This window comes from Prevotella sp. AM42-24 (assembly GCF_003461825.1).
Taxonomy (GTDB): domain Bacteria; phylum Bacteroidota; class Bacteroidia; order Bacteroidales; family Bacteroidaceae; genus Prevotella; species Prevotella hominis.
The window spans coordinates 1-57,671 of record NZ_QTXV01000008.1; the positions used below are offsets into that span (position 1 = coordinate 1).

Sequence of the window (57,671 nt, forward strand, 5' to 3'; positions counted from 1 at the left end):
AAAAGGGTGCGTCACAGACTTATGACACACCCTCTTTCTCTGCACTCAATATTCCCAAAAGGAATAAGAAGAATATCTTTCTATTCACTATTCGTCTTTGACTGTTTATCTAAAACAATGATGGTTTGCCTGTATTTATACAGGAATTACTTTTTTGGAATGACGGGATGAACTTCATCATCTACTTCATCGAAGTCGAACAAATTCTTGAAATCATCGATGAGACTCTGGATCTTGTCTGAAACAGTCTTGAACTGCTGCTCATTAAAGTAATCCTCATAAGAATACTTAGAACCATCGGTGAACTCCAACCAGTATTCATAATCCCAGTACTTATAGGTACCGTAATCCTCTGCCAAGTATGGAGCGAGATAGATTTTAGCAGCAGGAGAAACTGAACCATCCAGATAGAGCTTTGCATCCACCTGCTTGTTGGCATTCTCTACAAACAGCTTAAACATGCTCTCATCACCATCATTATCATCAGCCTTACTCAAATTATTATAGTACAAGTTACCATCCAGGATTTTATAGACAACCTTAGCCTTGCCCAAGATGTTAATTGTGATATTGATCTGACCGAATTCAGATTTCTCACCGCTTGGAGTGATATTACCATTTCCGTTGCCTTCCAAAGTGATGAGTTCCTCACCATTCTTGCTGAACACAACCTTAGCCTCAGCAGTCTTGCCAGCCTTATAAACAGCCTTCTTCACTTCCGCCTTGTAAGCACCGATGGTAACGACAGAAGTTACATCCACTTCATCCTTAGACAAATCCACTTCCTTACCGGTCTTCACCTGAGAAGTAACAGAAACTGTACCCATATTTTTGCCCTCACGAGTAGCAGTAATATCAATCTGCTTAGGGAGCATGAAGCGGTTTTCATACCTTGTTACGATTTCCTGACTACCAGTCCATTCCCAATCTTCATCATCAAAAACAGAGTGATGAATCTCTGTAGCCTCAGCACTTGCCTTCAGCGTAATGACACATTTCTTCTGCTGAGCATCATGATAGATGAAGCTGAGATGGTCGCCACCTTTCTTGGTCTGTACCCAAGTACCCTGCTGGAGTTCAAACTCGCCCACGAAATTAGCGGCATTCCAAAGATGATTATCGGGGTTGGCTTTAATCTCGCAAGCTTCGACACAAGCCTCAAACCAGTCTTGGATAACGCCTGCCTTATCGCTGACATCTACATCCAACATCTGTTTGTATTCCTCAAACTCATTGGCACTGATTTTAGACAACAATTCCTGAGAGGTTCTGTCCAAACTCTGTTTAGCCTGAGCAGCAGTAACGATGGTTTCTGTACCGCCACCTGCATTTCCACCTCCTGGGTTTGGATCTACTGGATCATTTGAACTATCTCCACATGCTGCGAAAAACATCACTGCCATGGAAAGTAATGAAACTAAAATACTTTTATTCTTCATAGGATCTTAAGCATTATACTCGCTCCATCCCCAAGAGCAAGTTAGTTAGTAATTATAGTGCGAGGATGACCAATAGGCACTAAACGTTCTTATTATGGCTACAAATATAAGGATTTTATTTTGATTTTCTATTCTTTTTAACATATTTTATGCGTAAATTTTGATTGGAACAGCCTATACGATCTAAAAGTCCCACGGATTTACATAGTTTTTTTTATTCATCGGATGGCACGGAATTTAGTCGGAGGGTTCCTGCTGAGGCGATTACCCACGGATTTACGCGGAAGCGACCTATTCGTTCGATGCAGATACCCCATGAGAGTGGAATATGGTCCCACAGATTTCACAGATGTACACAGATTTTTCGGGTGAGGGTTTTCTCACGCAGATTTTTTATCTCATAAAGATCTGTGTTAATCTGTGAAATCTGTGGGACAAAAAAACACCACGAAGAAAAATCTGTGGAATATGTGGTATATTATTTTCAAGAAATCTTTTCAAGCAGGAGTTCTATCAGTCTTGGAATACCATAGTCTTCTATTTCCTCCTCCTTGATCCAGATATAATCATCGGGAAGCTGGGGATGGGCATCGGTTTCCAACAGGTAAAAGTCAGCCAAAAGAATGCGATGGGTCAAGACATGCTTCACATCCTGAGCCAGCAGCTGCAGGGCATCTACGTTTGACAAGTGAAGGTCTGCTGCAAGTTCTTTCTTGAAAGAAGAAAGCTTCGTGAGAGAAGTCGAAAACATTGTGGAAGACAGAGATGCCTGTGCGGAAGAAGGCGAGGCACAGGCTTCAGCGATATCTGAAGCATTGAAAGGTTCCCATAATCCTTGCCAAATATCTCCCTCTCCCCTACGATGAATGGCAGTCTCACCCTTACACCTTATATATATATAGGAAAGATGACGGGTCTTCACCTTCATGGTCTTTTGCTTGACAGGCAGTTCGGCTACCCGATTGGTTCGCATCGCCTCGCAGGTTTCAGCAAGTGGGCAAAGCAGACATTTCGGAGACTGAGGGGTGCACTGAATTGCACCAAAATCCATCATCGCCTGATTATAGGCTGCAACCAGAGATAAAGACGATTGAAAATCGGAAGCCGGAGAGAAAGACGAGAGAGAATCGGAAGCCTTTGATGAAGGCAACAGAGACTGCGCTAAGGCTGCAAACTCCTTTTTGCCCTGCGTGGAATTGATGGGAGTATCAATGCCAAAATACCGGGCAAGGACACGATAGACATTACCGTCCACCACAGCAGCCGGAATATCGAAAGCAAAGGAGCCGATAGCAGCTGCCGTATAATCTCCCACACCCTTCAGTTGTTTGATGCCTTCAAGCGTATCAGGAAAATGACCGAGTGCCACAATCTGCTTAGCTGCCGTATGGAGATTCCGGGCACGGGAATAATAACCCAATCCCTGCCAAAGTTTCAGAACTTCATCCTCATGGGCAGCCGCCAAATCCTGCACAGTGGGATATTGAGCCATAAACCGCTCCCAATACTCCCACCCCTGGGCAATGCGGGTTTGCTGCAGGATAATCTCACTCAGCCAGATGGCATAAGGATCACGAGTCTCTCGCCAAGGCAACGCCCTGCCGTTTTCACGAAACCAAGAAATTATAGTATTAGCAAATTCCATCCCTGCCTTTTTACTTTTTTACCTTTTTACTTTTTTACCTTTAAAACATTACTGTTCCGGATATTGCTCATAAATCTTCAGTTCGAACTCATTGGCAAGCGCATAGGCATGCTCCATGATGTCAGCAAGAATATGCTCATAGTTGACCCAAACCTTATCCTTGATGAAGAAATAAAACTCAATCGGGAGTCCGCACTGCGTGGCTTCCAAATGGCGCACCATCAGTGTGAGTTCCGTATTGATTTCCGGACGCTGGCGCAGATATTTCTCCATAAACTTACGGTAGAGTTGCAGATTGGTTGGGGCAAGAGCTGCCGGATTCTTCAGGTCTTCTATATCCTTGCCTTCCTGTCTGTCTTTCTCCAAAGCCTTCTGGAGAGATTCTTTCAGTTTGAAGGAATCTTCAGTTGCAAAATGCTTAGAAATCAACTTCTGTTTCAGCAAGTCATCTACCAGTCGGATGCTGCGGAAATCGAAGTAAACCAGGCGTTTCACCCGTCGTCCCCCACTATTCTGCATACCAATCCAGTTTTGGAAAGAACCATTCACCAAGGTGGTAGGAGAAATGGTGACGATGGTATTATCGAAGTTGCGCACCTTGACTGTAGTGAGCGACATTTCCTCCACGATACCGTTGGCATCCACCGACTTCACCGTAATCCAGTCGCCCTTATGGAGCATATCGTTGCTCGTAAGACGGACACCAGAAGCCAAACCCGTAATCGTATCCTTGAAAACCAGCATGAGGACTGCAGAAGTGGCACCCAATCCAGCAAACAAGGTAAGCGGACTCTTGCCCAACAGGATGGCCACCACCACGACACCTGCTACAAAGAGCATGAGAACCCTGAGCACGCCACAGAAAGTATGAAAATACTGTTGAGCAGAGGACCGGCGATCCTTGGCATCTTCCAGTCCTTTGAAAGACCCGATGAAAACCAGGACGGTTCTCACAGACATCACCACGATATAGATGCCCGTAGCTCTTTCGAGGATTTCCTTGAAAATCGGATATTCCAGATAGATGAGTGGCATGAGCGACCAGATGACGACAGCCGGCACAATATGGCAAGCCGAGTTGAGTACCTTCTTATTGAAAAGCACATCATCCCAGGAAGCCTCCGTCTTCTCCGTAATCTTGGAGATAAGCGGCACGAGAATCTTACGGCAAAGGAAATCGCTTATAATTGCCAGCAGAATAGCGGTAACTGTAAGCAACAGATGGCGGAGAACGGGTACGGAATCGCCCGAAACACCAGCCCACACCATCATTTCATCCACAAATTTACGTATTTCTTCCATATATCAAGTCTTTACGGTTGGCAAAGCAACTCACACACCTTGTCTGCAAAAGAGCGTGCATTATTGCTATGCATAATACCATTATTGAGAATCGAGAAGCAAAGATCGTGGCCATTTGCCGCCTTGCAGTAACCGGCAAGACCAATGACACCTGTCACCGTGCCCGTTTTAGCCTTCACATTGCCATGAGCAAAACCGGAGCGCATTCTCCTCTTCAAAGTACCATCCACACCAGCAATTGGCAAGGACTGTTTGAGATGCGGCAGGATGTTCTCGTCCTGGTAAGCATAGCGAAGGAGCTTGACCTCCAGTTCGGCAGAAACATAGTTGTAGAGAGAAAGACCAGAGCCATCTGCAAACTTATATCGGGCAGGATCAAGTCCAATCTTTCTAACCAGCTGGCGCTGCACATTTCTGGCACTCTTGGCACTTGCCGGACGGTTGCCAGTAGAAGATGCAATCTGATAATACATGCTTTCGGCATAGAGATTATCACTGTCTTTCATCATCTTATGCAAAATCTGATCCATGGTATGGAAACGGGTACAGATGGTGAAAGCACTTGCCGGACAGCGCTTCACGGAAGTTCCGGAACCGGCATAGAAGATACCAGCGTCCTTCAGCTTGGCGAGAAATCTTTCCATGAAAATATCCTTGCGTCCGAAAACCAATGGGGATAGCACGGGATTATCATCATCCCAGCACCAACCTTCGCCCAACAGGTCTTCGTCCTTCATCGAGCGGTCGGCATAGATGCTGCCCTGAATACTATCCACGCCCATATCTTTGAGACTGGTGACAAAGGCGGTCATATCATCATTATTGAAACGAGGATCCATACCACCGATGCAATACACATCACCCATAAGTACCCCATTATCAATCGTGCCCGTATATTTCAGAGTCGTTTTAAACTGGTAAGAACCACCCAACTTATCGAGTGCCGTAATCGCCGTAACGAGTTTCATGGTGCTGGCAGGACGCATCAGCTGGCGTTCACGGAAGCGGTAAATGCAGGAATCAGCCTCCAGGTCCCAAACCATGATACCCACCTGAGAAGTTTCAAACATTTTGCTCTTCAAGAGTTTGTCAAGCCCCACCTTCACCGTTTCCGTCCAAGGCAATCGCAAAGTATTAGCAGCAATCGTCTCCACCATAGTAGAGTCAGCCACGTCAGAATCATCACTATCCTCCACTACCTCCTCATCCTGCTCAGGGTTCGCATCATTTACCAGAACGTCCTGATTTCCCTGATTTTTCACAATTTGAGCCTGCATATTGGGGAGACAGAGCGTCATCACCATCAGAAGACTCATCACATATTTTATCATCATTTTCATTTCTAATTTGTCAATTTATATTTTGAGAACCATTTCTCATTTGTCATTTCTCATCCTTTTCTCAATTTCCCGGATAAAACTTTCCTCATTATCAGGCTGCAGACTGACCAGTTTGTAAGCTCCCACCTGAATAACGAGAGCATGGTCGAGTCCCCAACACGTCTTCATAGGTTCCACGCTGACAATATCGCACACTGGAATGGTCTGGTTTCGGGAGAATCGCCCCTCATTGATGACGATGAAATCCATTTCCTCATCCCGGTCGATAGGTTGCACCCTTCGGAAAGTATAAGTTGTATTCAGAATGCGCTCGATCATGCCCACAATGACGATGGCAAGCAGGATGCCGATGATAGCCACCTTCACCCAGAAGAAATAACCGGTGAGGAGCGCAAATACCGCCACGCCACATTTGGCAGGAACCGAAAAACGCTTATGAAAAGTTCTGTCTGTCATACCTTATTATATATATGTTAAGTCGCCCCGAAGCCACCAATTAGCACCTCACAAGGGTTTAGATTTACAAAAAACACTGCAAAATTACAAAAAATCCGTCTCTTATTACTCATTTTAAAGATAAATTATTACTTTTGCAACGAATTAAGGTTTCATCCCTTACAATCTTAAGGGAAATGCAGGGTAAAACCATCTCAAAATGAAATAAAAATGAAGACTCTATTCCATAGGAATAAGAGATAAATTGATAAAATAAACTCAAATGGTTTATAAGTATGATTTTCTGATTATCGGTGCAGGAGTTGCCGGTATGAGTTACGCCCTGAAAGTAGCCAGAGCGAAAAAAGGTAAAGTGTGCATGATCTGCAAGACCTCTCTCGACGAGGCCAACACTTCATTTGCACAAGGTGGTGTCGCATCAGTTACCAACCTGGAGGTGGATAACTTCGACAAGCACATCCAGGATACAATGATTGCTGGTGACTACATCAGTGACTACAAAGCAGTTAAACAGGTTGTTACCAAGGCACCAGAACAGATCAAGGAACTGGTGGAATGGGGAGTCAACTTCGACAAGCAGCAGGACGGCAAGTTCGACCTTCACCGTGAGGGCGGACACAGCGAGTTCCGCATCCTCCATCACGCCGACGATACGGGTGCTGAAATCCAAAGAGGACTGATGGAAGCCGTACGCAACAACCCAGACATCGACATCAAGGAGAACCACTTCGCAGTGGAGATTATCACCCAGCACCACTTGGGCGCACGCGTTACCCGTCGCACTCCTTACATCAACTGCTACGGAGCCTACGTCCTCAATCCTGATACCCAGAAAGTAGATACCTATCTCAGCAAGGTGACTGTGATGTGTACAGGTGGTTGCGGTGCGGTCTATCAGACCACAACCAACCCAATCATTGCCACAGGCGATGGTGAGGCGATGGTCTATCGTGCCAAGGGAACAGTTGCCGATATGGAGTTTGTACAGTTCCACCCTACTGCCCTCTTTCATCCGGGAGAAACTCATCCTGCGTTCCTCATCACAGAGGCCATGCGTGGCTACGGCGGTATTCTCCGTTTGCCTAACGGCGAGAGTTTCATGGAGAAATATGATGAGCGCCTGAGCCTTGCCCCTCGTGACATCGTGGCTCGTGCCATCGATAAGGAGATGAAGATTCACGGTCTTGACCATGTTTGTCTCGATGTGACCCATAAGAATCCGGAGGAGACCAAGCATCACTTCCCTAACATCTATGCAAAGTGTCTCAGCATCGGCATTGATATTACGAAGGATTATATTCCTGTTCGTCCTGCAGCCCACTACATGTGTGGCGGTATCAAAGTAGATCTGAACGGTTGTTCCAGCATCAACCGCCTCTATGCTTTAGGCGAATGCTCCTGCACAGGTCTTCATGGCGGCAACCGACTGGCGAGCAACTCACTCATCGAGGCCGTCGTTTATGCAGATACAGCAGCCAAGCACAGTATTGAGCATGTGGATGAATACGACTTCAACGACAAGGTGCCTGAATGGAATGATGAGGGTACCATGACCAATGAGGAGAAGGTGCTCATCACCCAGAGTATCAAGGAAGTGGGCGAATGCATGAGCAACTATGTGGGAATCGTGAGAAGTGACCTGCGCCTGAAGCGTGCCTGGGATCGTCTCGACCTGTTGTATGAAGAGACTGAAAACCTCTTCAAGCGTGTGAAGGTAAGCAAGGATCTCTGCGAGTTGCGCAACATGATCAATGTAGGTTACCTCATCACCCGTATGGCCATCGAGCGCAAGGAAAGTCGCGGTCTTCACTATACCATCGACTATCCGGTTCATGCCTACGACAAGAAATAAAGATTTGATAATCAGCAAAACTTTTAAATATTTGTACTCCCCGCATGGGAGCTATTCAACCACCAAAGGGCTGGAGCTTCATCGCTCCAGCCCTTTCGTTTTTCAGGAACCCTATCTCGTCAAGGAGAACTTGATGCTCAGACCGAAGTCTTGTGTCGTCGTCGGATAACTGCTGCTTGAAAGCAGAGGCGTATTCGTCTGACGATCGTAGTAGAAACTCATGGTGAGCATCTTACTCAAGGTATAGTCGGCAGAGAAACTCAACTTCAATGCATTATTGCCGCTGCTGGCACTGCTCATCATGGAGGCAATGTCTCTTACGATGGCAGCCTGCTTGCGGAAACTGAAGTCCAAGCGCAGGTTCAGGTCATGGTTGGTGCCATAAGAATTGTTATTGGAAGAATTCTTCTGCTTGTCAGCCGAACCTTTACCCTTACTCTTGACAGCCTTACGCTTACCTCGCATTCCGAAGAGATGGAAGTTGTTCATGCGATAGCCCATTCCAATCACCCAGTCCTTGCTCACAGCCTCATTGAGCTGAATACTTGTCATACTGAGGTTCATCACGCGCGTCTGGCGATATTCACCCTTCAGCGTCATATTATTATTGAACGTCAGATCAAGTCCCAACAATGGCGAGAATGCCTCATTGATACTCACCTGCGAAACATTGAACATGCTGCTTGGTGAAGGATTTCCGGTAGTGGCATCCTCGATGAAGCCCAAACCATTCATATACTCCTGGAAGGTGCTGTAACTGTTGTAGCTTCCAACGGCGAACACACTCTTATAGGAATGATTGATATTCACACTCTTGAAGTGGTCGCGGAACCAAGGCAACTTACCTAATCCACTATACTTAACAGTCCAGTTAGGCAGCAATCGACTCAAAGCCGGGAAGATGGAGAGCGACTTGCCACCCATGCTGGTATAAGCATTGAGGAAGGCAGGCACCATCACATCAGCACTATACTGGTTGACAGGTGTACGGGAAGCATCAAACTTGCCGCCAGCGAGACTGGAACCAGCAGGATAAATCATTCCAGCGTATTGCTGTTCCACCCGATTGCGGAAGTCCTGCAGAGAGCCCACGAACTTTTCGAAGGTCTTGCTGCGGTAACCACTGTTAGCATCTCCCATTCCCTCGAAAGCAGAACCAATAGAGATGGTAGTCATTTGGAAGCTTCCGCTCTGGGTAGTAGGAGTTCCCTCATACATATACTGTATGCTCTTCTGCGTGGTCATGGTACGCATGGCATTCAGGTCAATCTTCAAGTTCTTCACAGGTTCCAGCGTCATACGAATCTGGAGATCTTCCGTTTTGCTCGTAGCAGCAGGAGTAGCGATGGAATCGTTGAGCAACAACCAGTCGTGCTCTCTTGCCTTCTCGATGTAACTATCGCCAACGAAACCGAAGGCGAAATCCAGACCCGGTGACATGATGCCCTGTTTGGTTTGTCCGAAAGCATCACCAATCGTAGGCAGGAAGCCTGGCAACGTGAGCTGGTAGTTGTTGCGATAACTGAAGCTCACATTTCTTGCCATCATTGCCACACGTGAAATAGCCTGCATGGTCTTGTACCAAGCCTTCTCCTCCAGCGGAGCCTTCGGAAGCACATTCACCTTCAACTTCGTAGCAGAATCCACCTTAGAGGTAATGCGGATTGTGTTATTATCCAACACCTTATATTTCAAGTGGAAGGCCTTTCCATCCTCAGTCTTAGCCGAGACAATCAGACGCTTCGTATTCTTGCCGTGCTTTACGTCCACATATTTTTTCTTCGAATCATCCTTTTTGGAATCATCCTTCTTGGACTTATCCTTTTTAGACTTCTTAGACTTTTCAGCATTCTTTGTTTCAGCCTCATCTCCAGAAGCCTCAGTCTTTTCCCCGGCAGCCTCATCCTTCTCTTTTTTCAAGTCTTTAGCATCAGCTAATAAAGGCAGGAGGGTGATTTCCTGTTCGAAGGATCTCTTGTTGAGCGGCAATCGCTTCTTCTGCTCCTGAGCTTTCTTGTTATTTTTGCTTGTCCACTCCTTCACAGCCTCCTCAGGATCCTTACCAGCATCGATTGCCTCCTGGCGAACCTTAGCCAATTCCTGTTTGCGCTTCTGCGCCTCCTGTTTAGCCTTTTCCTTCTCCTGCTTCTTTTTCTGAATCTGCGAGCGGGAAGGTTCCTTGTCAAACTTCTGGTTGGCAGCCTTGAGGAACGGTACATGATTGTAGAGTTTCACCAGATTGAACGTACCATTGAGGTTTAAACTGCGATTGGTGTTGATGGTATTTCCATACGAGACACCATCCTCATCCTCCGTACCCTTGTTCCAGGAATAGGTGGAATTGTAGGAAGCATCGGCATTAACCCAGTCGAAGATTGGAATCAGATTGAGCGGCAACTGATAGGAAGCCGTAAAGGTCTGATTATAATCCAATGGTGCTCCCCAGTGCTTGATGCTGGTCCAAACAGAATCTTTCCAGGCATGGTACTGGTCTGCATAGAGGTCCTTATTGATTGGGGTATAAGGTTCTTCTATCTGCGCATGGGTGGCACTCTGGAAGTTCATGTGCAGATTCTTGGTTAAGTCCCAACGCATAGAGAACTCACGGTTCCAGAGGAACTGTTCGCTGAACGACAGAGGCAGCTGTGAATTCTCCGTCGATTCCATATCGCGTTCCTGCAACTCATAATAGTTGCGGGTCATCTCCGTATTGAACGCCACATTCTGCGGCAGCCAGTTCAGTCCGAAGCGCTTCAGGATATCCAACCACTTGCTCTTGTTCTTCAACTTCTTGAAAGGTTCCCATGCCTTATAGACCGGAGTCCAGGAATAGTCGAGCGAACCGCGCCAGTTGTCTTCATTCTCATAGACCGTCGTCTCGCCTTGCGTATGCTGGTGGGAATGACTGTAGGAGAACGAGAAGTTGGCAGGGTCGTAAGGCATCGGATGGCGCTTGGTAGCAATTCCGACACGGGCATTGGAGATGGAGAAGTTGGTATTCACCACCTTCGTCACAGCAATATTCTCGATAGAATCCCGTTCCGCCTTAGAGCCTGTAGCATCCAGTGCATCCTGGAGTTCCATATCCGTATCCAGCGGATTGTACTTCGGAGAAGTTTTCTCCTTGGTCACACTATAATATAAAGGTATGCTCACCTTCGCCTTGTCAGGGAAGAACTTACCCATTTCCAAGCTCGTAGTCACGCTGTACGCCCCATAACTGTCGGTACTGCGACTTGCCACCTTGTCTTCCAGTCCACCGAATCCCTCGCTGGTATAACGACCAGTAGCATTGACACTACCCCAGTCAGACAACTGAACATTCAGATTGGCATTCGCAGCCCATCCACCCTTGTTGTTATGTTCCAGAAGTCGGAGTTCGTTGACCCAGACTTCACCGCTCTTCACATCGCCAGAGTTGTTGCGAACACCAATCATCATGGTTTTCACCTCACCCAAGGTAGGATTTCCCACCAAGGTCATCTTGTTGTTCGGATGATTGCTGTCATAAGCCACGAAAGGCTGCGAGAACGAAGCCATGCCCATTGCCTTGGCCTTGTTGCGTTCCTTCTTCAGGGCGGTGAACACACTCATCTGGATATCGAGCATATTTTCCTCAGGCCATACAGCCTTGCAGTCTTCCAATGAACGGCGACTGTACTTACCTTCCGGAGTCAACTTCAGCGGAATCTCATATTCATAATAGTTGTTCTTATAGTCATTACCCAGACGGATGAACACAGAGAGTTGGTTATCTCTCAGGTCGGTGGTGTTCTGAGCGAGTGCATTGGCATGGGTAAACATCTGGATGCGCTTATACTGACGCAGGTCGAGGGTGGTATTCTTGTAAACCGCCTTGGCCTCACCGGTACTCAAATTCTTGACCACAAGGCTCAGCGCCTGTTCATTCTCCTCCACCAACTGAGGTTGAGAAGGGTCCTGCCCACGACGGATGCCAGGAGGAAGCACATAGTTGACCGGAGTTTTCTCGGCATTTTCCTCGATGCTCACCGCACTTGCTTCCAGCGTACCACCATTGGCAGCACTGAGCGGCTGGTCGTAAGTACGCCAGGTGCCACGTACCAGATCCAGAGTTCCGAAACGCATCACGATAGGTTTCTCAAAATTGGTAAGGAACATACGCATGAAGCGGATGCTGGAGAAGTCATTGATATTGCCCACCTTCGATTCATACTGATCTACCGGGATACGGAACTGGTACCAGGTGACCGTCTCATTCTTCGTTCCATTAGGTAAACTTGGTGTATATTCCCGTTTATCAACGATATAGTTCTTACCCACCACAAGGTCTTCCGGACGGATGCTGACATGATACTGGAAATACTTCTCATATTCATTGAGGGTGTAGTCCTGGTTGATATCTTCCACATCCGGTGTAGATTTATAGGAAGTATCATAGCTCTCGGTACGGCTATCGCTATCCGGAGAGTTGCCCTGCGGATTGTTGATGAATTTATAGCGGTACAAGATAGGCGCCTTCATCTGATCCCAGTCTGAACCACGGTAATAGTGATAATCATCACGGGCTGGGTCAGCAAAGATACTGTCGAAAACCGCCTGATTGACCTTGCCCTGTATCTGGTCGAGGTAGGCGCTGCGATAGAATTCCTGTTCCTCCGCATCAGTAAGTCCGTTGAAACCCACATCCTGCAAGGCACGGCTTCCACTGGTTGTGGCAAAGGCATAAGTAACCGTACTCTGCGTAGGGATCTTACCCCACTGAGAGTAGGTAAAACTGTTGCTGCCATCCACAGGCATTCCGCTCTCATAGAATTTCTTTCCATCACGGAGAATATCCTCACTAATCTCTCCTAAGTTGATATAGAAATCACCGCCATAGAGACGGGCATCAGGCTGCTGATTGCTATAGATGAATGGGTCCAGCATCCAGAATTCGATATATTCCACATTCGCCTGCTCGAAGTCATTCGTATCCAACTTGCGCATCATACCACCCCAGTGCTTCTGAGGATTGGCAAGGGTTCCGTCCGCCTGGAGATCAGCCACATTGAAGTTGTACGGACCGCGCTCATTCGGATAGAAGGCAATGTTCATCGCATTCACTGTACTCGTCTCCGTACTATAGGTCTGTTGTTGACGAAGTGGGAACAACTCTCTCATGTAGATAGCTCTCACATAGTGATTGCTCAGCTGGTTGAGGTCGCTCTTGATATGTCCCGGAGTCAGCGTACTACCCTTTCTGTTGAAAAGTGGGTCGATTGTGTACCATGCCATCTGGCTTCTGTTGAATCCACTCGTCAATCCCGTTTTGTCCTTATTTTCAGGGAACATGGAAGGAACGCTGGAGAGGAACCATGAGGTAGGAGTCATCACATCAATACTGCTCTTGGTGGACTCGAAATCATCCAGATAAGAAGCATTGTCCTGTGTTCCGCTCGCCTGTCCGGCAATCAGTTGGGCAAACTCTCCAGTAAAGGAAATCTGCGATGGTTGAGTAAGATGCAGGAACGGAATCTTGTCGAGCACATTCGTCAGCCACTGACTTTCCTTCTTCCAGTTGATGTTGATACCCCAGAGGGTATTCTTCACCGGTTCCTCTCCCATAGCCACCTTGGTAAGGAGCGGTTGTTCACTCAAATGCTGGAACGTACCGCTCAGTTGGAAATTCTTCGAGAAGTCGTATTCCCAGTTGAGTCCAAACATCGTCTTGCGCATCATACCATAGTCGGTATTGCTTTCAAGCGAAACATTGACGGGTGTTCCTGCATCGATGATGCTCTGATTGAGAATCGTCACTTCACCGGCATTGTAATCTACAGAATAGTCAGAACCTTCGGTGAGCGTAACACCACCGGCAGTCACCATCACCGAACCCTGCGGAACATTGTATGCTCCGAGGGAAATGACATTGGAAGAAGAACCCTTGAACTGACCCACCAGCAGGTACTTGTTCTTCTCGGCTATCTGTTTGGCTACCGTCTTCGTACTGTCATAAAGAGCCGTAAAGGCATATTTCTCCGCCTGTTCAGCAGCCACGCCCTTACTCTTCAGATATTCGTACATATAACTACCGAAAGGTTCTACTTTAGGAATGAAGACGCTTCCGTTGGAAACCGTATAACCCTCTACGTAGTCGTAGTAACCATTGCTATGAGCATTGTTATTATTGTCAAGACGGTCGGCTCCCAATACCTTGATGAGTGGCGTCTGCTTCACTTGCTTTTCAGGGATATAGGTGATATAAACACCCGTCGTATCGCTCTGGAATTTCACGTCGAGTCTGAACTTTTCCTTCTCTATCTGGGAAGCTAAGTTATAGACGTTTTTCATCATCAGTTTCCAGTTGCCCTGCTGCGGATTGTTGCTGGTATTCTTGAGAGATTTCACGAAGAGACCCTGCTTGGTGTCAGTAACGTCGCTGGCAAACTCACCCACCTGGTAAGTGACACCACCATACGTATATTCGTATGCCACTGCCAGAACCTGGTCGGTCTGCAACTGGTTTCGCAAGGAAATATAACCCATCGCTGTATTCACCGTATATTCCGATGAATTCAGAAGACGCGCATTCTCCAACTTTTCAAAATCATTACCACCGACAAGTCCAGCACCTTCCAGCGTAGAAGAAGTCTGATTCGCATCACGGGCAGCACTGTACTGGTTGACCATTGCATCATACTCCGTATTCGCCTTGTTGGCTGGGACCACGGTTCCTCCCACAGCCCACATTGGATTGCTTACCTTCTCGTTTTCACCCAAGTCGGTAAGCGCCACGATGTTTCTCGTATTCTCAGACGAACCCGTCTTATTGGTAACCCAAACCTCCACGCGGTTGATGGTAATACCGGTAGTAAGGTTAGGCAATTTCTGCATCCATCCATCATAATGGTTGCGGAAGTATTGTGAAAGGAAGAAGTGCTTGTTCTCCTCATAGTCGGTCACGTTCTTTTCAAAAGGCGTAAGCTGGACGCCACCCTTAGAGGAAACGCTTTTGGAGGAAGACTTCTTCTGGGAAATGACGGTTTGCAACTTGAGTTTACCAAACTGCAAATCGGTGCGGAAGCCGAAAAGACTGCTGGCTCCACGAATGAGTGACGAGTTGGAAGGAAAAGACACATTACCCGCCTCTACGAGTTTGATGATTTCATCTTCCTTGCCATCGTACTTGAGCTTCATATTCTGAGCATCATAATCGAAAGTAGCATCCGTGTTGTAGTTCAAGTTCATATTGACCTTATCACCGACACGACCATTAACATTGAGATTGATTTTCTCATCGAAATCCATCATCGTCGTCTTGCGGTTTCGGATAGGAAGCGAAGGATTATCCACATTCTTTTTCTTCACACCAAACTTCAATTCGGCCGTACCCTGCGTTTTCACACGAATACCACCCGGACCGAAAATCTTCTCAGCCGGTCCTAAATCAAAGTGCATATCCGTAAAGTCGAATTTCTCCTTACCCTTAGCCTTGAAGATTTCATCATTCTGCTTACGGTAATAGGCATTACGTTCCTGCATCTCGCTCCAGACAAGATACTCCTTCGGGGTAAGCATGATAGGCGCAGTAATCCAAGTATTCCCGAGCCGATTACCAATCACATATCGGTCGAGCGTATCATTATACTCCACCTGATACTTCATGTTGTCGGGGCGCTGCAGGTCGAGCGGACTTTGGTAAAGGTCGCTGAGGGTAATCGGTTGGGTGCGCTGCACAGGCCAACGGGGGTGCAGCAGACTGTCAGGAATAGAATCCTCATCAGAAAGAATTGGCTGTGCGGTGATTCCATTCTTCGCAGCAGTCCCGTTCTTAGCAGCAGCTCCATTCCTTGAATTTTGTGTATTTTGTCGATTCTGAGAGCCCTGTTTTTTTTGCCGCGAGATGTCAGACTGCTGGTTTCTGTTGCGAGTTCTGTCATCTTGAAGGTACGGCAAGCCGATGGCATTGCCAATGACTGAAGTCAAGAGCAATGCCATCAACAAATATGCGTATTTTATATTTTTTATTCTAAACATCAAAAAACTGTCGTGAAAATTATTTAATCTGCTTCAAGGCCAACTTGATTACTTCCTCCACCTTGAGATCAGGTTTCGCTTTCAGGATTTCTATGACCACCTTAGCGGAAGGAGCTGGAGAGAATCCAAGCATGGTAAGCGCACTCACTGCCTCATCCTTCACATCATTGTTGACCAAATCCACATTACCTCCATTGGCAGGTAATTCATTGGCAATACCCAAAGACACAATTTTGTCCCTGAGGTCAATAATGATACGTTGTGCCGTTTTCAGTCCGATACCTTTCACGCTTTTCAGTATTTTCTCATCTCCAGAGGAAATCACATTGCAGAGTTCAGAAGGAGACAAGGAGGAAAGAATCATCCTCGCGGTATTAGCACCCACTCCTGACACAGTGATGAGCAGGCGATAAAGTTCCCTTTCCTGTTTGCTGGCAAAGCCGAAAAGAGTATAGGAATCATCTCTTCCGCCTGCCACCAGTACTTCATGTACATAGAGTTTCACCGTTGCTTTTCCCTGAATAGCCGTATAAGTATTCAGTGATATGTTAAGTCCATATCCTACCCCAGCAGTTTCCAAAACAGCCATGGTAGGAGTCAAGTCTGTCAGTTCTCCCTTGATATATTCTATCATCTTTATGCTTTTTTTATTTTACGCTACTTTATTTTTGCTATCATTCAATAGATCTCGAAATATCAGAGAATCTATTAAATAATATTTAATAAACGGAGAATCAGGGAAAATATTGCCACAAAAAGTATATTATTACCAAATATCACTAAAAAAGAAAGGATGTGGTATCAATCAAATCCTATACACACTGAAAAATCCCACAGATTTCACCAATTTACACAGATCTTTTTGAAGTCAAAAAATAAATCTGTGTTAATCTGTGAAATCTGTGGGACTATTTTTAAGAGAAGGGGGTTATGATCTCTTCTTAGAAACCTTTTTGGATTTCTTTGCTTTTGCTTGAGACTCTTTCGCTTTGGTTCCCTTCTCAGAACTTGTCAAAGCCTCATATACGATACCAGCCAACTTCTCAGCACCCTTGGCATTCGGATGAATACCATCACCCAACATCATATTGCTGAATGTATATTGGGAATGGAGGTCGAGATAATGACACTTATTCTTCTTTGCCAACTTCTGCAACACAGGAATCTCACCATTCACGATTACACTATCATTGATGGTCCAACTGCCCTTGAAAGCAGGAATTGGAGAACAAAGATAAATCTCTGGACGACTTGGCAATGCCTTCAATGTGTCTATCATCGCCTGCATACTCTGACTATATTCCTCTGCTCCATGCGCCCAATTATGAGTCTTGGAGTCATTGGTGCCCAATTTGATCACTACGATATTTGGCAAGAAAGCCTGCGCATCCTTCCAAGCTAACTCCTTCATGTATGGAATATCACCCTTGTTCATCATCGTACGGGCAGACACACCAAAGTTTTTTACCTCATAATCTGCTCCCAACTTCTTCTGCAACTGAGCTGGATAACCTTTATCCTCCGCATTCATAATGCCAAATCCATCCGTAATCGAATTGCCGATACATGCCACACGGACTGCATTTTCTTTAGGAGCCTTAAAGCTCTGCAGCCACGCCGTCAGATCTGCAAGCATCTGGTCGTGATGCTTGAAATTGCTGCGGAATCCCCAACCATGACCACCAGTTGGATAGACATGCAGTTCACAATCGTTTCCAGCCTGGTGCATACGGGTATAATAAGCCACGCCATTGGTAACTGGAGGAACCACATTGTCATCATTCGACATCAGAAGAATCGCACGAGGCGTCAGATGGCCACGAACAGCCTTGTCATTAGACCATTCTTCTATCAACTTAGGATTAGACTTGCGCTCATCACCCAGGAAATTGACGCAGGAGCCTTTATGAGTAATGCGCTCATCCATCGAGATAACCGGGTAGAAAAGTATAGAAAAATCAGGACGAGCAGAATATTCAGCATGCGTACTGACAGAAGAAGCAAGATGACCACCAGCAGAGAATCCCATGATACCTACATCCTGAGGATTTATATGCCATATAGATGCACTATCTCTTACCGTACGGATAGCTTGATAAGCATCCCCTAAAGGAATATTTCTATTCCCATTAGGCATGCGATATTTTAATACAAAAAAGGCAATACCCTGCTTATTGAAGAACTCAGCCCACTGATGACCCTCATGATCCATTGCCAAGTGAGAATAACCCCCACCAGGACAATCTACGACTGCCCGACCTGTAGGATTCTGAGGAAGATAACAGGTGAGTTCACTTTTACCATCTGCACTGTTTTTCAGTACAAATTTACGGGCTGTTGACTGAGCTGACAGATTGATGACCGCCAGCATCATAGCACAAAACGCAAATAACTTTTTCATTGCTTTATCATTGATTAGGTTTACATTTCATCTTTTGTATGCAAAGTTACGTAATTTTCGGCTAACACAACGCTTTATTTTCATTATTTTTTGGTTATTTTCGTACAAATAACTTTGTTGTTTGTTTCTTTTTTACTAAATTTGCAGAAAATTCTGAACTATAACGTAAAAAGTCGTGATTATGAAACAATTTTTCAAGTATGTAGCAGCCACCATTGTTGGTCTTTTTGCCTTTTGCCTCATCTTCGGCATTTTCGGCTTCATCAGCCTCATTGGCATGGTTGCTTCCAGCAGTAGCACTCCTACCATCAAAGACAAATCGGTCATGGTGCTCACGCTACAAGGAGAAATCATCGACAGAGCAGAAGACAATTGGTTGGGGCAGATTACCGGCAACCAGTTCAATACGCTCGGTATGAACGAAATACTTTCTGCCATCAAGAAAGCCAAGACAGAAGAAAAGATAAAAGGTATCTATCTGGAAGCTGGTGCCTTACAGGCTGACTATGCCACAATCCAGGAAATACGCAATGCACTCGCAGATTTCAAGAAAAGCGGCAAATGGATTATTGCTTACGGCGATGCCTTCTCGCAAGGCAGCTACTATTTAGCCTCCATTGCCAACCAGGTTTATGTAAACCCAGAAGGTAATATAGATTGGCACGGAATCTCATCTCAACCACAATATATCAAGGATGTGGCTGCCAAGTTTGGCGTCCATTTCACGGTGGTAAAAGTGGGTAAATATAAAAGTTTTACGGAAACCTACACCGAGGATAAGATGAGTGATGCCAACCGTGAGCAGGTTTCACGCTATATCAACGGACTCTGGCAACAGATACTGACGGATGTTTTCAACAGTAGAAAAATCAGCAAGGATTCGCTCAATCACTATGCAGACGGGCTCATGGTGTTCGACGACAGCAAACTCCTGAAATCACGTAAATTCGTAGATGGTTTCTGCTATTATGATGAGATCAGGAATATCGTAAAGAAACAACTCGGTTTGAAACCAGACCAGGAGATTGCTCAGGTTTCCATGAAAGATGTCAATGCGGCTATCAATGACAACTATATGATGGGCGACGAAATCGCTGTCTATTACTGTCAGGGTAGCATCGTGAGAATGGCTACTCCAAGTATTTATGGAGACGAGCAGCAGATAGTCAGTTCTGATGTCGTCAGAGATCTGGAAGAACTGGCAGAAGACAAGAATGTAAAAGCCGTGGTTCTCCGCATCAATTCCGGTGGCGGTGACGCTTATGCCTCAGAACAAATCTGGCATGCAGTAAGCGAGTTGAACAAGAAGAAGCCTGTAGTTGTTTCCATGGGAGGCATGGCTGCTTCTGGAGCTTACTACATGAGTATGGGAGCACGATATGTAATGGCCCAGCCTACTACCCTGACAGGCAGTATCGGTATCTTCGGAGCATTACCAGACTTCAGCGACTTGCTGACCAAGAAATTAGGATTCAAGTATGATGAAGTAAAAACCAACAAGAACAGCGCCTATATGGGTGCCGGAACTGCCCGCCCATGGAGTCAGGAGGAAATCACCCATCTACAGGCTTATGTCAACCGTGGCTATGCTCTATTCCGCAAGCGTGTGGCTGACGGAAGAAAGATGAACGTGGAGGAAGTTGAAAAAATCGCTCAAGGAAGAGTCTGGCTCGGAACGGATGCCAAGAAGATCAAACTGATTGACGGATTCGGAAGTCTGGACGATGCCATTGTCAAAGCGGCACAGTTGGCAAAGATTTCAGATTATCAGACGACAGAATACCCTATGCAGGCAGACTGGATGGAGCAACTCCTTTCTCAGGTATCAGACAATAGTGGCAACTATCTGGACGAGCAGTTGAAACTGACGCTCGGCAACCTCTACCAGCCATTTGTGATGGTACGTAATATGAAGGAAAAAGAACCAGTGCAAGCAGCTCTACCATTCTTCCTGAATATCAACTAAAGGGATTTATATATATAATATAATAAGGTATAAGAAACAATGAGAACAGAAGGCGACCTTATCAAGATCAACGATTGGCTGCTACCATTCAGTTGGATTTATGGCAGCATAGTGAGATTTCGCAACTGGCTCTTCGATATGGGTCTCAAGAAGAGCAAGTCATTCTCCATACCCATTATCTCAGTGGGCAACATCACAGTGGGCGGTTCCGGAAAGACACCCCATGTGGAATACTTGATACGCCTGTTGCACGACAAAGCAAAGATTGCCGTGCTATCACGTGGCTATAAGAGAAAAAGTCATGGTTATGTACTTGCCGAGGAAAGTACTACCATGCCGGAAATAGGTGACGAACCTTTCCAGATGCACCAAAAATTCTCTGATATCTATGTGGCTGTAGATGCAAAACGGGCAAGAGGTATCGAGAACTTACAGAATGATGAGGCAACCAAGGACGTAGATGTTGTCCTGCTTGACGATGCTTTCCAGCACCGGTATGTAAAACCAGGCATCAACATCCTCCTGGTAGATTATCACCGTCTGATCATCTACGACAAGATGTTGCCGGCAGGTAGATTGCGTGAACCATTGAGCGGTAAGAACAGAGCAGACATCGTCATCATCACCAAGTGTCCAAAAGACCTGAAGCCGATGGAATTCCGTGTGCTGACTAAAGCCATGGACCTCTATCCTTTCCAGAAGCTCTACTTCACCAGCATCGACTACGACACACCGAAGGGAGTATTCGAGGAAAAGCAGATAGAACTCGACAAGCTACAGGATTATCATGTCTTGCTACTCACAGGAATCGCTTCACCCAAGCAGATGGAGCATGACCTGAAGCCAATGACAAAGGATATCACAAACTTATCATTCGGCGACCATCACAGTTTTAAAGGCAAGGATATCGACCGCATCAACGACGCCTTCGAATCCATGCCAGAGCCACGCATCATCATCACTACAGAAAAAGATGCTGTAAGACTGAGAGAAACGGAGGGACTATACGAAAAAGTAAAGTCAAACATGTACGAACTGCCTATCAAGGTAAGCTTCATGCTTGACCAACAAGATAATTTTAACGAAAAAATAATAAGCTATGTACGAAAGAATTCAAGAAACAGCATCCTGGCTAAGAGAAAGGATGACAACAAGTCCAAAGACAGCTATCATTCTGGGAACAGGTCTCGGACAATTAGCTTCAGAAATAACTGACAGTTATTCATTCCCATATAGTGAAATTCCAAATTTCCCAGTATCAACCGTAGAAGGACATGCAGGAAAACTCATCTTCGGAAAATTGGGCGGCAAAGACATCATGGCTATGGAAGGCCGTTTCCACTTCTATGAGGGTTACAGCATGAAAGAGGTGACATTTCCAGAGCGCGTCATGTATGAGCTGGGCATCGAGACCCTCTTCGTCAGCAATGCTTCAGGCGGTATGAATCCAGAGTTCCACGTAGGCGACCTGATGATTATTGATGACCACATCAATTTCTTCCCAGAGCATCCATTGCAGGGTAAGAATTTTCCTACCGGACCTCGCTTCCCTGACATGCATGAAGCTTATGACAAGGGATTGCGCGACCTTGCCGACGGAATCGCTAAAGAAGTAGGCATTGAGGTGAAACATGGTGTATATGTAGGAGTACAGGGGCCAACCTTCGAAACTCCAGCAGAATACCGCATGTACCGCATCTTAGGAGGCGATGCAGTAGGCATGAGTACCGTGCCTGAGGTCATTGTAGCCCGACACTGCGGCATCAAGGTTTTCGGCATCAGCATCATTACCGACTTGGGTGGATTTGACGTTCCTGTACAGGTGAGTCATGAGGAAGTGCAGATTGCAGCCAACAATGCTCAACCTAAGATGACAGAGATTATGCGTGAGATGATCCGCAGATCTTAAAGAACAAAAAATAATTAGAGTGAAAAGTGAAGGGGTCCTTCACTTGGTTTTTAACACTTAACATTTTCAGAAATTGGACATAGCAAAATTGGGTGAGTTTGGTCTTATCGACCATCTCACCAAAGGACACGAAAACAAGAATGCCTCTACCGTTTATGGTGTAGGTGATGATTGTGCCGTGATGCACTATCCAGACAAAGAGGTATTGGTAACCACCGATATGCTCATGGAAGGTGTGCATTTCGACTTGACGTACATAGACTTACAGCACCTTGGATATAAAAGTGCAATGGTGAACATCAGCGATATCTTTGCCATGAACGGAACTCCAAGACAAATGGTTGTAAGTTTGGCACTGAGTAAGCGTTTCAAGGTAGAAGACATTGATGAGTTTTACAAAGGACTCCGTATGGCTTGCGACAAATGGGGTGTTGATATCGTAGGTGGTGACACCACATCTTCCTATACAGGACTTGCCATCAGCATCACCTGTATCGGTGAGGCAAACAAGGAAGATATCGTATATAGAAGTGGAGCGAAGGAGACTGACCTCATCTGCGTAACGGGTGACCTCGGTGGTGCCTATATGGGTCTGCAACTTCTGGAGCGTGAGAAAGCCGTTTACTATGGACAGGTGGAAGATATCCGCAAGAAAATAGCTGAAGCCAAGCGTGATGGTGATACGGCGAAAGTATCCGCACTCAATGAGGAATTGGCCAACATGCGCAACTTCCAACCAGACTTTGCAGGAAAGGAATACCTACTGCAACGCCAATTGCAGCCAGAAGCACGCGGCGACATCATAGCCAAATTGCGTGAAGCAGGTATTCGTCCTACAGCCATGATGGATATTAGTGACGGACTCAGTAGCGAACTGATGCACATCTGCGAACAGAGTCACTGCGGATGTCGTGTATATGAGAAGAATATTCCAATAGACTATCAGACGGCAGTAATGGCAGAGGAATTCAATATGAACCTCACGACCTGTGCCATGAATGGTGGCGAGGATTACGAACTTCTCTTTACCGTACCAATAGGCGACCATGCCAAAATCGAGGAAATGGAAGGTGTAAAGCAGATAGGCTACATCACGCAAGAGAATCTCGGAAAATTCCTGATTACCCGCGACGGACAAGAATTTGAACTGAAAGCACAGGGTTGGAACCCTCTCAAAGACTAAAATCAACAAGGAAGAGCCTTTTGATACAATTTCAGAGGACTACAGAAAGGTGATTTTAGTTAATAAACATTAAGCAAGAGAAATTATCAGAATTTCTCTTGCTCAATTCAAAAACTTATTGTACCTTTGCAACCGCAAAAGAAAATGGTGCCATAGCTCAGTTGGTAGAGCAAAGGACTGAAAATCCTTGTGTCCCCGGTTCGATTCCTGGTGGTACCACTCCTCCTTTCATTAGGGCGGTTTCCGACTTCGGTTGGAGCCGCCTTTTTCGGTATTTATACCCCAAGGAAACAGTTGTTACGAAACTGTTACAAACAATTGCAATCATAAACTATTATAATTTAAAACAAATAACAAAAAGCAAACTTAAAGACTTATGAAGAAAATTCTTATTTCTTTAATGGCACTGTTCGCGATAGCGAATACGTTTGCCGCTGATTACAGCAAGTATTACACCAACTTGCCTGTTCAAATGTCACAACCTACCCTTCCTACTATCCCGAATAATCAGGTCAGCATCCTGGAATGCGGTGGTAAAGGAGACGCACTGACAATGAATACCCAGGCTTTCACCAAAGCCATCAGTAAACTAAACAAGATGGGCGGAGGTCATCTGAATGTTCCTGCAGGTGTTTACCTCACCGGATTGATTTCTCTGAAAGACAATATCGACTTGCATCTCGAGAAGAATGCCATTATTGTTTTCTCTGAAGACAAGAACGACCTCATCAAAACTGACGAGGCAACAGGTAAGAAAGAAGAGAGAGCCTCAACAGCCATTACTGCCAGCAAGCGCAAGAACATTGCCATTACTGGTGAAGGAACCATCGACGGAAATGGCGAATGGTGGAGACCGGTCAAGAGAAGCAAGGTAAGTGACGTGGAATGGAAAAGATTCCAGGAAATGGGCGGCACACTCAACGAGAAGGGCGACATCTGGTTTCCACTCAACCTGAAGCAGACTCCGAATGTAGTAGATAATATCGATGCACAGGAGAAGGTGCGCAACCACATGATCCGTTTCACCGACTGTGAGAACGTGCTCGTTCAAGGTGTTACACTTCTGAACTCACCACGTTTCCACCTCATCCCCACCCGCTGCAAGAATGTGGTCATTGACGGAATTACCGTAAAATGTCCTTGGAATGCACAGAACGGAGATGCCATCGATATTTCAAGTTGTAAAGACGTACTGATTGTCAACAACGTAGTTGATGCTGGCGATGACGGTATCTGCATGAAGGGCGGAGCTGGTGCGGCTGGCGTGAAAGCGGGTCCATGCGAGAATATCAACATCCAGGACAACACCGTATACCATGCTCATGGCGGTTTTGTAATCGGTAGCGAATTCTCTGGCGGTATGAAAAACATTGTTGTAAGAAACAATACTTTCCAGGGCACAGATGCCGGTTTGCGATTCAAGAGTGCTGTGAAAAGAGGCGGTAAGAGCGAGAATATTTATATCGATCATATCTACATGACCGATATTACAGGTGATGCCATCACCTTCGAGACTACCTATTTTGACAACCACGTAGGTGCCAAGCAGCAGGCTGCCCCTGTAAAACAGGAATTCTTGCCAGATTTTCAGGATATTCATATCAGTAATGTCTATGTACGTGGCTGCAAGAATGGAATCGTGGCTCATGGCGCAGAAGGTATGATACACGATATCACCATCAAGGACTGCAACATCTTCTACAACAAGAATGCAAAGGATATAGATGCAGCTTGCAAGATTACCTTGGAGAATGTGAACTTCTCTACTTTTGCAAAATAAAAAAAAGAAAAGACAGATATCTGCAGTTAGTCTGATCTGCCAGACAAACAGTTAAAATTATATCATAAGATAAAACCAAAAACTCTCCTGATGTCAGTAGTGCTGACTCAGGAGAGTTTTTTATGTTCCGCCGAGGGATTATTTTTTGCGTGGGCAAGGAAGAATTTTTCCCTGCCCAGGGAATTTTCAAAGTACCTCTAAGGTTTGATGGGAAACCCGGAAGTGAATATCCAAACCCTCGTAGGGCATTCCATAAACCTTGTCAGGATTTTTTTGATAATGCGGACGAGGATCTTGCGCCAACACTTCTTTTAAAACAGAAATCTTGGCATCTGTCAATCCCTGCTTGTTCAGTTTGTCCTTCACCTCATCGCTGACCAGCACCTCGAGTCTATCCCATTTTCTTTCATCCACAAAACCGCTGCGGGCATCAGGATGACAGTCAGCATAGACTACGTAGGGTTTGATATCATATATCGGTGTTCCGTCCATCAGATCAGCCCCTTTCACATGAATCACCGGTCCCCGATTTATCTCCCATTCTATCCAGTCTATACGCACAGAAGACAAGCCGATATGATTGGGTCTGAAAGGACTCCTGGTAGCAAACACCCCAACCTTCTCATTTCCACCCAGTACAGGGGGTCTTACAACGGGACTATTTGCTTTATGTTTATTGGCAGAAAATTCCCAAATCAACCAAAGATAGTCAAACCCCTCTATCCCACGGAGTGCATCGGGATTACGGAATTCGGGTTCAAAAACAATCTGACCCTCCAGTTCTTCTACCAGACCAGCCTGTTTGGGAATACCGAACTTACTGGAAAAGGGAGAACGAAAATGTGCAATTGGTTTTATTTCCATGATGATATCTAATTCATTAAATCAACGAGCCCCCATTTCCACTTCCACTCCCCTATCAATAACCAGATTACACCTTATTATATATATAGGGCAGAAAGGAGGCCATACGTGATTGCAAAGATACTACCTTTTTTGCAAGAAAAGCAAAAGTAAAGAAAGAAAAAACAGTTAATGGCAAAATATAAGGGAATAATTTTGTAATTACCCCAAAATAATGTACCTTTGCAGCAGAAATAAAAACAGAAAACAATGAAGATACAGAAACCTCAATATGAGATTTGGATGCAAAATCCAGGAGAGCTTGGTATCTATCAGCAGATAGAGCAAGCAGGTAGAGTATGCTACAAGAGTGAAAACAACACAACAGAAGACTCAGCCAAGCCATTCGTTGGCCGCATGATAGAGCATGAACATTATGCCATGCTGGAACACGGCACCGTATATTTGACCTGCAACCACGGGGAACTCCCACTCTATGCAAGCAACAAATTCTCTCATGTGAATACAATAGACGGCAAGGATTACATCACAACCAATCTTCGTGTGATGGCAGAAAACAAAACGCTGGAAGATCTGAAGTATCGTGCAGATTTCGAAAAGGGCAAGCATGAACTCCGCATCACCGTACACTTTACAACCCAGATTGCCATTACCCGTGAATACAATCGTCACCGCGCCAACTCCATGGCAGAACAGAGTACACGCTACTGCAATTATACGAAGAATAAGTTTGGTAGCGAAATCAGTATCAACCTTCCAACTTGGGTAAAGGGTGATTTAGAAACCAACGATGAGAAATTCGTAGAACTCTGTGAAGACGTAGCAAATGAAGAGACCAATGACTGGACTCCAATAGATGCCTGGCTTTTTGCCAATCAAGCAGCAGAATTTGCCTACATGAAATTGATTGCTATGGGATGCAAGCCACAGGAAGCACGCGTCATTCTTCCATTGGATACAAATACAGAACTGGTGCACACCGCATTCGTAAGCGACTGGAAGCATTTCTTCGACCTTCGTGCGTTAGGCACAACAGGAGCACCTCATCCTGATGCCAAGATTTTGGCTGAACCTCTATATGAAGAGTTCAAAGAAAGAGGTTATATTGATTAAAAAAGGTAAAAATCAGCGCAAAAGACAAGATTTTCCATTTTTCGTACATGAAATAACGGAAAATTCAGTATCTTTGCGATGTGTTTTTCATAGTATTAGATTTAAGGTTATCAAGGTTGGGGCTACAGCGGTAGCCCTTTTTTTTTGCCTTTTTCTCTAAAAAGCAGGAGAAAAACAGGGTAAAATCAAGAAATCTGCACTTTTTTTGAGATTTTTGAAAAAAAGTTCTCAAAAAATTTGGTGGAACCAGAAAATAGTAGTACCTTTGCAACCGCTTAAGAAAACCAAGCTATAGTCATCCAGACTGAATTTGGAGAGATGGTAGAGTGGTCGATTACAACGGTCTTGAAAACCGTCGTACCGAGAGGTACCGGGGGTTCGAATCCCTCTCTCTCCGCAAAGCCTTCTGAAAGAAATTTCAGAAGGCTTTTTTCATTATTGTCCGATAGATCGTTTAAAACATTTTTAAGACGAAAAGAATATGAAGAGATATTATACAGCATTAACTATAGCAGGCTCTGACAGTTGTGGTGGAGCAGGCATTCAGGCTGACATAAAAACGATGTCTGCCCTGGGCGTATATGCTTCCTCTGCGATTTCTGCCATCACGGTGCAGAATACCACCGGCGTGTTTGGAATCCAAAAAGTTGAACCGGAAATTGTAAGCGGACAAATCGAAGCTGTCATGGATGATATTCACCCTCAAGCCATCAAGATAGGAATGGTTAACGACGGCGAAACCATACATGCGATAGCAGAAACGCTCAAAAAATACTTAACTGCGGCGCCAGATAAGCAACAAGCGTCTGCCCCTACCCGTTCCTTCCAGCTAATCATCGACCCGGTGATGGTTTCCACAAGCGGATGCAGACTGATGCAGGAGGATGCCCTGGAGATATTCATTCAAGAACTCCTGCCACTTGCCTCCCTGCTCACTCCCAATATTCCAGAAGCAGAAATCCTCGCAGGAAGGAAAATCCAGAACGTGGACGATATCAGGAAAGCAGCCGCATCCATTATCCAATTGGGGTGCAACAACGTTCTTATCAAAGGCGGTCACTTTGAAGGAACAGAAAAGATGGATTATCTTTTCGAGAACAAACAGCATCAAGAAGCCAACAAACAGGAACATACAGGCGATATCAGAGAAACTGCAATCTATAAAGGTGCAACGGTAAATACATGCAATACGCACGGAACAGGTTGCACGCTCTCTTCTGCCATCACCTCTTATCTTGCTCGCGGATACAATATGGAAGAAGCCATCTCTTCTGCTAAGGCTTATCTATCGGATGCCATCGAAGCCGGAAAAGACGTCAAGATCGGTGAAGGACATGGACCTGTCAATCACTTCCATGCACCTCAAAAACTATACATCCTAACAGATGAACCCATCATATCTGACAAGACCGAGAAATGAAAAGAATAGTAATCACATTACCCCACTTCATTAAAGATGAGGCTACCTATATCAACCAGTTGTTTGAATCGGGTATTGACTTGCTCCATTTCAGGAAACCCGAGTCATCCCAAGCTGATTGCGAAAAGCTGTTGAAGACCATACCAAAAAAATGGTATTCACGGATTGTGATACACGATCATTTTGAGCTCTGCATGAAATACCATCTACACGGTATTCATCTCAATCGCAGGAACCATCAAATTCCAGCCAACTTCACAGGAAGCATCTCCCGTTCGTGCCATTCTCTGTATGAAGTCAGAGAAGCCTTAGCATTCCATTATGATTACGTATTCCTCAGTCCTATCTACGACAGCATATCCAAGCAAGGTTACTGTCATGCTTTCACATCAGAGCAACTGACAGAAGCAGCAAAAGAAGGAATCATCAACGAGCGGGTCTTTGCACTTGGCGGAATAACAGAAGCCAATATTCCACAATTAGAAGCATGGCACTTTGGTGGGGCAGCCATGCTTGGAAATGTCTGGAATCAACTGGTCAAACAATAGTATGTAGAAAGGAACACACCCAAATATACGATATAGAAAAAAACGATGTTTGTCTTGTCTGGACAAACACCGTTTTTATTTTTTCCTTACGATGAAATCAGTTTATTTTCTCAGGAATTTCTGAGCAACCAGACTTCCATCCCTACCAAGGATTCTAACCACATAAACACCCTTAGAAAGACTGGCCATATTCACAAACTGGGAATCAGAGCTTTCTGCAACCTTCTGACCACCCATTCCATATACTTGAAGAGAAGCAATTTCACCATAGACAATCAGACCATTGGTAGTCTGATACATCTGATAAGACTTCTGTGTCTTGGTTTCTGATACGATATCCTGAATGCCATTAACCACGTTACCATTCTCATCAACTTCCTGATAAACACCAAGAGTCAAATCAGTAAGATACATATCACCTCCACCATTGTTAGTTAAAGTCACAACAATCGGCTTTTTCTCTATCTTTTTACCAATCTTAGCAGCCACATCTACGAAAGCAACACCTTCGCTTAAAGAAACAGACGCGGTGCCTGAATTGGAGTTATCCACATAATGCCAGGCAATATTCAGAGTACGACCTCCAGTACAATAAACATTAGACTGCAACTGCGCAAGCGATTCGAGCGTAAATTCCACACAGGTTCCTTTTGGCAAACGATAAGCACCATAAGTAGCAGAATATTTCTTTCCCCGTGCAGTATTTTCATCCACATAAGTTACGGAAGACTTACCATCGCTTGATTTTCCGTAATATTTAGGAAGTACACCTGCCGCATTGCCACCAGTAATATATTTCTTCACATTGCTATCCAAAACATCATCCTGAAAAAGGTAATTATTAACCACAGTAGCAATCTGATAATATTTACCATCATCAGTATTATCAACCTCGGCATCCTCAACAGTTCCATCGTTCACAGGCATCTGCAACGTATAGGCATTGTCATTACCTCCAAACTCATAAGGACCATAATCAGGAGCCTTGCCCACGTATGGAATATTGAGTGTGACAGACCAGTTTTGAGGAGCATTGTCGGCATATTCATAAGCAGTCTTGTGAGCATCTATAGTCTTGAAATCCGTAATAGGAGTGGCTGTATCTATCAGTTTACTGCCAGCTTTCAATCTACCAAACTTCAAAGGAAGTTCACCATTCTCCTGACGGTCTCCTATAGCCGTTTCATAACTGAGATCCTCATATTCAGAAGCATAATTACCAATCGTCTTAGAATAAGAAGTTCCGTTACTACTTGCCTTCTCACCCATCGGATTGGTATGATCGAGAGTAGTCCAAGTACAATAATCAATATCAGGAGCAATGGTAAAGGCCGAATTACGCTCCATCTTCTGCGAACCATAAGCGAAGCCCACACAGTTGCGAAGTACCCAATTTCCATAATCAGGTTCCTCCATATTATAACCGTAATTGATACCATTGCCAAAAGAAAGGTCATTGATCAGGTAAGAACCCTCACGATGATGATTCTGATCAAATCCTTTCTTGGCATGGAAAGCCGCAATACAGTTATTAAACACATGAGCACCTGTTGAGGTTCCACCTTGTTTACAACCACCCATCTTAAATCCGTTGGCATTGCCCTTGTCAAAACCATTATTAAGAACCCAACAGTTATCTACAACAATAGGGAAAACCGTATAATACAAATCCCATCCATCATCAGAATTATGCCAAGCACGACAACCATGGAACTCATTGCCTGGACCAGGATACAATTTGATAGCAAATCCATCTGCATTTCCACCATTGGTCCAAGGATCATGATTATCGTAAGCATCACAATTCACAATGATATTATAACGTCCATATTTGAACTCGGTATTACGCGTATTGTTTCCCTTGGAGTCTTTACCAAATCCCTGTTGCAGACCCGTATCTTCATTGCCGTAGAAGCGACAGAGTTCTACCACGCAGTAAGAACCCTCCAATTTCATACCATTATCAGCAGCATGGCAAAAATCCAATCCACGATAATGCCAGTAGTTTGCGCCGATATTATGCATCACTCCACGATAAGAAGCAGCTTCAGTAGATGTAGAGCGAGGTTGACCAGAGAAATCAAAAACAGGGCGTTCTGTATCACCAGGATAGGCGAAGACACAGATTCGCTTGTCAGCCGTACCCGTCTGATTTACCTTGATCGTTTGGGAGAGATGGTAAGTTCCTCCTCTTACATAAAGGACATCACCTGCCTTCAGGGCGGCAAAAGCCTTGATCGGATCACCGAATGGTTTGTCAATTGTCATACCATTACCAGTTCCACCTGGTGCCAAATAAAAATCTTTGGCAGATGCTTCCATAGAAGCAAGAAGACATAATCCCATGAGAGATGCCTTCATCAAAAATTTTGTTTTCATTTTTGTTTGAGTAGTTATTATTTAAGTTCGATTTACAATTATGCATAGTTAGCGGTCACAAAGATATAACAATTTGGTGAGTTCTATTAAAAAGTAGGTATTTTTTAAGATTTAATAAACATTGCGGAATAAATATCCAATCAACCAAGGAGAAAAATAATGCTAATTTTCTTCGGTAAATCAGAATTTTGCAGTAACTTTGCACAAAAATTTTCGAAACAAGAAATGATTTATCCAGATAATTTTGAACAAAAGATAGGATTTAATGAAATCCGAACCATGTTACGCGAACGTTGTCTTTCCACCCTCGGCAAGGAACAGGTGGAGAAAATGGGATTCAGCGACCATGCAGAAACGGTAAACGAATGGCTCATGCAAGTGCGTGAGTTCAGACAACTCATCTCTGAAGTAGAGGACTTTCCGCTACAATATTTCTACGATGTGAGAGAGAGCATCGTACGTATCCGCATAGAAAATACCCATCTGGAGGAAAATGAACTTTTCGATCTTCGCCGTTCACTTTCAACCATTGAAAGCATCGTGAAAATCCTCAACCACAGCGATGAAGACGACAGTCATGCTGAAGAAAACGACGGTTGGCGCAGGGAGAAGAAATATACATATCCAGCCTTGCACCGCTTGGCAAAAGACGTGATAACCTTTCCTCAGATTATTCAGCGCATCGATCAGATATTGGATAAATACGGAAAGATACGTGACAATGCTACACCGGAATTGCTGCAGATCAGAAGAGAACTTGCAAAGACCGAAGGAAGCATTTCGCGTACCTTATATAGTATATTACGTTCTGCACAAAGCGAAGGTGTGGTTGAAAAGGATGTAACTCCTACGCTTCGTGACGGCAGACTGGTGATTCCGGTGATACCTACGCTGAAAAAGAAAATCAAAGGTATCGTACATGACGAGAGTGCCACCGGTAAGACCGTATTCATTGAACCGACTGAAGTGGTGGAAGCCAACAACCGCGTACGCGAACTGGAAGGCGAAGAGCGCAAGGAAATCATCCGCATCCTCACAAACTTTACCAATAAGGTACGCCCATACGTACGCGAGATGATGGACAGCTATCGATTTTTAGCTAAAATAGACCTGATACAGGCAAAGGCTAAAATAGCAGAAATCTTCAAGGCAATAGAACCGGAAGTTGAAGACCACCCACATATTGACTGGATACGAGCCATTCACCCACTCCTCCAGATCTCTCTGGAGAAGAAAGGCGAAAAGGTAGTACCACTCGACATTATATTAACGCAAGAAAAAAGGATACTGATCATATCCGGTCCTAATGCCGGTGGAAAATCCGTCTGTCTGAAAACCGTAGGACTGCTACAATATATGTTGCAGTGCGGTCTGAGCATCCCTGTAAGCGAACGCTCTAAAACGGGCGTATTCCAGAATATCATGATTGATATCGGTGACGAACAGAGTCTGGAGAACGATCTCAGTACCTACTCTTCCCACCTCCTCAACATGAAAAATATGATGAGGGCTGCCAACAACAGTACCATCATATTGATAGATGAGTTCGGTACGGGTACAGAACCTGGCATTGGCGGTGCCATAGCAGAAGCGGTGCTCGACAAATTCTGCAAGCAACAAGCCTATGGTGTCATAACAACCCACTACCAGAATCTGAAACATTTTGCAGACAGTCATGAAGGAGTAGCCAATGGAGCCATGCTCTACGACCGCCATGAGATGAAAGCATTATTCCAGTTGGCCATCGGGCGTCCAGGTTCTTCTTTCGCCATTGAGATAGCCCGCAAAATCGGTTTGCCAGAGGAAGTCATCAAAGAAGCCAGCGACATTGTAGGTTCTGAATACATCCAGAGCGATAAATACCTGCAGGATATCGTAAGAGACAAGCGCTACTGGGAAAACAAGCGACAGAGCATACACCAGCGTGAAAAGGATATGGAGAAGACGATCTCCAAATACGAGAGCGACATAGAGGAAATAGAAAAAAGTCGCAAGCAGATTCTCGCCAAGGCAAAGCAGCAGGCAGAAGAACTTCTCAAGGAAAGCAATAAGAAGATAGAGAATGCCATCCGGGAAATTCGCGAGAATCAGGCTGAGAAAGAAGAAACCAAGCGCATTCGTCAAGAACTGGATGCATTCAAACAGGAAATGCAGGAGATTGACACAAAGGACAATGATGACAAGATTGCCCGCAAGATAGCGCAGATACAGCAACGAAAAGAACGCCACGCTAAACGAAAGGCTGAAAAGGCACAGAATCAGGAGAAAGCTGCTGCCGCCCTTCGCAATGCACAGAACAAGTCACAGGTCGAAAGCAACAAGGAGTTGAAAGAAGGTGACACCGTGCGCATCAAGGGACTCACTACCGTGGGCAAGATCGAAAGCATCTCTGGCGACATGGCCACCGCTGTCTTTGGAGGTATGAAAACAAAAATGCGCCTCAGCAGACTGGAACATGCCACTGCTTCTACAGAAAAGGATAAGACAGAAGAAAGAAAAGAGAATTTAGCTTCATATGGCATTAGCAAGGAGACACGCAAGACAATTGATGCCCATAAGAGTAATTTCCACCAGGACCTTGATGTAAGAGGTATGCGTGGAGACGAAGCACTCAATGCGGTTCAGCACTTTATTGATGACGCCATATTGGTGGGAATGCCTCGCGTAAGAATCCTGCATGGAAAAGGAAACGGTATTCTGCGCCAACTCATCAGACAGTATGTGAGCAGTATCCCAAATGTGGTACATTACGCTGACGAACATGTGCAATTTGGTGGAGCAGGCATTACTGTCGTCGATTTCTAAAGCGATTTTGAGCCCGCTTTTCTAAATAAATGTTAAAGACCAAAACTTTTCTGAGAAAAGTTTTGGTCAATACAAAATAAAGCCGTACCTTTGCACCCGCTTAAAAGCAATAAGCATTTTAAAGCACATTGAGACGGACAAGTCTCATACGACCAGCTCCCTCGGAATCCCCCAGGATGGGAACATAGCAAGGGTACTTGGTTGTAGCGGTGCGATATGAATCGCTTGTCCACCCGCCTCTTTAGCTCAGTTGGCCAGAGCACGTGATTTGTAATCTCGGGGTCGTTGGTTCGAATCCGACAAGAGGCTCAAAAAGGAACTTTCTTCATGGAAGTTCCTTTTTTGTTTTTACAGACTTTTATAAACAAACTGATACCTTTATCATATACAGACAGATTTCTCCCCTCTCTCCTATTTTCGGGCAACTTTTTGACAAACAATACAAAATATATATAAAAATAAAGGAAATATTGTCGGTATGTGCAGAAATTTACGTAATTTTGCAAGATAGTATAAGAAATACAGCAAGAATTATTTCATAAACATATCATTATAAAAATAGCTAAAGGAAAATAATCAAAATGATAGATGTAGTAAAGATTACACAAACAAAAGCTTTTGCCAGACAGGACGGAGCCATTTTGGGCGCTGTTTGGATAGCCAGTTTTGCATCCACCATGTGGTCGGTAACGCCAGGCTATGCTTTGCTTAGTTTATTGGCCAACATCTTGGCTATCAGCACTCCATTTGTGGTAGCAAAAAGACTGAAGGCATTCAGAGACAATGCATTGGATGGATCCATTTCATTCAGAAGAGGTTTATTTTATTGTGCACAAACATTCTTCAATGCTACCTTACTCCTGACCATCGTTCAATTTCTATGGTTTAAATTCCTTGACACAGGTGTTTTCATGAGCTACATCATAGACAATTACACCCTGATGCTGAAAACATACAACTTTCCAGCCAACGAGATAAAGACACTCATAGAAGCCATCAGCATGATGAAACCCATATCCTGGGCTGCAGCATTCATGATTACAGATATATTTGTTGCCATTATCCTGAGTCCAGCGATTGCAGCATTCATGAGTAGAAAACAAAAAAAAGAATAAATTATAAACCAAGAATAAAAAATGGACATAACAGTTGTTGTACCTCTATTCAATGAGGAAGAATCTTTGCCAGAACTTTATGCGTGGATAGAACGCGTAATGAAAGCCAACGACTTTAGCTTTGAGGTTATATTCGTCAACGATGGTTCTACCGACCATTCCTGGGAGGTCATCGAAGAACTTGCAGAAAAATCAGCGAACGTGAAGGGCATCAAATTCCGCCGTAACTATGGAAAAAGTCCTGCCCTATTCTGCGGATTCAAAGAAGCTCAAGGCGATGTAGTTATTACTATGGATGCAGACTTACAGGATTCTCCAGATGAGATTCCTGCACTTTATCATATGATCACAAAAGAGGGGTACGATCTGGTTTCCGGATACAAGCAGAACCGCAAACAGGGAGATCCACTCTCTAAGACGATCCCTACAAAACTCTTCAATGCCACAGCACGCAAAGTGAGTGGTATTCACAACCTGCATGACTTCAACTGCGGACTGAAAGCTTACCGTAAAGACGTCATCAAGAACATAGAGGTTTACGGAGAAATGCACAGATACATCCCATATCTGGCAAAGAACGCAGGTTTTGATAAAATCGGAGAAAAACCTGTACATCACCAAGCACGCAAATTTGGTACATCCAAATTCATGGGCTGGAACCGCTTTGTCAACGGTTATCTGGACCTGATGACACTTTGGTTCCTGAGTAACTTCGGCAAGAAGCCAATGCACGTATTCGGTTTCTTGGGCAGTGTGGTATTCTTCATAGCTTTCCTTTCCCTCATAGGATTGGGAATTGATAAGATGATAGAACTCCACCAGGGAGTATATGGACATCTCATCACAGATTCCCCATATTTCTTCATTGCCCTGACAGCCATGTTGTTAGGAAGCCAACTGTTCCTTGCTGGCTTTTTAGGCGACCTTATCAGCCGCCAGAATCCAAATCGTAATGACTATCAAATAGAAAAAGAGATAAGATGCGGAAAATAATCCCTATCATCCTGTTCGCCATCGCAACGATGGTGAGTTGTTCCACGCTCGACTGTCCACTTAACAACACGGTATATACCAAATACAAACTGGACGGAAACGTAACTCAACTCACAGGTTCATACATGACCATCTCAACAAACAAACAAGATGGTGAAGACAGCATTCTCATCAATAAGGATGAGAATGTTGATAGCTTCATGCTGCCAATGAGTTACACGAATGCAGCAGACACGCTCTATTTCGAGATTCAAGATGCCCAAGAGCGCGTGTTCAAAGATACCCTCATCGTATCAAAAGACAATCATCCACATTTCGAATCAATCGATTGCAGTCCGTCCTACTTCCATACGATTACGGGAGTTACGACGACTCACCACTTGATAGATTCAGTAGTCATCAACCATAAAGACGTAAATTTTGATGCAACGAAATCTCATTTCCTCATATATTTCGGCACTCGCGATTAGCATTCTATTACTTTTCACCAGTACCCCAACCTTTGCACAATCAAAGGTAAAGAAAGTGATTGCTCAGGCTGATACCATACCTTTATTAAGAGGCATGGCTATAAGTGTTGATGCTTTTGGAGCAGGACAGATGCTGCTTGGAGATTATGGGCAGTATGAAGCAGCCCTGCGCATCAACCTGAAAGACAAGTACTTCCCTGTCGTTGAATTAGGTTTAGGAAAAGCAGATGCCAAGGACGAAGGAACCAATCTGCACTATAAGACAAGTGCACCCTATGGTCGCATCGGTCTGGACTGGAACCTGATGAAGAACAAGCATGACATCTACCGTCTCTATGGTGGTCTGAGATACGCTTTCACTTCCTACAAATACGACCTGACAGGTCCTGAGATTACAGATCCCATCTGGGGCACGACCTCTCCATACGAAGCCAAAGATATATCCTGCAACTATCACTGGATGGAAATTCTTTTTGGTGTAGATGCCAAGATTTGGGGACCTATCAGAATGGGTTGGAGCGTAAGATACAAACGCCGCATCGCCCACAACGATGGAGAACTGGGAAATGCATGGTACGTTCCTGGATTTGGAAAACAGGGAAACTCTCGTTTTGGAGGTACATTCAACATAGCATACGAGTTTTAAAAAATCTCTAACAAATTCATAAGATATGAACAAGAAGAAATTGATATGGCAACTTCCTTTTCTGGCAATACTGGTCATCGGTACCATCTTCATCATACGCCAGCAACACGTTACCCCTTATCAGCATGACGAGGGTTTCATCTTCGGAACCATATACCACATCACTTATCAGAGTGACGAAAACTACCAGAAAGAAATTGAGGAAGAACTACAGAAAGTAGATCAATCGCTTTCACCATTTAACAAAGGGTCTATCATTTCCAAAATCAATCGCAACGAGAACATAAAGGTTGACGAAATGTTTAAGGAAGTCTTCCTACTTGCAGAAAAAATATCCAAAGAGACCAATGGGGCATTTGACATTACCGTAGCACCAATGGTCAACACCTGGGGATTCGGATTCAAGCAGGGAAAGGCACCAAGTAAGGAGACTATAGATAGCCTCAGAGCCATAGTAGGATTCGAAAAAGTGAGTCTGGTAAATGATTATATCAAGAAACAGAATCCCAATACAATGTTGGACTGTTCAGCTATCGCAAAAGGTTACGGAAGTGATGTTGTAGCTCGCTTGCTTAAGAAGAAAGGCATTGAAAACTTTATGGTTGAAATCGGAGGCGAAGTAGTAACCTGCGGCAATAGTGAAAAAAGAGTACCTTGGCGCATTGGAGTAAATAAGCCAACGGATGATTCACTCAATACGAATACAGAACTGCAGACCGTACTCAACGTCACAGACAAAGCCATGGCAACGAGTGGAAACTATCGTAATTTCTATTACAAAAACGGCAAGAAATATGCACATACTATCGACCCCAAAACGGGTTATCCTGTGCAACACAATATCCTCTCTGCCACAGTAATTGCCAACAATTGTGCAACAGCAGATGCATTTGCCACTTCCTTCATGGTACTGGGCATGGATGGAACGAAGAAAATTCTTGAACAGCATCCCGAACTACTCGCATACCTGATTTATTCTGATGCCCAAGGGAAAAACCGAGTATGGTATTCTCCATCCATGAAAAAGATTTTAGCAGAATAGCCAGAAATCTCCATCAAAGGAAGTTAAAATAAAACTAACAAAACGGTATGGCAGAAAATAGATTATTCGACATATTACTCTCCCTTCCCCTCTTCCTCGGCATGAGCCGTAGCGACTTGCACGAGGCAGCGGGGAAAACCCGCTTTGACTTTTTAAAAGTACCAGAAGGAGAAACTATCGTAAAAGACGGAGAACGATGCCTATCACTCTTCTTTCTTCTCACAGGAGAAATCAAAGTCATCACAGACGCAGACGACCATGGCTACAATATCGAAGAAGACATATCTGCTCCCGAAATATTCCAACCCGAGAGAATCTTCGGACTCAACCAAAGATTTACCCATACGTATATTGCAAAAACCGATTGCAGTATCATGCGACTCGAAAAGCAGGAGATACTGAAACTTTCCGAATTGTTTGAGATTTTCCGTATCAACTTACTGAATTTATTTTCTGCGCAGACTCAAAAGATCAGCAGAAGAGCCCTACGTGTGCCACCCAAAAACATAGAAGAACTCATCATCCGCTTTTTTGAAGCCCGATGTGTCCGTCCGGGTGGAGAGAAAATATTCCACATCAAGATGACCCGAATGGCAAAGGAACTCAACGACAGCAGACTTGACATTTCTAAGGCTCTGAACAATCTGGAAGCAGAAGGATTATTACACTTACAAAGAGAAAGGATTTTTATCCCAGCCCTTGAGAAACTGTTAAGTAGATAAGAAAAAAATGATGATTTGCCAAATAAGAGTGTAATATTAGTTAAATTCTCAATTACAGATAAGAGAATCACATCTTTTTTTGCTAACTTTGCACCTAAAACAAAAATAAAGTTAGTATGCTTGATGATAAAAATATAGAAAAGAGAATAAATCCATTTTTTGAATCTTATAACACACCGCACAATACGGTGCCATTCCATCGTATAAAACTTGAAGATTACGAAGAGGCTTTCATGGAGGGAATCCGTCGTGATGATGAAGCTACAGACAAGCTTATCAACGACCCCGCAGAGCCTACCTTCGAGAATACCATTGCGCGTGTAGATACAGAAAAGGGAGAACATTATTACGACCTTCTGAGTCGAGTTTCCAACGTTTTTTCCTGCATGATGAGTGCAGAAACCTGTGACGAAATGGAAGCTTTGGCACAGAAGTTAAGTCCTATCCTCACCAAGCATGCCAATGACATCACTCTGAACAAGAAGTTATTTGAAAGAATCAAGTTTGTACATGATCATCCTAATCGAGAGTTGACTGCAGAAGAACAGATGCTGCTCGATACCAGTTATGACGGTTTTGTAAGGAGTGGTGCCTTGCTCGATGAAGAAGGAAAGGAAAAGCTCCGCAAACTGACAGAAGAAGCCAGTATGCTTACTCTTCAGTTTTCCCAAAATGTATTGAAGGAGAACAAAGCATATACACTGCATATAACAGACGAGGCCCTGTTAGACGGTCTTCCAAATACAGCAATAGCAGCTGCCGCCCAGAATGCCAAAGAGCAAGAAAAAGAGGGATGGATATTTACATTAGATTATCCAAGCTACTCTCCGTTCATGACTTACTCTACACAGCGAAAGTTGCGAAAGGAAATGTATATGGCACGAAATACAGAGTGTACCCATGACAACGACTCCAATAATCTGGAAATCTGCAAGCGCCTCATCAACCTTCGCCGCGAACTGGCTCAGCTGTTAGGTTTCACCACCTATGCAGACTATGTACTCAAGCATCGCATGGCAAGCAATGTAAAAAATGTCTATAAACTTCTGAATGATCTCATTGATGCCTATAAGCCAACTGCTATCAAGGAGGTCAAGGAAATCGAAGAACTGGCAAAGGAAATAGAAGGTAAGGATTTCGATATGCAGCCATGGGACTTCAGTTTCTATTCACATAAACTACAGATGAAGAAATTCAATCTGGATGCAGAAATGCTACGACCATATTTCCAGTTGGACAAAGTGATAGAGGGAGTATTCGGTCTCGCAAACAAGTTGTATGGAATATCCTTCAAAGAAAACAAGGAAATACAGGTATATCACCCAGACGTAAAAGCATACGAGGTATTCGATAAAGACGGCAGTTATCTCGCTGTATTCTATGCAGACTTCTTCCCACGAAAGGGTAAACAAGGAGGGGCATGGATGACGGAATTCCAAGGTCAATGGATAGACCATAAAGGCAAGAATGTAAGACCTCATGTCAGCGTAGTGACTAATTTCACCAAGCCAACAGAGGAAAAGCCTGCGCTTCTGACATTAGGAGAAGTAGAGACCTTCCTACACGAATTTGGTCATAGCTTACATGGTATGTTTGCTAACACCCGTTTTGAAAGCCTTTCAGGTACGAACGTTTGGTGGGACTTCGTAGAATTACCATCCCAATTCATGGAGAACTATGCCATAGAAAAAGATTTCCTCCGCACCTTTGCCTTCCATTATGAAACAGGCGAACCTTTACCTGACGAACTGATAGAGCGCATCGTTAAAAGCCGCAACTTCATGACGGCTTATGCATGCTTGAGACAGGTAAGTTTTGGACTTCTTGATATGGCATATTACACCCAAAAAGATGCTTTCACAGACGACATCATCCTATTCGAAAAGAAAGCATGGGAAAAGGCCATGATTCTGCCTCAGTTACCAGATACCTGTATGACTGTAACCTTCTCCCATATCATGGCTGGTGGATATGCGGCAGGATACTATAGCTATAAATGGGCAGAAGTACTGGACGCAGATGCATTCAGCGTTTTCAAGAAAAACGGCATCTTTGATCAAGCTACAGCAAAAAGTTTCAGAGACAATATTCTGTCTAAAGGTGGAACCGAGCATCCAATGACGCTGTATAAACGATTCCGTGGTCAAGAGCCAACGATAGATGCCCTGCTTGAGAGAAATGAAATAAAGAAAAATGTAGAATGTTAATTAAAAAATTATGGAGAACGAACTATCCAAGCAAACAAAACTGGATTTGCGATATTTAAGAATGGCACGCATTTGGGCGGAAAACAGTTATTGCAAGCGCAGACAGGTAGGTGCACTGGTAGTCAAAGACAAAATGATTATCAGTGACGGATACAATGGTACTCCAAGCGGCTTTGAAAATATCTGCGAAGAAAATGATATTACCAAGCCGTATGTTCTCCATGCAGAAGCTAATGCCATCACCAAATTGGCAAGAAGTAGCAATAATAGCGACGGCAGTACACTCTACGTTACCGCTTCTCCCTGCATAGAATGTGCCAAGCTCATCATTCAAGCAGGAATCAAGCGCGTAGTATATGCAGAAAAATACAGACTCAATGATGGAATCCAACTCATGGAAAGAGCTGGAATAAAGGTTGAATTTCTGGATATAGACAAACAAAATGCTCAAGCAGAAGCAAAGGAATAAGCTTCTCGTACTGAATGCAGACAAGAGCAAATAGTAGAAATAACGTTAGTATAAAACATGAATATGAATAAAAACAAGAACAATCGATTTATGCCAATCATCATGGCCGCTTGTGTCGTGGTGGGCATATTTCTTGGCTCTTTTTTCTCCAACCACTTCTCTGGCAACCGACTCAACATCATCAATAGTGGAAGCAACCGACTCAACAATCTGCTGCACATTATAGATGACCAATATGTTGATGCTGTCAATATCGACTCGTTGGTAGATGAGGCTATTCCATTAATCTTGGCAGAATTAGACCCACACTCTGTCTATATAAGCGCAAAAGATGCGGCTGCTGCAACAGACGACCTCAAAGGTTCATTCTCCGGAGTAGGTGTAGAATTTGTCATCAGAGACGACACCATCCATATTCAGAATGTCATCCAAAACGGACCTGCAGAAAAAGCCGGTCTGCTGGCTGGTGATAAAATCGTAGCAGTAGATGGCAAACCTTTTGTGGGCAAAATAGTCACCAATCAGGAAGCGATGCACCGTCTGAAAGGTCCAAAAGACACGAAAGTCAAGATTGGTATTGTGCGTTACGGCAGTAATAAGGTACAAACTTATACTGTAACCCGTGGTGAGATTCCAACCAAGAGCGTCACCGCTGCATATATGTTGGATAACACTACTGGATATATTCGCATTAAGAATTTCGGTGAGAATACCTACCCTGAGATGCTGATCGCTTTAGCTAAGTTGTCACAGGAAGGCTTCAAAAATCTTTGCATTGACTTACGAGACAACTCCGGCGGTTATCTTTCTGCAGCTGTAAACATGGCTAATGAATTTCTGTCTGACAAGAAACTGATCGTCTATACACAGGGACGCAAGTCACCACGTCAGGAATATCGCAGCGATGGAAAAGGTTCCTATCAGAATATACCGTTGGTAGTACTGATTAATGAAGGTTCAGCTTCATCTGCAGAAATCTTTGCGGGTGCCATGCAGGACAACGACCGCGCGACAATCATCGGTCGCCGCTCTTTTGGAAAAGGTCTGGTACAGCAACAGTTGGAATTCCCAGACCACAGTCTCATCCGACTGACTATCGCAAGATACTACACCCCTTCAGGACGTTGCATACAGAAGCCATATAGCATGGGTGATGATAAAGATTATGAGCAAGACTTACTGGATCGCTATCAGCATGGTGAGTTCTTCTCAAAAGACAGCATCAAGCACACAGGACCTGCCTACCATACAGGATTGGGCAGAGTGGTATATGGCGGTGGTGGTATCACACCAGACATCTTCGTACCAGAAGATACGCTGGGCATGACCTCATATTTCAAAGAAGCCAGCATGAGTGGACTGATCCTTCAATACGCATTCATCTATACGGACAATAATCGTCCTAAGCTGAATAACTTTAAGGAGATGATGGAACTTTCAGATTATCTTTCTAAACAAGACATGGTTGACAAGTTCGCTACTTATGCAGACAAGCATGGACTACAACGTCGCAATCTGCTGATAAGAAAGTCGCACAAACTTTTAGAGCGTGTGCTCAATGGACGCATCATTTACAATATGCTGAACGAGCAGGCCTGGTCTCAATACATCAATCAGGATGATCCTGTCATCAAGAAAACACTGGAAGTATTCGAAAACCATGCGGCATTCCCTAAAAAGCCAGTGGCTGGGAAACAGAAAAAGTTATCAAAAAAAGATAATCGAAAAAAGAAATAAGACATTGCTATCATAAGAACCGTTATTAGCATGAATAAGCAAGAACTCAGAACAGAGATACGAAATAGGAAGCGACAGTTTACCCAAGCACAACTGGGAGAGCTGTCGCTCTCTATTATTATGCAACTAAAGAAAAATCCCCATCTAAGAAAAGCACAAACCATTCTTCTGTACTATTCTTTACCAGATGAAGTAAATACACATGAATGGATAGATGAACTCGTAGCCGAAGGGAAGAAAGTCCTGCTCCCTGTAGTTACAGACGGAGAAAATATGATCTTAAGAGAATATACAGGGAAAAAGGATCTGAAGGAAGGTAATTTTCATATCTTAGAGCCAAGCGGAACTCTATTTTCAGAAAAAAGATACGGAGAGATCGAAGTAGGAATCATTCCTGGTATGAGTTTTGATGACAAAGGACACCGACTGGGCAGAGGCAAAGGATATTACGACCGATTCTTAGAAAGGGTTCCATCCATCTATAAAATCGGAGTCTGCTATAGTTTTCAGAAAGAATCTTTAATTCCTTATGAAAAACACGATAAAATCATGGATGAAATCATTACTGATATCTAATAGAATTTAATATCAACAATGACCTGTGCACCGGCACGTTCGTTCAGGCGTTTCACCAAAAGACTACGCCCCATAGACAGGTCTGCACGCAAGGCTGGATTATGAACCTTTACGTACAGAGTCTGGTTCTTGATAAAACGCTCACTGGTATATCGGGCAATAGGCTCCCCTACCACTTCATCCCAAGAAGTTAAAAGTCTCCTTTGACGCAGAGGTGACTCTAAACCCTGACGCCGCAGAAAGTCTGGCAATAAGGTCTGTATGGATTGTACTTTTCTTCTAAACATGATATAAATGATTTTAATAATTAATGTGAATCAAATAGAGCATTAGTCCCAAGCCAACAGAAGCAAGGACTTTGCAACAGCGAAATAGACTTAACCCCAGAGAGAAAGAGTCTTTCTCAACTATTATTCATCAGCTCTATATCTCCACCTTCAACAGTAAATATCTTATATTCACCATCGCTTTTAGATAGGATTTTATCCAAATGATCACGATTCGTATCAGTAATGAATATCTGTCCGAAGTTATCACCAGAAACAAGTTGGACAATAGATTCTACTCTCTGCGCATCCAATTTGTCAAAGATATCGTCTAACAACAACAAAGGTGTCGTTGTAGAAGAAGTGCGGCGCAAGAAATCAAATTGAGCAAGTTTCAATGCAAGCACAAAAGTTTTATTCTGGCCTTGACTACCTTCCCGTTTCATCTGGAAATCACCAATAAGCATCTCAAGATCATCACGATGTACACCATGAAGAGAATAACCAACAGCCCGATCCTTGAATCTATCACGCTGGATAACATCCAGTAGCGGCCCACGCTGACAATGAGAGATATAGCGAAGGCTAACTATTTCCCGCTGGCCAGAAATTTGCTGATAAATCTGCTGAAAAACAGGAACCAATTCATCAACAAAAGCAAGACGTTTCTGAAAGAGCAACTCACCATTACGAGCCATCTCCTGTTCCCATATATCAAGCAAGGACGAATCAGGCTCCTCCTCCATCTTCAAAAGAGCATTACGCTGCTGGAGTGCCTTATTATAATTAGACAACAATTCTATATAAGAATGGTCATATTGAGAAATGACAACATCCATCAGGCGACGGCGCTCCTCACTTCCCCCTTCTATAAGGGAAGAATCAGAAGGAGAAACATAAATCAAGGGAACCAAACCGATATGCTGAGACAATCGCTTATACTCCTTCTTATTGCGCTTGAAATGTTTCTTCGTACCACGCTTCATACCACAATAGATATTCTCTATATCACCCTGTTCTGTGCGATAGTTACCTTCAAGCATAAAGAAATTCTCATCATGCATGATAATCTGAGAGTCAATAGGATTATTGGCACTGCGACAAAAAGAGAGGTAATATATAGCATCCAAAAAATTAGTCTTACCTACACCGTTATGGCCGATAAGACAATTAATCTTTGGGGACAAATCCAAGTTCACTCCCTTTATGTTCTTATAGTTTATGATGGAAATATTCTCTAAAATCATAGGCTCTTTATAGCTTTTGGACTGCAAAGATAGCAGAAAAACCGCAAAAAACGAAAAAAGTACGCTAGAAATTTCAATATATAAATAAAATTGCGTATTTTTGCAAAAAATTAGGCGCAATCGATTCATAAAAAGACTTAAAGGGTGATGAGCATTCATTTATATAAATGATTACTTTCCTTTTACTAAAGGATTATAAGGATGATGCGTTTATCCAGCGGACTTCGAATAATAAAAAAACAAAATAAAAAAATGGCAAACAACAACGTACAGGCTCCAGAAAGCGAGAGCCTTAACATTCATGAGGCCTTCTTCTTGAAGAACAAGAAGTTGATTCTCGGCGCAATAGTTGCTATCATTGTAATTATTGCAGGTATTTTCGTTTACAACAATCAGATTGCTGGTCCACGTGAGGACAAAGCAAGCACTATGTTGGGTAAAGGTCAGACTTACTTCAACAATGAGATGTATGATCAGGCTCTCAATGGCGATGGTGCTGGCTATGTAGGTTTTGCAAAAATTGCAAATGACTACAGCGGTACAAAAGCAGCAAACCTGGCCAATCTCTATGCTGGTCTTTGCTATGCAAACCTTGGCAAGTGGGCTGAAGCACAGAAAAGCCTTGATGCATTCTCTTCTAAAGGCGATCAGATGATTAGTCCTGCAGCTCAGGCTGCTTTAGGTGATGCTTATGCACATCTTAACCAGCTCGACAAGGCAGTAGAAGCATTTAAGAAGGCTGCAAGCATGGCTGATGACAAAGCACAAGACGGTGCTAACAACAGTCTCTCTCCTACTTTCCTCATCAAAGCAGGTGAAATCCTTGAAAGTCAAGGAAAGAAGGCAGACGCTTTGAGCATCTACCAGGACATCAAGAAAAAATATGTAAACTCTATGCTCGTTCAGAGTTCAGAGATTGATAAATACATCGAAAGAGCTTCCAACTAATTATGGCAACAGCACTTCATAATTTATCAGACTACGACTTTACCAAGGTGCCAGACGCAAGCAATATGTGCTTTGGCATCGTGGTAGCAGAATGGAACCCAGAGGTAACAGGTGCCTTGCTTGACGGAGCTGTCAAGACTTTGGAAAAGCATGGCGCTCTTTCTGAAAACATTCATGTAAAGACTGTTCCTGGCAGTTTTGAACTCATCTATGGTGCTCACCAGATGGTACTCAACGGTGGTTACGATGCAGTCATCATTCTTGGATGCGTAATACGCGGTGAAACTCCACATTTCGACTATATCTGTCAAGGAGTTACCTATGGTATAGCTCGCTTAAATGCCACACAGGAAATCCCTGTCATCTATGGTCTGTTAACAACAAATGACCTGCAGCAGGCCCAAGACCGCTGCGGAGGTAAACTTGGAAACAAGGGTGACGAATGTGCTATAGATGCTATAAAAATGGCAAAATTCTAACTATATATAATAATAACGCACTATATATAATAAGGTATATGAAACTATATCAGTTATTACAATCATTCGAATTTGAAGAGTTATTCCCTGCAGTGAATGAAATGTATCCAAATGCATACCTGCATCGTGATATATTTGAAAAAGCATTCAACATGCTTTGCAACATCCAGCCTGTAGTTTCAAAGAAAATCATCAGATACGAACTTAAGGAAGATCCAAATAGCAAGGATATGATTGTGGGAGCAGATGACACCAGTTTCAATACAACCTGGGATGCTTGCCTCGGTAAAGAAATCAAAAAAGGAAAGGGTGCTAGCCTCAATGATGAAGAATTAGCAGCCAATTGTCTGCTCAATATACTCTTCCTTGGCCGACACCCTCTAAGTTTTGAAAAAGACTACCGAAAACTTTTCAAGTAGTCTTTATTCTGCAAGATTGATAATCAATTCACATAAGCATTAGACCTCATCCTCATCGGATGAGGTTTTTTGTTGCTCATTAGTATTATCATCATCTTCTTCATCACTACCTGTATCCAATTTGGTATCTTTACCAACGGAAACAGCACCCATGCGAGAGATCTTAACTACTAAAGGCACATACTCATCACTTGTTACATCTGGAGATCCAACACTTCCTGCAAAAACCAGGTTGTTACCCTCAGCCTGTACATAGACCAAACCAAGCAATGCCCCATTTTGCTGGGTATTTTTATCTAAATATCCCGTAAAATCGGTCTTCTGAAAGGTACGATTAAAAAATTCAGTACCATCTTTACGCAGAATTCTAACCGTAATCTTATTATCAAAATATTTGGTATTATCATCACCGACAGCTAAAGGCAAACTATTGTCTGCTTCACGCTTAACTATAACTTTATAGGTTGAACCCAGCCATTCAACCTCACGAGCCTGTTCATATCCACTCATCTGCTGAGTTTTCTTTGGCTTTGGAGCCTGAGGCTTTGGAGCGATGATAACATCACTCTTTTTCTTTTCACTGCAAGATGTGAAGCCTGTGACAAGACATGCAGCCAAAAGTAAAGGAAATATTCTATTCATCATTACATTTTTATAGATTATGTGGCAAAATTAAGAAAAAATTATCAATTGACAAAAAAAACAGAATAAAAAAAGCACCCTCTTTCACAAGAGAGTGCTTCTTAACCTTTTTACTAACTAAAAACCTATTGTTCTCACACGATATTATAAAAGTTCAGTTTATGAATTCTAATCGTTTATATAGACACTTTGAAAGCAGAAAGGTTTAATACGAAATTGATTTTTCTTTGTTTTTAACATATTTCAACACAAAAACAATCTTCCAAGAAGATATCTTTCTGAAGGAAAAATGCATATGATCAATGAATCACTATTAAAAAGAAACAAAAGAAAAGAAATAATTTGGTTTTTCAAACATTTTGATGTAACTTTGCATCCAAAACAAGACAATTCGTATGAAAAAGTTATTATTTTTATTATTAGTTGCTATCATATACACCTTTTCCTCTTGCTCAGAAAAGAAAACAGAGGAAAAGAAGACTATCATTGATACTATTCCTATGATGGTAATGCAGATACAAAAATGCAACAGACTTTACACGACAGAAATACATGTCCATAAAATAGTAACTCATGACGACCAACTGAAATTGAAAGGCTCTATATTCAAAAAAGATTTCAATATCAATGTACCAGGTTCCAACAGAAAAGTTGCAATTCCGATGGATGCCACACTAAAAGCATACATAGATTTCAAGGATTTTGGGGCACAGAACATCAACAGAAAGGAAGAAAAAATAGAGATTACATTGCCTGACCCAAAAATCATGCTGACAAGCAGCAAAATAGATCATGAAGGAGTCAAGCAGTTTGTTTCTCTCACTCGACGTAACTTTAGCGATGCTGAACTCAGTCTATATGAACAGCAGGGCCGGGAAGGAATCATCAAGGACATTCCCAATATGGAAGTCATTGAAACAGCAAGACAAAATGCTGCCAACATTCTAATTCCTATGCTCATAGAAATGGGATTCAATGAAGAAAATATAAAGATAACTTTTAGAAAGAAATTTTCTTTGGACGATCTCAAGACCATCCTGGACTATTCGACTATTGAAAAGAAGACGAACTAAAGGAACAGGTTATAAAAGTATCTGATTTAAAGAGAAGGTTCTAATAATCAGATAAAAAAGCCGGAGGGTAGCCATATAATAAAGATATTAATTAGGTAAAGATCAACCTGAAGAAATAAAGATAATAAAAAGGCAATATACAATGAAGCGAATAGAATTCATCATTATATTAGTACTTGTCATTATAATAGGTGGAAGTCTATATTGGTTGGCAAGAGATACTCATGTGGAAGGAGAAAACGTGGGGCAGACACAACTGTCTCCTACACAAATCCGCACTATAGAGAACATCGGGCAATGGGAATTTCTATCAATCAGTGACGAAGAACTCATTGATACAACAAGGCATGGCTTCTTCGGTGACGACAAGTTAGTACGTATCTATTATGGTACACTTCGGCTTGGCATTGATATGAAAGAAGTAAAGGAAGGTTGGATAGAAACAGAGAAAGATACGATTGTCTGTACACTACCTCCTATCAAACTACTGGATCATAATTTTATTGACGAAGCAAGAACCCAGTCTTTTTTTGAAACCGGTGACTGGACAGGAAAAGACAGGCAAAAACTTTATGAGCGAGCTTACAATGCAATGAGAATACGATGCTTATCAAATACAAACATATCAACAGCAGAAGAAAATGCTCGGATTCAATTCTACAAGATGCTCAAGGCTATGGGATTTACAAATGTAAAGGTAAGATTTGAAGAAGAACATAAAAAATAAGTGATAGAACAAATATTCACTTTCCAAAACTTCAATTACATAAATATAAACACAAAATAATAAGGTAAATTAAGAGAGACTTATGGATGCAATTAACGATTTTTTCTTAGCTTTCAGTTCATTCCTTTGGGGATGGCCTATGATTATCCTTCTGTTAGGAACCCATATATTCCTGACTATCCGATTACGTTTTCCGCAACGTAAGATATTGAAAGCTATCAAGCTTTCCCTCAAGAAGGATAAGAACGCAACAGGAGACGTATCACAGTTTGGTGCCCTGGCTACAGCGCTTGCTGCTACTATCGGAACAGGTAATATCATCGGTGTTGCCACGGCCATTGCGCTGGGTGGTCCGGGTGCTGTACTATGGTGCTGGCTTACAGGTGTATTTGGTATATCCACAAAATATGCAGAAGGATTACTTGCAGTAAAATATCGAGTAAAAACGAGACGAGGACGCATGCTGGGTGGACCTATGTATGCATTAGAAAAAGGATTGGGCTGGAAATGGTTAGCCATTCTTTTTGCAATCTTTGCTGCATTGGCTTCTTTTGGAATAGGAAGCACCGTACAGGCTAATGCTATATCTTCTCTGGTAGAAAACCAATATGGAATATCACCATACATTACGGGAGCCATCGTTACTATTCTTGGTGCAGCCGTAATTCTCGGTGGTGTAAAGACAATCTCAAATGTATGCGGTATGTTAGTCCCTTTCATGGCACTCTTCTATGTCATCGGATGCATATACATTCTCTTTGTCAACCATGCCTATCTGTTGCCTGCCCTCAAGGTTATCCTGGAGTCAGCCTTTACTACCAAAGCTGCAGGAGGCGGCTTTGCGGGTAGCACATTGATGATGGCTGCACGTTATGGTATCGCACGTGGCCTTTTTTCTAATGAGTCTGGTTTGGGATCTGCCCCTATTGTTGCTGCAGCTGCACAAACCCGCAATCCTGTACGCCAGGCATTGGTATCTTCAACCGGTACATTCTGGGACACTGTCATCATCTGTGCATTAACAGGTTTAGTAATTACCTCCAGTATCATTGCCTATCCAGATATAGACTATCATAATGGTGCAGCACTTACCAAAGCCGCATTCAGTAAAATCCCTTATATCGGTGCCCCTCTTTTAACTTTCGGACTGGCGACTTTTGCTTTCAGTACAACATTGGGATGGAGCTATTACGGAGAGCGTTGCGTGGAATATCTTAAGGGCAAAAAGTGGATGTTATGCTATCGAATGCTATACATCGCAAGTATCTTTGCAGGAAGTGTTATCAGCCTCGGTCTCGTGTGGAACATAGCAGACTGCATGAATGCACTCATGGCCATTCCAAACCTGGTATCCCTGCTATGCCTCAGCGGAATTATCGTACACGAAACCAGAAAGTATCTCTGGAGAGACAGACTTGATAGGGATATGGAAGAAAACGAGATAGAGGAACTGGAAGAAATCGAAAAGATTCAACCACAGATGGAAGAAGAACATCCAGAGAAATAAAGTTCTTGCATCCTTATAAACAAAATTGTCCTGACTACATCACGCAGTCAGGACAATTCTTTTTACTAAATCAACAAAAACTAATAAAATTTTATTCAACCTAAACCTAAAAACTTACTTTCTACTGAGAAACTGAATACCTACAGTAATTCAGCTATAACCTATACTTTACCTATATGAAAAACCTAAAACCTTTTTCTGATTGCAAAGGTACGACAAAAAGTAATAAGTTGGATGCATTTATATTAGTTTTTTGCATTTTTACTTGAGCAAACGATTGCACAACTCTTTGCACAACAGTGCGTTAGCATGATGAATCTCACGCCAAAGACATTATGCAACAAAATATCAGATATCAGTTTTGCTTATACTGTAAATGTCTCATCGGATGTCCACCCCATGTGGAATCATTGACATAAACAAAACCAAGACGCTGATAGAGAGCCTCAGCTTTAGGATTACCTTTATCGACAAGCAAACCGACTGTTGGTATTCCAAGTTCTGCCCCACGCTCAATAGTAGCCTGAAGCAACTGAGAAGCAATGCCCTTTCCACGGAAATTACTGGAGACAGCGAGACTGTCAATATAGAACTCACCATCTTCCGTCTCATCTGTCATGCCTGTATAATCAATTCCAAAAGCTTCCAATGCAGCTTCATAGAATCGACGACGGAGCTGATGCAGTTTTGCACCATCATAAGCGACACAGATACCAGCCAATATACCACTGGAGGTATAGGCAGCCAAGACATTACGATAACTATATTGGCTATCTTCCATCTCGACCAAACGGGTCATCATACGATGAAAGTCAACCAATGTATGCTTAGGTCCAGCAAAGTTTTGACAACACTCAGCATTCATCGCCTCCATGATAAGCGATGCAATATGAGAAGCCATGTCAGGCGTAGCATTTTCTATTTTTATCTTCATAATGCCTGCAAAGATAAGCAAAATAACCAAGACAAACGAATTTTGTCTTGGTTATTTTTTAAAGATATTGTGAAAAATAAAAAAACAGTTTTGTTAGCGTGTAACAACCTCTATTTCAGAACTTCAACATTGCTTCTTTCAAGTCAGGCGCCTGTGCTTTAAGTGTACCTTTTCCCTTCAGAACTACGATGCATTTTCCAAAGAAAGCCTTACGCTTCGGACCGGTAAAACGCTCTAAAGAGGTTTGGCATCCATTATCTGTTCCAAGAATGTGGGCATCAGATGAGAAGAAAATCAGTCGTTTTATAGCGATTCCTGTTTTTCAGAACTTTCTCTGATTTTCAGAATCATCGGCACCACCTCTTTATATATCTTCTCATCTCCATTGATACTTCTCATCAGGAGTTCGCATGCCTTGGTTCCCTGTTCGTGGGCTTTGTCCATGATGGCTGTGAGACGAGGAGTAACGAAGGCAGCCGTGTCTCCATCCGTAAAGCCGATGATGGCAACATCCTGCGGAATGCGAAGCCCTTTGGCCTTGATGGCGTCAAAGGCTGCATAGGTGATGATATCGTTGAAAGCTAAGATTGCATCCGGCCGATTGTCGCCCTCCAGGAGTTTCAGAGTTGCGTTGCGGGCCACATCGAAATCAATTTTGTCACAGACAACCAGGTTTCTATCTATCGGAATATGATTATCTCTGAGAGCCTCCAGATAGCCGTGCTTGCGGCGGCGCACCATATCGAGATGGTTAGGACCGCCGATGAATGCGATACGTTTCGAACCGGTTTCGATGAGGTGCTGCGTGGCTTCCTGCGCTGCCACATCTCCATTTCCTACCACCTGAGAGAACTTGTCTTCCAAACAGCAGCGGGCGAAGAATACAAGCGGGATGGACATCTTATGAAGTTGTTCGAAATGAGAATAGTCTATGGTATCCTGCGCCAGACAGGCAATGATGCCTTCCACGTGCATATTGAGGAAGTTGTCGAGTGCCATTACCTCTCGCTCATAATCTTCATGACTGTTGGCACTGATAACGGAATAACCGTGTTTGGTTGCATAATCTTCTATACCATCGAGAACGGCAGCATAGTAGTGGGTCACCAGATTAGGGACGATGACACCTATCACGTGCGGTGCTTCCTTGCGGAGGCTCTGCGCAAACGGGTTAGGTCTATAATTGAGTTCCTTGGCCAGATCTTTGACCTTCTTGGTCATCTCCTCGCCCACTTCGTGGCTGTTGCGCAAAGCCCGTGAAACGGTAGCAATGCTGACACCAAGCTGGGCTGCCAAATCCTTCAAAGAGGTTCTACGTTGTTTCATATAGTTGCTGATTTGTAGTCAAATAAGAGTTCATTTAATTACACCTCACAAGCATCTTTGTTTAGTAAAAACTTTATCAAACCAGTGAGTACACTTTTTCCTCTGCAAAGATAGTATTTTTTCTCTAAAGGCGCAAACGTTTACGTGTGTTTTTTCACAAATTTAGAAAGATTATCACTAAAAATGTACTAATTTTGCAAATGAAAGTAATGAATAGTTGATAATAAGTTAGTTAGAAACAGGTAAGGCTTAGATTTGTCGTGAGGACAAGTTTAAGCCTATTTTTTTCTGAATTCTCTCTTCTGATTTCTCTCTTATTCTGGATTTACTCTGAATTCCTTGAAGAATCTTTTTTAATCCTCTTTCGAGAACTTATCCTCTTATTTTTTGAAAAAAACTTCCGAGGAGCCTCTTGAAGAGTCCTCTTGAGAATCCCTTGAAGAGAACCGCGAGAAACTTTCGAGGAGACCCCGTGAGGTTCCCCTTGAGAATTATCTTTAGTTTCTTTCTCCGAACTCCTTTTCAGAATAATCTACTATTTTCAGAAGAACTTTCTCCCAAAATCAGATATAGTATTCTGCAGTATCCACGAGTCCTGCCCTCAGCGCATACTTGGTAGCCTCATGAACATTGTTCACATTTAGCTTGCGGAAGATATTCTTGCGATGGGTGTTCACGGTATGGAAACTTGAGAATCGCTTGTCTGCTATTTCCTTGGTCGTCATGCCGAGAGCGATGTCTTTCAGTATCTCCGTCTCTGTCTTCGTCAGGTTAACCTTCTCCTCTACCTCATGCTTAGGAGCCAGAAGCACTTCCATCATGCGCTGACAGATGAACCGATTGCCATGCACGCAGAACTTGATGGCTTCCTTGATTTCTGAAAGCGGACACTCCTTCAGCAGAATACTGAACTGCATGCTACTGGCTATCAATACCCTTACCAGCTCGGCACTCAGATCTTCGCTGAAGAGCAGCCAGCGTGTGTGAGTGAATCGCTGCTGGAGTATCAGCAGTTCATCGGCATCGTTGATATCGAATGAAGTGTAGTCTAAGACCACTACCGTATCGTCGTTCTCCTTCAGCGCCAGCATCAGTTCGGCCTTGTCATCCGTATATTTCCATTCCAGTCCTTCCATCCCCTGCAGCACGTATATCATGCCCGCACGGGTGATGTCCTGTCTGTCTGCTAATAAAATTCTCATAGTTATATTCTCTCCTATTTTTTTATGTTGTTATTCTCCTTATATATTCTGTTTGCGCACTGTAGCCATCGCTCCCCGATTGATTTGGAGGATGATGATACCGGTTCGATATTCAACTGATATTTATTCGTTTTTTATACCATTGATATATCTCTATAATGCAAAACGACCCATAGGCAACTTTGAGGAGTCGCCTATGGGTTATTTTTCTCGTATATCAGAACGACATCATGAAGCCGAAACGGATACCCCACTTGTCGATGTTGTTGTTATTCAGATAGGTGAGTCGTCTCACATACTCTACAGAGAAGAACTTGAAGATGTTGTGCACACCTGCCACGCACTCCCAGTAAGGTGTATCATTCATCACATGAGAGTTTTTAGGGAACTTAAACAGCCTTTCGTCTCCCTGGTTCTTCTCCAGATATGGATTGTTCTTGTCGGTAAGATGGCCCCACACGCCCTTGATGGCAAACCACTCGCGCCACTTGAGTTTCTTGATGAGCGGAATGCGGTTGAGCAGCTTGCCGTTCATATCCCAAGAGAGTGCCCAGAACACCTGGCGGTCGTTGAGGAATTCCCAGTCTTTCATCAAACTGATTGTTGTCTCCTGCTCAAAGTAAGAGAGGTTGATAGGAGGCAGGATGAGCATCGGGAACGGCACCTTGTTCCACTGTGCCTGTCCGATGGCATGAAAGTCGAGATAACCCCAACTGCCGAGCCACTGGCGCTTGTAGATGCTCAACTTGGTGATGTTGCTGTGATACTGACCGCCCATGAAGCCCCTGAAGCCCATCGTGTGCGAAAGTCCGATTTCCGGACTGTCGAGATTGATTGGCAGTCGCTGCTGCTTGGTATTCACATAGGTAACACCCGGATTATAGTTGATGCCCACGTTGAGGTCGGTCATGCGGATCTTCTTCACCTCGGTACCATCCAGATGATAGTAGTGGAGATTGCCCACCGTGCGGTTGCTCTGGAAGCGGAGACTCGTATTGAATCGGAAGCCCCAGTCGGTCTCGTAAGTGAATGCCAACTTCTGGCGGTGGTAGAGGAACATCTCGTCCTGAGTTGCTGCACGGAAGGTCATGAAGAAGTTGTCCTTATTGTGCAGCAGGTTCTCGTCTGAAGGAGAAGTCACATCTCGGGCCACCTCGAAAGTGAGGTTGCGCATCGGGAATTCAAACGGACTGTTCTTCTTCTTGTTGAGCGAGTAAGTGAAGATATTGCCCGTGTACCAGTCGTTGCTCTTGGTACCGTAGGCTGCATATCCGTCCCAGAAGAAATGCGGATTGAGGGCAGCCATGGTTCTACCGGCCAGTCGCAGTCGGATACCATCCACGAAGTTCTTAGAGATATAGGTGTTCACCGGTCCGAGATCGAACTTGCTCTTCTTGCCGTCCGTACCGCCACCTATCTCCACGTAGTTCTCCATCAGGGCCTTCACGAAGAAGATGATATACTTGAATCCCTTCGAGTTTTCCATGCGGTGGATAAAGCTATCCATCGACGATTCACTCTTTGTGAGGTCCACCTGCCTGTATTTGTTCCAGTAGGCCTCGTCGCGGTTCATGGCATCCATATCGTGCCTTACCTTGGCCTTACCCTTGAAGAGTATCTTCGGTAGTTCATCGAAGGCATAGTCGGTAAGTCGGGTGTTCCTCACCACGAGCAGGTCTTGCAGCATACTGTTCACATGCAGTTCGGCTATCATATCGTCTTTCGAGAGCACCCATTCGCCGTTGTCGAGCCTGGTGTATTCCTGCTCTATCTTCATATTCTTCACATAGTTCACGTCGGTATTGTGAGGCATGTAGAGATTGCATTTCTTCACGTGCAGCGAACTGTCTGCGAGTACGTACAGCTCTCCACGGAAGCCGAAGTCCTGCGAATTGGCAGGTATAAACTGGAGATGATAGCAGAGGTCTCGCTCTACATACACCGTGTCTTCTATATAATAATGATAGAAGGAGATGCCCGTTCTACCGATAGGCGAAGGGAACGGATACTGCAGCAGGCGCACGTAGTCGTCGTAGATATCCACATCGGTGAAGGCATCCTTGAGGGCTGTATTGAGTATCTCGCCGGTCTGGATTACCTGTCCGATACCATTGCTCTGCTGGCCCTTGATGATGTCTTTCTCTGTCTTCGGATCCTTGCGATAGATGTGCTGCGAAACCGTCTCGTCGATGCTCACCGGAAGGGTCAGCTTTCCGTTATAGGGAGAGGTCTCTACCTGGTCCAGAAGATACTGTCGCTTGCTGAAGAACTTGCCTTCCAGCTGCTCTTTCTTTAGGTCGTTGAGGGCAAGCGTTATCTTCTGATACTTGTCATACTGATAGTAATCATGATTGCTGAGATCGGTCTTTTTCTTGGCAGCTATCACTCGCCTCATCAGCTCCACGGCAGGGTTGTCCTTACGACTATATTTGCTTCGCTTGGTCTTCACCACCACCTCGTTGAGCTTATGGCTGTCGTCCTTCAGCTTTACTTCTATGAAATCCATTTTCTCGTTTACGCTGAT

General features: G+C 43.7%; 44 protein-coding genes and 3 tRNA genes (1 of these 47 running past the window's edge). 29 read left to right on the forward strand and 18 right to left on the reverse strand.

Annotation, left to right across the window (positions count from 1 at the left end; translation table 11 throughout):
* Nucleotides 1–146: 146 nt before the first annotated feature.
* The 5 genes from DW917_RS04300 to DW917_RS04320 form a co-directional block, all read right to left on the reverse strand.
* The gene (locus DW917_RS04300) at nt 147–1,439 is read right to left on the reverse strand and encodes a hypothetical protein (protein ID WP_147344115.1); all 1,293 of its coding nucleotides are present in this window, start codon (nt 1,437–1,439) and stop codon (nt 147–149) included.
* A gap of 484 nt (nt 1,440–1,923) precedes the next feature.
* On the reverse strand, nt 1,924–3,084 hold the full coding sequence (mutY, locus tag DW917_RS04305) for an A/G-specific adenine glycosylase (RefSeq protein ID WP_118116798.1): 1,161 nt from the start codon (nt 3,082–3,084) through the stop codon (nt 1,924–1,926).
* A gap of 48 nt (nt 3,085–3,132) precedes the next feature.
* Nucleotides 3,133–4,386 (reverse strand): mechanosensitive ion channel family protein, encoded by a 1,254-nt coding sequence (locus tag DW917_RS04310; protein ID WP_118116800.1) that lies wholly within the window; start codon nt 4,384–4,386, stop codon nt 3,133–3,135.
* A gap of 11 nt (nt 4,387–4,397) precedes the next feature.
* On the reverse strand, nt 4,398–5,726 hold the full coding sequence (gene dacB, locus DW917_RS04315; protein WP_118116802.1) for a D-alanyl-D-alanine carboxypeptidase/D-alanyl-D-alanine-endopeptidase: 1,329 nt from the start codon (nt 5,724–5,726) through the stop codon (nt 4,398–4,400).
* A gap of 36 nt (nt 5,727–5,762) precedes the next feature.
* A complete protein-coding gene (locus DW917_RS04320) occupies nt 5,763–6,182 on the reverse strand; it encodes a PH domain-containing protein (protein WP_118116804.1) in 420 nt (139 codons plus the stop codon).
* Between the two features lie 262 nt (nt 6,183–6,444).
* Here DW917_RS04320 and nadB point away from each other — a divergent pair, with 262 nt between their 5' ends.
* Nucleotides 6,445–8,034 carry an L-aspartate oxidase gene (nadB, locus tag DW917_RS04325; RefSeq protein WP_118116806.1) on the forward strand — a complete coding sequence of 530 codons (1,590 nt, stop codon included), beginning with the start codon at nt 6,445–6,447 and terminating at the stop codon, nt 8,032–8,034.
* 111 nt (nt 8,035–8,145) lie between these two features.
* On the opposite strand, the gene sprA is transcribed toward nadB, so the two are convergent.
* The 3 genes from sprA to axeA1 all read right to left on the reverse strand — a co-directional run bounded on the left by sprA (nt 8,146) and on the right by axeA1 (nt 18,433).
* Nucleotides 8,146–15,993 carry a cell surface protein SprA gene (gene sprA / locus DW917_RS04330; RefSeq protein ID WP_118116808.1) on the reverse strand — a complete coding sequence of 2,616 codons (7,848 nt, stop codon included), beginning with the start codon at nt 15,991–15,993 and terminating at the stop codon, nt 8,146–8,148.
* Between the two features lie 58 nt (nt 15,994–16,051).
* Complete coding sequence (ruvA, locus tag DW917_RS04335) at nt 16,052–16,666, reverse strand: Holliday junction branch migration protein RuvA (protein ID WP_118116810.1); 615 nt, start codon at nt 16,664–16,666, stop codon at nt 16,052–16,054.
* Nucleotides 16,667–16,960: 294 nt separating this feature from the next.
* The gene (gene axeA1, locus DW917_RS04340) at nt 16,961–18,433 is read right to left on the reverse strand and encodes an acetylxylan esterase AxeA1 (RefSeq protein ID WP_233524629.1); all 1,473 of its coding nucleotides are present in this window, start codon (nt 18,431–18,433) and stop codon (nt 16,961–16,963) included.
* A 181-nt stretch (nt 18,434–18,614) separates the two neighbouring features.
* On the opposite strand from axeA1, the gene sppA reads away from it, so the two are divergent.
* The 6 genes from sppA to DW917_RS04370 all read left to right on the forward strand — a co-directional run bounded on the left by sppA (nt 18,615) and on the right by DW917_RS04370 (nt 25,271).
* A complete protein-coding gene (gene sppA / locus DW917_RS04345; RefSeq protein ID WP_118116915.1) occupies nt 18,615–20,399 on the forward strand; it encodes a signal peptide peptidase SppA in 1,785 nt (594 codons plus the stop codon).
* Nucleotides 20,400–20,438: 39 nt separating this feature from the next.
* Entirely contained in the window at nt 20,439–21,614 is a 1,176-nt protein-coding gene (lpxK, locus tag DW917_RS04350; RefSeq protein WP_118116814.1) for a tetraacyldisaccharide 4'-kinase, read from the forward strand.
* Nucleotides 21,499–22,308 (forward strand): purine-nucleoside phosphorylase, encoded by an 810-nt coding sequence (locus tag DW917_RS04355; protein ID WP_118116816.1) that lies wholly within the window; start codon nt 21,499–21,501, stop codon nt 22,306–22,308. Before lpxK ends, DW917_RS04355 begins: the two co-directional genes overlap by 116 nt.
* A 73-nt stretch (nt 22,309–22,381) precedes the next feature.
* Nucleotides 22,382–23,491, forward strand: a complete 1,110-nt coding sequence (thiL, locus tag DW917_RS04360; protein WP_118116819.1) for a thiamine-phosphate kinase — start codon at nt 22,382–22,384, stop codon at nt 23,489–23,491.
* A gap of 146 nt (nt 23,492–23,637) precedes the next feature.
* Nucleotides 23,638–23,710, forward strand: a tRNA-Phe gene (locus DW917_RS04365).
* A gap of 157 nt (nt 23,711–23,867) precedes the next feature.
* Nucleotides 23,868–25,271 carry a glycoside hydrolase family 28 protein gene (locus tag DW917_RS04370; RefSeq protein ID WP_118116821.1) on the forward strand — a complete coding sequence of 468 codons (1,404 nt, stop codon included), beginning with the start codon at nt 23,868–23,870 and terminating at the stop codon, nt 25,269–25,271.
* Between the two features lie 186 nt (nt 25,272–25,457).
* On the opposite strand, the gene tsaA is transcribed toward DW917_RS04370, so the two are convergent.
* Nucleotides 25,458–26,135: a tRNA (N6-threonylcarbamoyladenosine(37)-N6)-methyltransferase TrmO gene (tsaA, locus tag DW917_RS04375; protein WP_118116823.1), complete on the reverse strand. Its 678-nt coding sequence runs from the start codon at nt 26,133–26,135 to the stop codon at nt 25,458–25,460.
* A 249-nt stretch (nt 26,136–26,384) separates the two neighbouring features.
* Here tsaA and DW917_RS04380 point away from each other — a divergent pair, with 249 nt between their 5' ends.
* The 4 genes from DW917_RS04380 (at nt 26,385) to DW917_RS04395 (ending at nt 29,216) form a co-directional block, all read left to right on the forward strand.
* On the forward strand, nt 26,385–27,248 hold the full coding sequence (locus tag DW917_RS04380; RefSeq protein ID WP_118116826.1) for an FAD-dependent thymidylate synthase: 864 nt from the start codon (nt 26,385–26,387) through the stop codon (nt 27,246–27,248).
* Nucleotides 27,249–27,560: 312 nt separating this feature from the next.
* Nucleotides 27,561–27,645, forward strand: a tRNA-Ser gene (locus DW917_RS04385).
* Nucleotides 27,646–27,729: 84 nt separating this feature from the next.
* Nucleotides 27,730–28,668 (forward strand): bifunctional hydroxymethylpyrimidine kinase/phosphomethylpyrimidine kinase, encoded by a 939-nt coding sequence (thiD, locus tag DW917_RS04390; protein ID WP_118116828.1) that lies wholly within the window; start codon nt 27,730–27,732, stop codon nt 28,666–28,668.
* Nucleotides 28,665–29,216 carry a thiamine phosphate synthase gene (locus DW917_RS04395; RefSeq protein ID WP_118116831.1) on the forward strand — a complete coding sequence of 184 codons (552 nt, stop codon included), beginning with the start codon at nt 28,665–28,667 and terminating at the stop codon, nt 29,214–29,216. The genes thiD and DW917_RS04395 overlap by 4 nt, the downstream gene beginning before the upstream one ends.
* A gap of 102 nt (nt 29,217–29,318) precedes the next feature.
* Here the strand turns inward: DW917_RS04395 and DW917_RS04400 are convergent, their stop codons facing one another.
* On the reverse strand, nt 29,319–31,595 hold the full coding sequence (locus tag DW917_RS04400) for a right-handed parallel beta-helix repeat-containing protein (protein ID WP_118116833.1): 2,277 nt from the start codon (nt 31,593–31,595) through the stop codon (nt 29,319–29,321).
* 225 nt (nt 31,596–31,820) lie between these two features.
* On the opposite strand from DW917_RS04400, the gene DW917_RS04405 reads away from it, so the two are divergent.
* The 12 genes from DW917_RS04405 (at nt 31,821) to DW917_RS04465 (ending at nt 44,377) form a co-directional block, all read left to right on the forward strand.
* Complete coding sequence (locus tag DW917_RS04405) at nt 31,821–34,400, forward strand: endonuclease MutS2 (protein WP_118116835.1); 2,580 nt, start codon at nt 31,821–31,823, stop codon at nt 34,398–34,400.
* A 235-nt stretch (nt 34,401–34,635) separates the two neighbouring features.
* Nucleotides 34,636–34,709 (forward strand) — tRNA-Thr (locus tag DW917_RS04415).
* A gap of 272 nt (nt 34,710–34,981) precedes the next feature.
* Nucleotides 34,982–35,515, forward strand: a complete 534-nt coding sequence (locus DW917_RS04420) for a DUF4199 domain-containing protein (RefSeq protein WP_118116840.1) — start codon at nt 34,982–34,984, stop codon at nt 35,513–35,515.
* 21 nt (nt 35,516–35,536) lie between these two features.
* Nucleotides 35,537–36,508 carry a glycosyltransferase gene (locus tag DW917_RS04425; protein WP_118116842.1) on the forward strand — a complete coding sequence of 324 codons (972 nt, stop codon included), beginning with the start codon at nt 35,537–35,539 and terminating at the stop codon, nt 36,506–36,508.
* The gene (locus DW917_RS04430; protein WP_118116845.1) at nt 36,496–36,978 is read left to right on the forward strand and encodes a DUF6452 family protein; all 483 of its coding nucleotides are present in this window, start codon (nt 36,496–36,498) and stop codon (nt 36,976–36,978) included. The genes DW917_RS04425 and DW917_RS04430 overlap by 13 nt, the downstream gene beginning before the upstream one ends.
* Complete coding sequence (locus DW917_RS04435) at nt 36,932–37,624, forward strand: DUF6048 family protein (RefSeq protein WP_118116847.1); 693 nt, start codon at nt 36,932–36,934, stop codon at nt 37,622–37,624. Before DW917_RS04430 ends, DW917_RS04435 begins: the two co-directional genes overlap by 47 nt.
* Before the next feature lie 25 nt (nt 37,625–37,649).
* On the forward strand, nt 37,650–38,666 hold the full coding sequence (locus DW917_RS04440) for an FAD:protein FMN transferase (RefSeq protein ID WP_118116849.1): 1,017 nt from the start codon (nt 37,650–37,652) through the stop codon (nt 38,664–38,666).
* 47 nt (nt 38,667–38,713) lie between these two features.
* Entirely contained in the window at nt 38,714–39,388 is a 675-nt protein-coding gene (locus DW917_RS04445; RefSeq protein WP_118116851.1) for a Crp/Fnr family transcriptional regulator, read from the forward strand.
* A 116-nt stretch (nt 39,389–39,504) separates the two neighbouring features.
* Entirely contained in the window at nt 39,505–41,595 is a 2,091-nt protein-coding gene (locus DW917_RS04450) for a M3 family metallopeptidase (RefSeq protein ID WP_118116853.1), read from the forward strand.
* A gap of 10 nt (nt 41,596–41,605) precedes the next feature.
* Nucleotides 41,606–42,064 (forward strand): dCMP deaminase family protein, encoded by a 459-nt coding sequence (locus tag DW917_RS04455; RefSeq protein ID WP_118116855.1) that lies wholly within the window; start codon nt 41,606–41,608, stop codon nt 42,062–42,064.
* 63 nt (nt 42,065–42,127) lie between these two features.
* The gene (locus tag DW917_RS04460; RefSeq protein WP_118116916.1) at nt 42,128–43,801 is read left to right on the forward strand and encodes a S41 family peptidase; all 1,674 of its coding nucleotides are present in this window, start codon (nt 42,128–42,130) and stop codon (nt 43,799–43,801) included.
* Nucleotides 43,802–43,831: 30 nt separating this feature from the next.
* Nucleotides 43,832–44,377 carry a 5-formyltetrahydrofolate cyclo-ligase gene (locus DW917_RS04465; RefSeq protein ID WP_118116858.1) on the forward strand — a complete coding sequence of 182 codons (546 nt, stop codon included), beginning with the start codon at nt 43,832–43,834 and terminating at the stop codon, nt 44,375–44,377.
* Here the strand turns inward: DW917_RS04465 and DW917_RS04470 are convergent.
* Both DW917_RS04470 and DW917_RS04475 read right to left on the reverse strand, forming a co-directional pair.
* Nucleotides 44,374–44,664: a DUF721 domain-containing protein gene (locus DW917_RS04470; protein ID WP_118116860.1), complete on the reverse strand. Its 291-nt coding sequence runs from the start codon at nt 44,662–44,664 to the stop codon at nt 44,374–44,376. The two genes, DW917_RS04465 and DW917_RS04470, sit on opposite strands and share 4 nt — an antisense overlap.
* A gap of 116 nt (nt 44,665–44,780) precedes the next feature.
* Nucleotides 44,781–45,890: a DNA replication/repair protein RecF gene (locus DW917_RS04475; protein ID WP_118116862.1), complete on the reverse strand. Its 1,110-nt coding sequence runs from the start codon at nt 45,888–45,890 to the stop codon at nt 44,781–44,783.
* A 252-nt stretch (nt 45,891–46,142) separates the two neighbouring features.
* Between DW917_RS04475 and DW917_RS04480 the strand changes: the two genes are divergently transcribed.
* From DW917_RS04480 to DW917_RS04490, 3 genes are read left to right on the forward strand one after another with little or no spacing between them, the layout of a single operon-like run.
* Entirely contained in the window at nt 46,143–46,838 is a 696-nt protein-coding gene (locus DW917_RS04480; RefSeq protein WP_118116864.1) for a tol-pal system YbgF family protein, read from the forward strand.
* A gap of 2 nt (nt 46,839–46,840) precedes the next feature.
* Nucleotides 46,841–47,317, forward strand: a complete 477-nt coding sequence (gene ribH, locus DW917_RS04485; RefSeq protein ID WP_022111439.1) for a 6,7-dimethyl-8-ribityllumazine synthase — start codon at nt 46,841–46,843, stop codon at nt 47,315–47,317.
* 38 nt (nt 47,318–47,355) lie between these two features.
* Nucleotides 47,356–47,736, forward strand: coding sequence for a hypothetical protein (locus tag DW917_RS04490; protein ID WP_118116866.1), 381 nt, complete (start codon nt 47,356–47,358; stop codon nt 47,734–47,736).
* A gap of 39 nt (nt 47,737–47,775) precedes the next feature.
* Here the strand turns inward: DW917_RS04490 and DW917_RS04495 are convergent, their stop codons facing one another.
* The gene (locus DW917_RS04495; protein ID WP_370453513.1) at nt 47,776–48,381 is read right to left on the reverse strand and encodes a DUF4738 domain-containing protein; all 606 of its coding nucleotides are present in this window, start codon (nt 48,379–48,381) and stop codon (nt 47,776–47,778) included.
* A gap of 392 nt (nt 48,382–48,773) precedes the next feature.
* Here DW917_RS04495 and DW917_RS04500 point away from each other — a divergent pair, with 392 nt between their 5' ends.
* The 3 genes from DW917_RS04500 to DW917_RS04510 all read left to right on the forward strand — a co-directional run bounded on the left by DW917_RS04500 (nt 48,774) and on the right by DW917_RS04510 (nt 51,685).
* On the forward strand, nt 48,774–49,451 hold the full coding sequence (locus DW917_RS04500) for a DUF4230 domain-containing protein (protein ID WP_118116868.1): 678 nt from the start codon (nt 48,774–48,776) through the stop codon (nt 49,449–49,451).
* A 142-nt stretch (nt 49,452–49,593) separates the two neighbouring features.
* Nucleotides 49,594–50,178, forward strand: coding sequence for a DUF4230 domain-containing protein (locus tag DW917_RS04505; protein WP_118116870.1), 585 nt, complete (start codon nt 49,594–49,596; stop codon nt 50,176–50,178).
* Between the two features lie 82 nt (nt 50,179–50,260).
* Complete coding sequence (locus tag DW917_RS04510; RefSeq protein WP_118116873.1) at nt 50,261–51,685, forward strand: sodium:alanine symporter family protein; 1,425 nt, start codon at nt 50,261–50,263, stop codon at nt 51,683–51,685.
* A 355-nt stretch (nt 51,686–52,040) separates the two neighbouring features.
* On the opposite strand, the gene DW917_RS04515 is transcribed toward DW917_RS04510, so the two are convergent.
* The 5 genes from DW917_RS04515 to DW917_RS04530 all read right to left on the reverse strand — a co-directional run.
* Complete coding sequence (locus DW917_RS04515) at nt 52,041–52,619, reverse strand: N-acetyltransferase (protein WP_118116875.1); 579 nt, start codon at nt 52,617–52,619, stop codon at nt 52,041–52,043.
* Nucleotides 52,620–52,734: 115 nt separating this feature from the next.
* Nucleotides 52,735–52,932 carry a hypothetical protein gene (locus DW917_RS17170; RefSeq protein ID WP_370453514.1) on the reverse strand — a complete coding sequence of 66 codons (198 nt, stop codon included), beginning with the start codon at nt 52,930–52,932 and terminating at the stop codon, nt 52,735–52,737.
* Nucleotides 52,923–53,945, reverse strand: a complete 1,023-nt coding sequence (locus DW917_RS04520; protein ID WP_118116877.1) for a LacI family DNA-binding transcriptional regulator — start codon at nt 53,943–53,945, stop codon at nt 52,923–52,925. Before DW917_RS04520 ends, DW917_RS17170 begins: the two co-directional genes overlap by 10 nt.
* Nucleotides 53,946–54,508: 563 nt before the next feature.
* The gene (locus DW917_RS04525) at nt 54,509–55,147 is read right to left on the reverse strand and encodes a response regulator transcription factor (protein WP_118116878.1); all 639 of its coding nucleotides are present in this window, start codon (nt 55,145–55,147) and stop codon (nt 54,509–54,511) included.
* 217 nt (nt 55,148–55,364) lie between these two features.
* Nucleotides 55,365–57,671, reverse strand: the 3' portion of a protein-coding gene (locus DW917_RS04530) for a DUF5686 and carboxypeptidase-like regulatory domain-containing protein (protein WP_199545485.1). Its footprint extends 246 nt past the window's final position; only the last 2,307 of its 2,553 coding nucleotides appear in the window; its start codon lies beyond the right edge, outside the window; the stop codon is at nt 55,365–55,367.

Bases quoted from the DNA above. Each gene is read 5' to 3' on its own strand.
- DW917_RS04300 (WP_147344115.1), bottom strand. From the start codon at position 1,439: ATGAAGAATAAAAGTATTTTAGTTTCATTACTTTCCATGGCAGTGATG.
- mutY (WP_118116798.1), bottom strand. From the start codon at position 3,084: ATGGAATTTGCTAATACTATAATTTCTTGGTTTCGTGAAAACGGCAGG.
- DW917_RS04310 (WP_118116800.1), bottom strand. From the start codon at position 4,386: ATGGAAGAAATACGTAAATTTGTGGATGAAATGATGGTGTGGGCTGGT.
- dacB (WP_118116802.1), bottom strand. From the start codon at position 5,726: ATGAAAATGATGATAAAATATGTGATGAGTCTTCTGATGGTGATGACG.
- DW917_RS04320 (WP_118116804.1), bottom strand. From the start codon at position 6,182: ATGACAGACAGAACTTTTCATAAGCGTTTTTCGGTTCCTGCCAAATGT.
- nadB (WP_118116806.1), top strand. From the start codon at position 6,445: ATGGTTTATAAGTATGATTTTCTGATTATCGGTGCAGGAGTTGCCGGT.
- sprA (WP_118116808.1), bottom strand. From the start codon at position 15,993: ATGGCATTGCTCTTGACTTCAGTCATTGGCAATGCCATCGGCTTGCCG.
- ruvA (WP_118116810.1), bottom strand. From the start codon at position 16,666: ATGATAGAATATATCAAGGGAGAACTGACAGACTTGACTCCTACCATG.
- axeA1 (WP_233524629.1), bottom strand. From the start codon at position 18,433: ATGAAAAAGTTATTTGCGTTTTGTGCTATGATGCTGGCGGTCATCAAT.
- sppA (WP_118116915.1), top strand. From the start codon at position 18,615: ATGAAACAATTTTTCAAGTATGTAGCAGCCACCATTGTTGGTCTTTTT.
- lpxK (WP_118116814.1), top strand. From the start codon at position 20,439: ATGAGAACAGAAGGCGACCTTATCAAGATCAACGATTGGCTGCTACCA.
- DW917_RS04355 (WP_118116816.1), top strand. From the start codon at position 21,499: ATGTACGAAAGAATTCAAGAAACAGCATCCTGGCTAAGAGAAAGGATG.
- DW917_RS04370 (WP_118116821.1), top strand. From the start codon at position 23,868: ATGAAGAAAATTCTTATTTCTTTAATGGCACTGTTCGCGATAGCGAAT.
- tsaA (WP_118116823.1), bottom strand. From the start codon at position 26,135: ATGGAAATAAAACCAATTGCACATTTTCGTTCTCCCTTTTCCAGTAAG.
- DW917_RS04380 (WP_118116826.1), top strand. From the start codon at position 26,385: ATGAAGATACAGAAACCTCAATATGAGATTTGGATGCAAAATCCAGGA.
- thiD (WP_118116828.1), top strand. From the start codon at position 27,730: ATGAAGAGATATTATACAGCATTAACTATAGCAGGCTCTGACAGTTGT.
- DW917_RS04395 (WP_118116831.1), top strand. From the start codon at position 28,665: ATGAAAAGAATAGTAATCACATTACCCCACTTCATTAAAGATGAGGCT.
- DW917_RS04400 (WP_118116833.1), bottom strand. From the start codon at position 31,595: ATGAAAACAAAATTTTTGATGAAGGCATCTCTCATGGGATTATGTCTT.
- DW917_RS04405 (WP_118116835.1), top strand. From the start codon at position 31,821: ATGATTTATCCAGATAATTTTGAACAAAAGATAGGATTTAATGAAATC.
- DW917_RS04420 (WP_118116840.1), top strand. From the start codon at position 34,982: ATGATAGATGTAGTAAAGATTACACAAACAAAAGCTTTTGCCAGACAG.
- DW917_RS04425 (WP_118116842.1), top strand. From the start codon at position 35,537: ATGGACATAACAGTTGTTGTACCTCTATTCAATGAGGAAGAATCTTTG.
- DW917_RS04430 (WP_118116845.1), top strand. From the start codon at position 36,496: ATGCGGAAAATAATCCCTATCATCCTGTTCGCCATCGCAACGATGGTG.
- DW917_RS04435 (WP_118116847.1), top strand. From the start codon at position 36,932: ATGCAACGAAATCTCATTTCCTCATATATTTCGGCACTCGCGATTAGC.
- DW917_RS04440 (WP_118116849.1), top strand. From the start codon at position 37,650: ATGAACAAGAAGAAATTGATATGGCAACTTCCTTTTCTGGCAATACTG.
- DW917_RS04445 (WP_118116851.1), top strand. From the start codon at position 38,714: ATGGCAGAAAATAGATTATTCGACATATTACTCTCCCTTCCCCTCTTC.
- DW917_RS04450 (WP_118116853.1), top strand. From the start codon at position 39,505: ATGCTTGATGATAAAAATATAGAAAAGAGAATAAATCCATTTTTTGAA.
- DW917_RS04455 (WP_118116855.1), top strand. From the start codon at position 41,606: ATGGAGAACGAACTATCCAAGCAAACAAAACTGGATTTGCGATATTTA.
- DW917_RS04460 (WP_118116916.1), top strand. From the start codon at position 42,128: ATGAATAAAAACAAGAACAATCGATTTATGCCAATCATCATGGCCGCT.
- DW917_RS04465 (WP_118116858.1), top strand. From the start codon at position 43,832: ATGAATAAGCAAGAACTCAGAACAGAGATACGAAATAGGAAGCGACAG.
- DW917_RS04470 (WP_118116860.1), bottom strand. From the start codon at position 44,664: ATGTTTAGAAGAAAAGTACAATCCATACAGACCTTATTGCCAGACTTT.
- DW917_RS04475 (WP_118116862.1), bottom strand. From the start codon at position 45,890: ATGATTTTAGAGAATATTTCCATCATAAACTATAAGAACATAAAGGGA.
- DW917_RS04480 (WP_118116864.1), top strand. From the start codon at position 46,143: ATGGCAAACAACAACGTACAGGCTCCAGAAAGCGAGAGCCTTAACATT.
- ribH (WP_022111439.1), top strand. From the start codon at position 46,841: ATGGCAACAGCACTTCATAATTTATCAGACTACGACTTTACCAAGGTG.
- DW917_RS04490 (WP_118116866.1), top strand. From the start codon at position 47,356: ATGAAACTATATCAGTTATTACAATCATTCGAATTTGAAGAGTTATTC.
- DW917_RS04495 (WP_370453513.1), bottom strand. From the start codon at position 48,381: ATGATGAATAGAATATTTCCTTTACTTTTGGCTGCATGTCTTGTCACA.
- DW917_RS04500 (WP_118116868.1), top strand. From the start codon at position 48,774: ATGAAAAAGTTATTATTTTTATTATTAGTTGCTATCATATACACCTTT.
- DW917_RS04505 (WP_118116870.1), top strand. From the start codon at position 49,594: ATGAAGCGAATAGAATTCATCATTATATTAGTACTTGTCATTATAATA.
- DW917_RS04510 (WP_118116873.1), top strand. From the start codon at position 50,261: ATGGATGCAATTAACGATTTTTTCTTAGCTTTCAGTTCATTCCTTTGG.
- DW917_RS04515 (WP_118116875.1), bottom strand. From the start codon at position 52,619: ATGAAGATAAAAATAGAAAATGCTACGCCTGACATGGCTTCTCATATT.
- DW917_RS04520 (WP_118116877.1), bottom strand. From the start codon at position 53,945: ATGAAACAACGTAGAACCTCTTTGAAGGATTTGGCAGCCCAGCTTGGT.
- DW917_RS04525 (WP_118116878.1), bottom strand. From the start codon at position 55,147: ATGAGAATTTTATTAGCAGACAGACAGGACATCACCCGTGCGGGCATG.